56 protein-coding genes, 1 tRNA gene and 1 pseudogene (1 of these 58 only partly in view) are annotated in these 57,671 nt (G+C 32.4%); 16 read left to right on the top strand and 42 right to left on the bottom strand.

What is annotated here, in order from left to right; genetic code table 11:
• Nucleotides 1-238: the 3' portion of a tRNA guanosine(34) transglycosylase Tgt gene (gene tgt, locus CIGNP85_RS02580; protein ID WP_086286804.1), read on the top strand. It extends 890 nt beyond the left edge of the window; only the last 238 of its 1,128 coding nucleotides appear in the window; its start codon lies off the left edge, out of view; its stop codon occupies nt 236-238.
• A gap of 144 nt (nt 239-382) precedes the next feature.
• Here the strand turns inward: tgt and CIGNP85_RS02575 are convergent, their stop codons facing one another.
• From CIGNP85_RS02575 to CIGNP85_RS02535, 9 genes are read right to left on the bottom strand one after another with little or no spacing between them, the layout of a single operon-like run.
• Nucleotides 383-1,147 carry a pseudouridine synthase family protein gene (locus CIGNP85_RS02575; protein ID WP_179187352.1) on the bottom strand — a complete coding sequence of 255 codons (765 nt, stop codon included), beginning with the start codon at nt 1,145-1,147 and terminating at the stop codon, nt 383-385.
• Between the two features lie 2 nt (nt 1,148-1,149).
• Nucleotides 1,150-2,265 (bottom strand): lipid IV(A) 3-deoxy-D-manno-octulosonic acid transferase, encoded by a 1,116-nt coding sequence (gene waaA / locus CIGNP85_RS02570; RefSeq protein WP_086286801.1) that lies wholly within the window; start codon nt 2,263-2,265, stop codon nt 1,150-1,152.
• Complete coding sequence (locus tag CIGNP85_RS02565) at nt 2,262-2,975, bottom strand: zinc ribbon domain-containing protein (protein ID WP_086286798.1); 714 nt, start codon at nt 2,973-2,975, stop codon at nt 2,262-2,264. The genes waaA and CIGNP85_RS02565 overlap by 4 nt, the downstream gene beginning before the upstream one ends.
• A 13-nt stretch (nt 2,976-2,988) precedes the next feature.
• Entirely contained in the window at nt 2,989-3,714 is a 726-nt protein-coding gene (locus tag CIGNP85_RS02560; RefSeq protein ID WP_086286796.1) for a Nif3-like dinuclear metal center hexameric protein, read from the bottom strand.
• Entirely contained in the window at nt 3,715-4,569 is an 855-nt protein-coding gene (glyQ, locus tag CIGNP85_RS02555; RefSeq protein WP_086227033.1) for a glycine--tRNA ligase subunit alpha, read from the bottom strand. It lies immediately after the preceding gene.
• Complete coding sequence (locus CIGNP85_RS02550; protein ID WP_086227032.1) at nt 4,566-5,051, bottom strand: DUF3972 domain-containing protein; 486 nt, start codon at nt 5,049-5,051, stop codon at nt 4,566-4,568. Before CIGNP85_RS02550 ends, glyQ begins: the two co-directional genes overlap by 4 nt.
• A complete protein-coding gene (gene purE, locus CIGNP85_RS02545) occupies nt 5,048-5,554 on the bottom strand; it encodes a 5-(carboxyamino)imidazole ribonucleotide mutase (RefSeq protein ID WP_086224519.1) in 507 nt (168 codons plus the stop codon). Before purE ends, CIGNP85_RS02550 begins: the two co-directional genes overlap by 4 nt.
• Nucleotides 5,555-6,826: a peptidase U32 family protein gene (locus CIGNP85_RS02540; RefSeq protein WP_086286794.1), complete on the bottom strand. Its 1,272-nt coding sequence runs from the start codon at nt 6,824-6,826 to the stop codon at nt 5,555-5,557.
• Entirely contained in the window at nt 6,823-7,572 is a 750-nt protein-coding gene (locus tag CIGNP85_RS02535) for a chemotaxis protein (protein WP_086232093.1), read from the bottom strand. Before CIGNP85_RS02535 ends, CIGNP85_RS02540 begins: the two co-directional genes overlap by 4 nt.
• A gap of 157 nt (nt 7,573-7,729) precedes the next feature.
• Here CIGNP85_RS02535 and CIGNP85_RS02530 point away from each other — a divergent pair.
• The 3 genes from CIGNP85_RS02530 to glnA all read left to right on the top strand — a co-directional run bounded on the left by CIGNP85_RS02530 (nt 7,730) and on the right by glnA (nt 10,187).
• Nucleotides 7,730-7,806 (top strand) — tRNA-Arg (locus CIGNP85_RS02530).
• An 85-nt stretch (nt 7,807-7,891) separates the two neighbouring features.
• Nucleotides 7,892-8,671, top strand: coding sequence for a histidinol-phosphatase (locus CIGNP85_RS02525; RefSeq protein WP_086286792.1), 780 nt, complete (start codon nt 7,892-7,894; stop codon nt 8,669-8,671).
• A gap of 88 nt (nt 8,672-8,759) precedes the next feature.
• The gene (gene glnA / locus CIGNP85_RS02520; RefSeq protein ID WP_086227029.1) at nt 8,760-10,187 is read left to right on the top strand and encodes a type I glutamate--ammonia ligase; all 1,428 of its coding nucleotides are present in this window, start codon (nt 8,760-8,762) and stop codon (nt 10,185-10,187) included.
• A gap of 148 nt (nt 10,188-10,335) precedes the next feature.
• On the opposite strand, the gene CIGNP85_RS02510 is transcribed toward glnA, so the two are convergent.
• The 12 genes from CIGNP85_RS02510 to metK form a co-directional block, all read right to left on the bottom strand.
• Entirely contained in the window at nt 10,336-10,614 is a 279-nt protein-coding gene (locus CIGNP85_RS02510) for a hypothetical protein (RefSeq protein WP_086227028.1), read from the bottom strand.
• A gap of 344 nt (nt 10,615-10,958) precedes the next feature.
• Nucleotides 10,959-11,909 carry a methylenetetrahydrofolate reductase gene (locus CIGNP85_RS02505; protein WP_141031739.1) on the bottom strand — a complete coding sequence of 317 codons (951 nt, stop codon included), beginning with the start codon at nt 11,907-11,909 and terminating at the stop codon, nt 10,959-10,961.
• 52 nt (nt 11,910-11,961) lie between these two features.
• Complete coding sequence (gene metE / locus CIGNP85_RS02500; protein ID WP_086286790.1) at nt 11,962-14,223, bottom strand: 5-methyltetrahydropteroyltriglutamate--homocysteine S-methyltransferase; 2,262 nt, start codon at nt 14,221-14,223, stop codon at nt 11,962-11,964.
• A gap of 418 nt (nt 14,224-14,641) precedes the next feature.
• Nucleotides 14,642-16,732: an RNA degradosome polyphosphate kinase gene (locus tag CIGNP85_RS02490; protein ID WP_086224526.1), complete on the bottom strand. Its 2,091-nt coding sequence runs from the start codon at nt 16,730-16,732 to the stop codon at nt 14,642-14,644.
• A 15-nt stretch (nt 16,733-16,747) separates the two neighbouring features.
• Nucleotides 16,748-17,695: a UDP-3-O-(3-hydroxymyristoyl)glucosamine N-acyltransferase gene (gene lpxD / locus CIGNP85_RS02485; protein ID WP_086224527.1), complete on the bottom strand. Its 948-nt coding sequence runs from the start codon at nt 17,693-17,695 to the stop codon at nt 16,748-16,750.
• Nucleotides 17,695-18,159: an acetolactate synthase small subunit gene (ilvN, locus tag CIGNP85_RS02480; protein WP_086224528.1), complete on the bottom strand. Its 465-nt coding sequence runs from the start codon at nt 18,157-18,159 to the stop codon at nt 17,695-17,697. Before ilvN ends, lpxD begins: the two co-directional genes overlap by 1 nt.
• A 2-nt stretch (nt 18,160-18,161) precedes the next feature.
• Nucleotides 18,162-19,838 carry an acetolactate synthase large subunit gene (locus CIGNP85_RS02475; RefSeq protein ID WP_086286787.1) on the bottom strand — a complete coding sequence of 559 codons (1,677 nt, stop codon included), beginning with the start codon at nt 19,836-19,838 and terminating at the stop codon, nt 18,162-18,164.
• 111 nt (nt 19,839-19,949) lie between these two features.
• On the bottom strand, nt 19,950-20,564 hold the full coding sequence (locus tag CIGNP85_RS02470; RefSeq protein ID WP_086224530.1) for an HAD family hydrolase: 615 nt from the start codon (nt 20,562-20,564) through the stop codon (nt 19,950-19,952).
• Nucleotides 20,557-20,874: a hypothetical protein gene (locus CIGNP85_RS02465; protein ID WP_086228009.1), complete on the bottom strand. Its 318-nt coding sequence runs from the start codon at nt 20,872-20,874 to the stop codon at nt 20,557-20,559. The genes CIGNP85_RS02470 and CIGNP85_RS02465 overlap by 8 nt, the downstream gene beginning before the upstream one ends.
• A complete protein-coding gene (locus CIGNP85_RS02460) occupies nt 20,871-21,257 on the bottom strand; it encodes a rhodanese-like domain-containing protein (protein WP_086227020.1) in 387 nt (128 codons plus the stop codon). Before CIGNP85_RS02460 ends, CIGNP85_RS02465 begins: the two co-directional genes overlap by 4 nt.
• Nucleotides 21,258-21,267: 10 nt before the next feature.
• Complete coding sequence (dsbD, locus tag CIGNP85_RS02455; RefSeq protein WP_236845555.1) at nt 21,268-23,001, bottom strand: protein-disulfide reductase DsbD; 1,734 nt, start codon at nt 22,999-23,001, stop codon at nt 21,268-21,270.
• Between the two features lie 43 nt (nt 23,002-23,044).
• Nucleotides 23,045-24,238, bottom strand: coding sequence for a methionine adenosyltransferase (metK, locus tag CIGNP85_RS02450; RefSeq protein WP_086224534.1), 1,194 nt, complete (start codon nt 24,236-24,238; stop codon nt 23,045-23,047).
• A 333-nt stretch (nt 24,239-24,571) separates the two neighbouring features.
• Between metK and sstT the strand changes: the two genes are divergently transcribed.
• Genes sstT through CIGNP85_RS02435 form a run of 3 tightly spaced genes read left to right on the top strand, consistent with a single transcriptional unit; the run spans nt 24,572 to nt 27,967 of the window.
• Nucleotides 24,572-25,804 (top strand): serine/threonine transporter SstT, encoded by a 1,233-nt coding sequence (gene sstT / locus CIGNP85_RS02445; RefSeq protein ID WP_086228998.1) that lies wholly within the window; start codon nt 24,572-24,574, stop codon nt 25,802-25,804.
• A 1-nt stretch (nt 25,805) separates the two neighbouring features.
• Complete coding sequence (locus CIGNP85_RS02440) at nt 25,806-27,518, top strand: M3 family oligoendopeptidase (RefSeq protein WP_086241318.1); 1,713 nt, start codon at nt 25,806-25,808, stop codon at nt 27,516-27,518.
• A 2-nt stretch (nt 27,519-27,520) separates the two neighbouring features.
• Nucleotides 27,521-27,967: a hypothetical protein gene (locus CIGNP85_RS02435; RefSeq protein WP_086234502.1), complete on the top strand. Its 447-nt coding sequence runs from the start codon at nt 27,521-27,523 to the stop codon at nt 27,965-27,967.
• On the opposite strand, the gene CIGNP85_RS02430 is transcribed toward CIGNP85_RS02435, so the two are convergent.
• Nucleotides 27,954-28,820, bottom strand: a complete 867-nt coding sequence (locus tag CIGNP85_RS02430; protein ID WP_236845550.1) for a LysR family transcriptional regulator — start codon at nt 28,818-28,820, stop codon at nt 27,954-27,956. The two genes, CIGNP85_RS02435 and CIGNP85_RS02430, sit on opposite strands and share 14 nt — an antisense overlap.
• A gap of 185 nt (nt 28,821-29,005) precedes the next feature.
• On the opposite strand from CIGNP85_RS02430, the gene CIGNP85_RS02425 reads away from it, so the two are divergent.
• Genes CIGNP85_RS02425 through CIGNP85_RS02385 form a run of 9 tightly spaced genes read left to right on the top strand, consistent with a single transcriptional unit; the run spans nt 29,006 to nt 37,074 of the window.
• Nucleotides 29,006-31,054, top strand: coding sequence for an ATP-dependent helicase (locus CIGNP85_RS02425; RefSeq protein ID WP_086286783.1), 2,049 nt, complete (start codon nt 29,006-29,008; stop codon nt 31,052-31,054).
• Nucleotides 31,051-31,878: a tRNA pseudouridine(55) synthase TruB gene (truB, locus tag CIGNP85_RS02420; protein ID WP_086286781.1), complete on the top strand. Its 828-nt coding sequence runs from the start codon at nt 31,051-31,053 to the stop codon at nt 31,876-31,878. Before CIGNP85_RS02425 ends, truB begins: the two co-directional genes overlap by 4 nt.
• Nucleotides 31,866-32,093 carry a carbon storage regulator CsrA gene (csrA, locus tag CIGNP85_RS02415; RefSeq protein ID WP_086224540.1) on the top strand — a complete coding sequence of 76 codons (228 nt, stop codon included), beginning with the start codon at nt 31,866-31,868 and terminating at the stop codon, nt 32,091-32,093. Before truB ends, csrA begins: the two co-directional genes overlap by 13 nt.
• Nucleotides 32,090-32,836, top strand: coding sequence for a 4-(cytidine 5'-diphospho)-2-C-methyl-D-erythritol kinase (locus CIGNP85_RS02410; RefSeq protein ID WP_086233175.1), 747 nt, complete (start codon nt 32,090-32,092; stop codon nt 32,834-32,836). The genes csrA and CIGNP85_RS02410 overlap by 4 nt, the downstream gene beginning before the upstream one ends.
• Nucleotides 32,837-32,875: 39 nt before the next feature.
• A complete protein-coding gene (gene rplI, locus CIGNP85_RS02405) occupies nt 32,876-33,319 on the top strand; it encodes a 50S ribosomal protein L9 (RefSeq protein ID WP_086233174.1) in 444 nt (147 codons plus the stop codon).
• Complete coding sequence (hslV, locus tag CIGNP85_RS02400) at nt 33,319-33,855, top strand: ATP-dependent protease subunit HslV (RefSeq protein ID WP_086224543.1); 537 nt, start codon at nt 33,319-33,321, stop codon at nt 33,853-33,855. The genes rplI and hslV overlap by 1 nt, the downstream gene beginning before the upstream one ends.
• A 3-nt stretch (nt 33,856-33,858) precedes the next feature.
• The gene (gene hslU / locus CIGNP85_RS02395) at nt 33,859-35,181 is read left to right on the top strand and encodes an HslU--HslV peptidase ATPase subunit (protein ID WP_086286779.1); all 1,323 of its coding nucleotides are present in this window, start codon (nt 33,859-33,861) and stop codon (nt 35,179-35,181) included.
• Entirely contained in the window at nt 35,178-36,056 is an 879-nt protein-coding gene (era, locus tag CIGNP85_RS02390) for a GTPase Era (RefSeq protein ID WP_086224545.1), read from the top strand. The genes hslU and era overlap by 4 nt, the downstream gene beginning before the upstream one ends.
• A gap of 1 nt (nt 36,057) precedes the next feature.
• Complete coding sequence (locus CIGNP85_RS02385) at nt 36,058-37,074, top strand: bifunctional 3,4-dihydroxy-2-butanone 4-phosphate synthase/GTP cyclohydrolase II (RefSeq protein ID WP_086286777.1); 1,017 nt, start codon at nt 36,058-36,060, stop codon at nt 37,072-37,074.
• A gap of 26 nt (nt 37,075-37,100) precedes the next feature.
• On the opposite strand, the gene CIGNP85_RS02380 is transcribed toward CIGNP85_RS02385, so the two are convergent.
• The 20 genes and pseudogenes from CIGNP85_RS02380 to pseA all read right to left on the bottom strand — a co-directional run.
• Nucleotides 37,101-37,976 (bottom strand): hypothetical protein, encoded by an 876-nt coding sequence (locus CIGNP85_RS02380; protein WP_086241323.1) that lies wholly within the window; start codon nt 37,974-37,976, stop codon nt 37,101-37,103.
• 168 nt (nt 37,977-38,144) lie between these two features.
• Nucleotides 38,145-40,070 (bottom strand): hypothetical protein, encoded by a 1,926-nt coding sequence (locus tag CIGNP85_RS08500; RefSeq protein WP_086286775.1) that lies wholly within the window; start codon nt 40,068-40,070, stop codon nt 38,145-38,147.
• 16 nt (nt 40,071-40,086) lie between these two features.
• Nucleotides 40,087-40,803 (bottom strand): glycosyltransferase family 2 protein, encoded by a 717-nt coding sequence (locus CIGNP85_RS02370; RefSeq protein ID WP_086286773.1) that lies wholly within the window; start codon nt 40,801-40,803, stop codon nt 40,087-40,089.
• A gap of 4 nt (nt 40,804-40,807) precedes the next feature.
• Complete coding sequence (locus CIGNP85_RS02365) at nt 40,808-42,337, bottom strand: hypothetical protein (protein ID WP_086286772.1); 1,530 nt, start codon at nt 42,335-42,337, stop codon at nt 40,808-40,810.
• A 3-nt stretch (nt 42,338-42,340) separates the two neighbouring features.
• Nucleotides 42,341-42,739, bottom strand: a complete 399-nt coding sequence (locus CIGNP85_RS02360; RefSeq protein ID WP_086286771.1) for an HAD-IIIC family phosphatase — start codon at nt 42,737-42,739, stop codon at nt 42,341-42,343.
• A 79-nt stretch (nt 42,740-42,818) separates the two neighbouring features.
• Entirely contained in the window at nt 42,819-43,346 is a 528-nt protein-coding gene (gene mog / locus CIGNP85_RS02355; protein WP_086286770.1) for a molybdopterin adenylyltransferase, read from the bottom strand.
• Entirely contained in the window at nt 43,336-45,009 is a 1,674-nt protein-coding gene (locus CIGNP85_RS02350; protein ID WP_086269823.1) for an AAA family ATPase, read from the bottom strand. The genes mog and CIGNP85_RS02350 overlap by 11 nt, the downstream gene beginning before the upstream one ends.
• Entirely contained in the window at nt 44,996-46,240 is a 1,245-nt protein-coding gene (mtaB, locus tag CIGNP85_RS02345) for a tRNA (N(6)-L-threonylcarbamoyladenosine(37)-C(2))-methylthiotransferase MtaB (protein WP_086286769.1), read from the bottom strand. The genes CIGNP85_RS02350 and mtaB overlap by 14 nt, the downstream gene beginning before the upstream one ends.
• Nucleotides 46,237-47,790: a mechanosensitive ion channel family protein gene (locus CIGNP85_RS02340; protein WP_086224555.1), complete on the bottom strand. Its 1,554-nt coding sequence runs from the start codon at nt 47,788-47,790 to the stop codon at nt 46,237-46,239. Before CIGNP85_RS02340 ends, mtaB begins: the two co-directional genes overlap by 4 nt.
• On the bottom strand, nt 47,787-48,821 hold the full coding sequence (gene aroB, locus CIGNP85_RS02335) for a 3-dehydroquinate synthase (RefSeq protein ID WP_086226994.1): 1,035 nt from the start codon (nt 48,819-48,821) through the stop codon (nt 47,787-47,789). The genes CIGNP85_RS02340 and aroB overlap by 4 nt, the downstream gene beginning before the upstream one ends.
• A gap of 50 nt (nt 48,822-48,871) precedes the next feature.
• Nucleotides 48,872-50,110, bottom strand: a complete 1,239-nt coding sequence (locus CIGNP85_RS02330; RefSeq protein WP_086286768.1) for an RNA polymerase factor sigma-54 — start codon at nt 50,108-50,110, stop codon at nt 48,872-48,874.
• A complete protein-coding gene (gene lptB, locus CIGNP85_RS02325) occupies nt 50,110-50,838 on the bottom strand; it encodes an LPS export ABC transporter ATP-binding protein (protein WP_086224558.1) in 729 nt (242 codons plus the stop codon). The genes CIGNP85_RS02330 and lptB overlap by 1 nt, the downstream gene beginning before the upstream one ends.
• Nucleotides 50,831-51,229, bottom strand: coding sequence for a tRNA (adenosine(37)-N6)-threonylcarbamoyltransferase complex ATPase subunit type 1 TsaE (gene tsaE, locus CIGNP85_RS02320; protein WP_086224559.1), 399 nt, complete (start codon nt 51,227-51,229; stop codon nt 50,831-50,833). The genes lptB and tsaE overlap by 8 nt, the downstream gene beginning before the upstream one ends.
• Complete coding sequence (locus CIGNP85_RS02315; RefSeq protein WP_086227203.1) at nt 51,213-51,458, bottom strand: RNA-binding S4 domain-containing protein; 246 nt, start codon at nt 51,456-51,458, stop codon at nt 51,213-51,215. Before CIGNP85_RS02315 ends, tsaE begins: the two co-directional genes overlap by 17 nt.
• Nucleotides 51,459-51,557: 99 nt before the next feature.
• A complete protein-coding gene (locus CIGNP85_RS02310) occupies nt 51,558-51,854 on the bottom strand; it encodes an HU family DNA-binding protein (protein WP_086224560.1) in 297 nt (98 codons plus the stop codon).
• A 151-nt stretch (nt 51,855-52,005) separates the two neighbouring features.
• Nucleotides 52,006-53,022 (bottom strand): UDP-N-acetylglucosamine--N-acetylmuramyl-(pentapeptide) pyrophosphoryl-undecaprenol N-acetylglucosamine transferase, encoded by a 1,017-nt coding sequence (locus tag CIGNP85_RS02305; RefSeq protein WP_086286767.1) that lies wholly within the window; start codon nt 53,020-53,022, stop codon nt 52,006-52,008.
• Nucleotides 53,019-54,206: an FtsW/RodA/SpoVE family cell cycle protein gene (locus tag CIGNP85_RS02300; RefSeq protein WP_086226988.1), complete on the bottom strand. Its 1,188-nt coding sequence runs from the start codon at nt 54,204-54,206 to the stop codon at nt 53,019-53,021. Before CIGNP85_RS02300 ends, CIGNP85_RS02305 begins: the two co-directional genes overlap by 4 nt.
• A 9-nt stretch (nt 54,207-54,215) precedes the next feature.
• Nucleotides 54,216-55,277, bottom strand: coding sequence for a tyrosine-type recombinase/integrase (locus tag CIGNP85_RS02295; RefSeq protein ID WP_086232117.1), 1,062 nt, complete (start codon nt 55,275-55,277; stop codon nt 54,216-54,218).
• A gap of 17 nt (nt 55,278-55,294) precedes the next feature.
• Entirely contained in the window at nt 55,295-56,521 is a 1,227-nt protein-coding gene (locus CIGNP85_RS02290; RefSeq protein ID WP_086282176.1) for an argininosuccinate synthase, read from the bottom strand.
• Nucleotides 56,522-56,662: 141 nt separating this feature from the next.
• A pseudogene (pseA, locus tag CIGNP85_RS02285) lies at nt 56,663-57,654 on the bottom strand (pseudaminic acid biosynthesis protein PseA); the annotation flags it as partial.
• Nucleotides 57,655-57,671 lie beyond the last annotated feature (17 nt).

Genomic DNA, 57,671 nt, shown 5'->3' with positions numbered 1-57,671 from the left:
TATCAATGATCATGAACCAATAGATAATGAGTGCGGGTGCTACACTTGCAAACGATATAGCCGTGGATATCTAAACCATCTATATAAGGCTAAAGAGCTTACATTTTTTAGACTTGCGAGTTTGCATAATCTACATTACTATCTAAATTTAATGAAACAGATGAGAGAGGCTATCTTGGCTGATAAGTTTATAGAGTTTAAGATGGAATTTTATGCTAAAAGGGCTTTAACTAAATAGCTAAAGACTATAATTAGAGTATCACTAAAATTTTTAATACTTTTTATAGCTTTTAAAAACTTAATAAAATAGATTTAAATTTAATAGTTTTAAATTTAAATCTATGCAATGCAAGATATACAAAATGCGGTATTTTATATAATCTTATAAATTTTTTAAAATATTTTTATCAATTTGCTCAAATCCTTGATCAAAAAATCCACTATCAGGCTGGGCATAAAACTCATAATCAAAAATTTTAGTTCTTAAGCTATGTAGATATAGTCTTTTTGAGCTACTTTTAGCATATTTTTCATCTCCGACAATGCCAAATCCACTACTTGCTAAATGCACTCTAATCTGATGAGTTCTACCAGTTTCTATATCTATTTTTAGTAGTGATTTTTTACCTTCGACTGCTACTGGAGTGATATGTGTGATAGCTGTTTTGCCACTTTTTAGATCGATTTTGCTAAAGGCTCCAGATTTTGTTTTTATGGTTGTTAGTGGCTGGTTTATAGTAAAGCTTTCACAAACTATACCTTTAACAACTGCAAGATAGGTTTTACCTACCCTATTTTGTGCAAATTCTTTAATAGCACGCTGTTGAAAATCTTCATTTTTATATAGCAAAATCACTCCACTAGTCTCTTTATCTAGACGATTTAAAAGTGGAAATTTAAATATTTCAGCGATCTTTTCACTCGTGATAAAAGGCGGTTTGTTGATTGCTATTATATTTTCATCTTCAAAAATTTTCACTGGTTTGGCTAGTTTTGTTATCTTAAATTTAGCACTCTCTTTTAAAAGTCCTCTAGCAAGCACAAGCCTTTGTCCGCCTACACTTACTAGTCCAGCGTCTATTAACTCCTTGGCTTCGTTGTTTGAAATGCCTTCTTGAATTGCTAGAAGTTTATAAGCCTTTTGCATATTTATCCTTTTATCTCTTTTATTATCTTATCCATATCGCACATATTTATAATTTTTGTGTTTTTTAAATTTGAATTTATCTTTTGCCACACATTATCATATGAACAAAACTCAATCCCGCTTACTGCTTTATATAAATCTTTTTGATTATGGATATACTCTCCGCTTAAAATTTTGCATTTAAATTGAGCTGCCTCTATAGGATTATGCCCTCCAATGCCCTTTTCAAAACTACCACAAAGCACGACAATATCAGCAATTGCATATAAATTAACCAGCTCCCCAAGAGTATCTACAAGAATAATCTGCGAATTTAACCCCATATTATCACTAAATCTCTCAAAGCTTATATTTTTAATACTATCTTTAATAATATTATAAACGCTATCAAATCTCTCAGGATGACGCGGAACTATAAAAAGCTGGTCATTATCCTTAAGAATTAGATTAGCTAATAGATTTTTCTCTTCATTTTCATGTGAACTAGCTATTATTATCACTTTTTTATCTGGTTTTTTATATTGCTTTGATGGCTTTGGTAGATTGGCTGATTTGATATTTCCTACGACTTTGATATTTTTAGCCCCTAGGCTTATTAAGCGATCTTTATCTATCTGGCTTTGTGCTAAAACTAAATCAACATATTTAAAAAGCCATTTATAATAAAATTTAAATCTTAAATAATTTTTATAACTTTTATCGCTAATTCTAGCATTTAAAAGTATAGTTTTAGAGCCGTTTGATTTAGCTACTCTAAATAAATTTAGCCATAATTCTGCTTCAAAAACTATTAAAACATCTGATCTGCTTAACCAAAAAGGCAAAAAGCACTCAAATGGCAAAAACCTACAATCTGCATATCCCTTAGCCTTATCAAATCCAGTTTGGGTAATTACACTTACTCTACAATCTTTTAACTCTTTTACTAAAGGCTCAATAGCACAAGCCTCACCAAAGCTACAAGCATGAAAATGGTATTTAGCAAATTTAGGCTTTGGATTGCGATATAAGAAAAATCTAGCCCTAAGGCTACGGACAAACTTTTGCTTAAAACTTAAAAGCCATAAAAACGGCGAGCAAATTCCAAGCAAAAGTGCCGTAAATAGAGTATAAATCACTCCTCAATAGTCTCTTTATATAAGATTCTACCACAATGTGGACAAGTTGTGATATCTTCACTTTTAATAATATTAGCATATGTTTTATCATTAATTTTCATAAAGCAACCATAACACGCCTGTTTTTTAACTGGTACAACTGCTGTATTTTTTGCCCATTTACGAATTTTTTCATAAAATGTAAGTACTTTTTGATTCATATCAGCTAGCAATTTCTCTTTTTGATCATAAATCTTGCTTCTTTCATTTTCAATAGCTTTTAACTCATCAGCTACTTCGCTATTTAAGCTATCTAATGCACTTTGAGCATTAGATTTTTTCTGTTCTAGTTCAGTTTTTAACTCATTTTTGCTATCTATTATTCTCTCAAGTCTGCCAATCTCTTCATTAGCTGCTTCAAGTTGATCTTTAGCTAGGTCTTCTTCTAAATTTAGAGCTTTTATCTCTTTTTCGCTTTTAACAGCTGAAGATTTTTTGCTAATATCTTTGATTTTGGCATTAAATTCATTAATATGAGAATTTGTATTAGCAATTTGTGCCTTTAACTCTGATATTTCTGTATCAACTTTTTCTATATTTTCATCTATAGCTGCTATTTCATCTTTTTTAAGTTGTAAATTTCTATTAATACTCTCAATTCTTGGTGCGTAATTATCTATTTTTTGGTCGATTTGTGATAAATTCACAAGTTGTTGTAAATACTTATTCATTGATTTCCTTTGGTTATCTATATTCAAATGGGTTTATTGAATTTGTGATTGTAGCAAAAACTTTAAACTTTTGCAAGTTTAGCGCCAAAGACTCCCCAAAATACCGCTCACTTTCAAAATGATTAATATCAATCAAACTAAGTGAATTTTCATAAGATTGAAGTGCTGTATGATATTTAAAATCTCCGCTTAAAAAACAATCGGCTTTAAAACTACCAATTAGCTCACTTCCGCTTCCAGTACAAATGGCTGCTGTTTTGATAAAATCACATCCTTTAACTACTCTTATAGTAGTTAAATTTAATTTGGATTTTATATCAGCTACAAACTCTTCAAAGCTCTTATTTACCTCAAATTTAAACACAAATTCACTATCTTGTTCATAATTTTTATAGCCTAAAACCTCACTTAATACAAATTTATTCAAAACCACTTTATCATAATTAGTATGCATAGAGATTAAGCTAATATCCTTTTTAATCATATCTTTGATTAAATTTGCTGGATATTCACTGCTATTAATGCTTTTTAAACCTTTAAAAATTAACGGATGATGTGTTATAAAAAGTGTTCTAGGCTTAGCTTGAGCTATAAGTGAACTATCTAAATCAAGACTTAAAGTAATATTATCAAACTCATCATTCATACTACCTATTATAAGTCCAGAATTATCCCAACTCTCTTGTAAATCAAATGGCGCTATGCTATCAAGCATAGCATAAATTTCAGATATTTTCACCTATTTTAAACTCTCTTTATAAGCTAATGCGCAGCCTTTAGCTAGTTCTCTAATTTTTAAAATATAGTCTTGCCTTTGTGTAACGCTAATTGCTCCACGTGCATCAAGTACATTAAATGTATGCGCTGCAAGCATACAATAATCATATGCTGGAAGTGCTAATCCATGCTCTAAAATCGCCTTACACTCACTGGAATAAGATTCAAACCATGCAAAGAGTTTAGCAGTATCAGCTATTTCAAAGTTATATTTACTAAACTCAAATTCACCTTGCTTATGCACATCGCCATATGTTACTACATTGCCATCATGATCATCCCATATGATATCATATACGCTATCTTTATCTTGCAAATACATAGCTAAGCGTTCAATTCCATATGTTACTTCAGCGCTTATTAATTCGCACGGAATTCCGCCGACTTGTTGAAAATATGTAAATTGAGTTACTTCCATACCATCTAACCAAACTTCCCAGCCTAGACCCCATGCACCAAGAGTTGGGCTCTCCCAGTTGTCTTCTACAAATCTTATATCATGCTTTTTAAGATCAAGGCCAAGTCTTTCAAGGCTTTTTAAATATAGCTCTTGAATATTTTTTGGACTTGGTTTCATTATTACTTGAAACTGATAGTAGCTTCCAAGTCTATTTGGATTTTCGCCATATCTACCATCTGTTGGACGGCGAGATGGAGCTACATAGGCTACATTCCATGGTTTATCACCTAAAGAGCGTAAAAATGTTGCTTGGTGATAGGTTCCAGCGCCAGCTGGCATATCGTATGGTTGAACGACAATACAGCCTTGCTCGTTCCAGTATTGTTGCAAGGTTAAAATTATCTGACTAAATGTCATGAATTTCCTTTATTATTAAAATTCTCTATGGCCTTATTCCACATCAACTTATATTTACGCTTTAAAAATTCAACCTCTTCTTGAGCATTTTTAAGCTGAGTAGTAAGCGTCTCAACCGTCTTTCTATCCTCATCATATAACTCTTGCATAGAATAAAGCGCTTCTTTTAAAAATTGATTTTCATTTCTAAGCACATCTAATGTTTCATCTTTAGCATCTAGGACTTTTTCGTGTAAATTTAAAATCGTTCCAATTGTCTTTTCGACAAAGCTCTCACCTGGTAAAGTATGTTGCTCGGTACTAGCAACTATCTCACCATTGTGCGCTGGTACAACACTCATTGTGCCTTCGTTAGCCTCTATATATATTATATCATTATCTATTTTTGTATTTAATGCACCACGCTCAATCATACCATCAACAACTTCACGCTTTAGATGTACTAGCTGACAAAACTCATCAATGGCTAGATATGTTTTCATTTAGCACCACCTAATAAAACTTCGATTTTTTTAGAATCCATTTCAAGTGATTTAGCCTGTTTTTCTCTATCTTCTTTTAGTTTTAAAGCCAAATTTTCATCACTTAGAGCTAAAATTTGCATTGCTAAATATGCTGCATTTTTAGCTCCAGCCTTGCCAATTGCTAGAGTTGCTACTGGCATACCAGCTGGCATTTGAACAGTTGAATATAGCGCATCTACGCCATTTACTGCTGAACCTCCCATTGGCACACCAATCACTGGCTTTAGACTATAAGCAGCAACTGCGCCGGCTAAATGAGCTGCCATACCCGCTGCACAGATAAATACTGCTGCGCCTCTAGCATCGGCATCTTGGACATATTGATGAGTTCTAGTTGGGCTTCTGTGAGCTGAACTGATAATCATCTCATATTTTACATCAAATTCTTCTAAGATTTTAGCCGTTTCGCTTACAATCTCGTAGTCGCTTTTACTACCCATTATAATGCTTACAAATTTCATCTACTCTCCTTCTATAATCTCTTTACGCAAAAAGCTAAATTCTGGCAAGTTTGCAGGGAGATTGATCTCGTTTTCATTTCCGCTATGAATTTCATCAAATTCCTTACCTTTAGTACTTACTAGCTTTTTAAATTTAACATAATACTTATTATCATCTTTTTTATAGATGGCACCAAGCTCATTTTCTACACTATCTATCACTGCATTTACAGGAGCAAAAATCTCATACTCATGCTTTGTATCAATTTTAAATTTAGTCTTAAAACTTTTACCATCTAGACTAATAGCATGAACTTGATGCGTACCCTCTTCTATACTAGTAGTATGGTTTTGCGTGTCATCTCTCTCATATGGTTTATGAATAAGATAACCATCGCTAAATCCACGATTTTTAAGTGTATTTAACTCTGCAGCATAAATTTCTGGATTAAATTTACCAGCAATTGCATCATCAATAGCCATTCTATAAGCCTTGGTAGCGCAAGCTGCGTAGTATTCGCTTTTTGTTCGACCTTCAATTTTTAGGCTATCTACAGCACCGGTTTGAAGAATTCGCTCTATATGCTTACTTAAATTTAGATCTTTGGAATTCATTATATGCGTGCCATGCTCATCCTCTTCTAAACGAAATAAAGCTCCATTTTCAGGACTTTTAGCATATAATTCATAGTTAAATCTACAATCATTTGCACAACTTCCACGATTGCTTAGTCTGCCGCTTTGTACTGCTGAGACTAGACATCTACCTGAATATGCAAAACACATTGAACCATGACAAAATATCTCTAATTCCAAGCTTGGCACCATCTCTTTTACAAGTACCGCATCCTTTAAGCTCATCTCACGAGCTGCGACAATCCTACTAGCGCCCATATCATGGTAAATTTGAGCATCTAGATAATTCATCACATTAGCTTGAGTAGATAGATGTATCTCTATATTTGGAGCGATCTCTTTAGCAAGTTTCATAACCCCAGGCGTAGCGATTATAAAGGCATCAACGCCAAATTCGCTAATTGTTTTGATATGTTTTTTAAGGTTATCAAGCTGAGTATTATATGGAAAACCATTTATCGTGGCATAAAATTTGGCTCCACTTTTATGAGCTAGTCTAACACCCTCTTCAAAACTTTCAAGATCAAATTCCTTTGCACTTCTTTGACGCAAAGAGAAATTACCCACACTTGCATACACAGCATCTGCACCATAAGCTAGAGCAATTTGAAGTTTGGTTAAATTTCCAGCCGGGCTTAAAAGTTCTGGCTTTTTCACTTTTTACCCAATGAGTTGATTAAAGCTTCTATATCAGCATTACTTACAACATCTTCAGTTGTTGTATCGCCCTCAATATGCATAGCTGAACCAACACGTTTTTCATCATCAATTTTACCTTCAAATAGGCTATTCATATATTTACTTAGCGCACGCATTACATTGATAACTCTTTCTATTTTTTGACGATGAATATCTTGATATTGCATCATATCCATCGTCATCATAATTTCATCTTGTCCCATTTGAACATTGCTTATAATACTATCTATTTTATTGTCTAGATTTTTATTAAGCTCTAAAAGTTCGCTAAATGTTTGAACATTTGGAAATTTTTCATGCAAAATTTCAAAAACCTCTATATTTCTTGCAATGCAAGTTTTAGCATCATTTGATGTGTTTTCTGCATCTAGACAAAATCCACTAATAGTTTCAAGCTTATCAAACATCTCAGTGGCTTTTTTTTCAGAATCCTTTGTAACATCATCTAGTTGATTAACGACTTTATGATCATCTGTCGGTGGTGGTGGTGGCCACGCACTTATTGAACTTACTCTATAGTTATCGTGCGTAACGACATGGCCGCTATTTTGAACCACAGCATCAGCATCTTCGGTTAAATCTGGCTCATCAAGACTAGTATCGCTTACATTATCTATACTGCTAGTTAAATTGCTTGAATCTTCACTGCTAGTTAAATCGCTTAAATCTTCAGCCATTAAAGCATCTAATTCTTCTTGTGTCATAAGATCTCCTTAGGAACATAATTGCGTGATTGTATCTAAATTTAGATAAATTTTGCTTTACATTACAAAAATCATTTAATATTTCAAAAAATATTTTTAAATTTTGCTAACTTTAAGGAATCATTTTGTATAATTCCGATTCTTAACTTAATTTAGTGCGCTCTTAGCTCAGCTGGATAGAGCATTTGATTGCGGTTCAAAAGGTCAGAGATTCGAATTCTCTAGGGCGCACCACTATTTAATCATTGATTCAATTTAAATTTAATCTTTTATTTTATATAATTCTTCTATTAATTTTGTATTTTTTAAGGATTTTTTCATGATCGTAGATCTACACAATCATACTCCACTATGCAATCACGCAACAGGTACTCCAATAGATTATGCCAAAGCTGCTTTTAATCAAGGGTGTAAATATTATGGATTTAGCGACCATGCACCAATGAATTTTGATCAAAAATATAGAATGAGCTTTAAGGATATGGATGACTATAAAGAGACAATTGATATTTTAAAGACTGAATTTAAAGGCAAAATGGAGATATTATTTGGTTATGAGGTTGATTATTTACCTGGATTTATAGATGATAGAGTCTTAAATGCTAATGTAGATTATCTAATTGGTTCGGTACATTTTTTAAATGGTTGGGGATTTGATAATCCTGAGTTTATAGGCGAATATAAAAATAGAGATATTGATCAAATTTATATTGATTATTTTGACGCTATTAAAATGATGGCAAAATTTGGCAAATTTGATATTGTTGGTCATATTGATCTTATCAAGGTATTTAACTATAAGCCAAAAACAGATATAAGAATTATCGCTAAAGATGCTTTCAATGAGATCAAAAAAAGCGGTATGACAGTAGAACTAAATAGTGCTGGTCTTCGCAAACCAGTAGGCGAAATTTACCCCGGAGATGAGATATTAGAGATGATGGCTCAAATGGGGATTGATATCACTCTTTCAAGCGATGCGCACTCTGTAGAGCAAGTTGGTTTAAATATGGATAAAACTATACAAAAAGCTAAAAAATTTGGCTATAATGAGGTTGCGATATATCAAAATCGTGATAAAAAGATGATAAAAATTTAAAATAGTATGGATTTCAATATAAATTTAAAATTAAAATTGATATTTTATGCTATAATTTCAAAATTTTAATTTTTCAAGGAGTTTGCCTATGGGTAGATTTGTTAATAGCGTTGATGAATTTTTTGAATATTGTGATGAAAATGAAGTTAAATTTGTAGATTTTCGCTTTACTGATCTTAAAGGAACATGGCACCATGTATCATATAATATAAAAGCAATTAATAAAGATTCTTTTAATGGGATTCCATTTGATGGTAGCTCAATTGATGCGTGGCAGCCTATACATAAATCAGATATGATGCTTATACCTGATGTTGAGACTGCGTTTTTAGATCCATTTACTGCTGATACAACTATCATTGTAATATGCGATGTTTATGATATTTATAAAAATGATCTATATGAGAAGTGCCCTCGCTCAATTGCTAAAAAGGCTATGCAACACTTAAAAGAGAGCGGAATCGGTGATGTAGCGTATTTCGGGCCTGAAAATGAGTTTTTTGTCTTTGATAATGTCAGGATTATAGACAAACAAAACTGCGCAATGTATGAAGTAGATACCGAAGAAGGCGAATGGAATGATGCTAAAGACTATAAAGATGGTTATAATAGCGGCCACCGCCCAAGAGCGCAAGGTGGATACTATCCAGTTCAGCCGATTGACTCAATGGTGGATTTAAGGGCTGAAATGGTAAATGTATTGGAGCAAGTTGGTCTTGAAACCTTTGTTGTTCATCATGAAGTTGCTCAAGGCCAAGGCGAAATCGGCGTTAAATTTGGGACATTAGTAGAGGCTGCTGATAATGTGCAAATTTACAAATATATAGTCAAAATGGTAGCTCATTTAAATGGCAAAACGGCTACATTTATGCCAAAACCTCTATATGGCGACAATGGTAGTGGTATGCATGTCCATCAAAGTATATGGAAAGATGGCAAAAATCTATTCTATAAAGCTGGAACATACGCAAATTTAAGCGATATGGCTAGATGGTATATCGGTGGCGTATTAAGACATGCTAGAAGTGTAGCTGCATTTACTAATCCAAGCACAAATAGCTACAAAAGATTAATTCCTGGCTTTGAAGCACCAAGCATTCTTACATACTCTTGCCAAAATAGAAGTGCTAGTTGTAGGATTCCTTACGGCTCTGGTGAAAAGAGTGTAAGAGCTGAGTTTAGATTTCCTGATAGCACCGCTTGTCCATATCTAGCATTTGCAGCTATGTTAATGGCAGGACTTGATGGTATCAAAAACAAAATTGAGCCAGTAGGGCCAATGGATGAGGATCTATTTGAGCTAACTCTTGATGAAATTAGAGAGCGTGGAATTGAGCAGCTACCTCATACACTAAGAGGAAGTCTAGAAGCTGTAATCCGTGATAATAAATACTTAAGCGCTATAATGACAGATCACTTTATAGAGACTTATCAACACTATAAATTTGAGACTCAAGTATGGCCATATGAGCAACGCCCTACTCCGTTTGAGTTTAAAACTGTATATTCTTGCTAACATACCACCCTTGGGCAAAGCTCAAGGGTGATTTTATACTATAACTTTAAAATCTGACTACTTTTAAGAAAATTAATTGGAATAGATAATAAATTTCTAAATTGTTTTTTAGTCAAGGTTAATTCTTTTTTACTTTTAAAATTTGATTTTACATTTTTAAACTGAATAAGTATTCTAAAAACAGATTTTGAATACTTGCTTTTAATACCACAAAATTCATGTAGATTAAAATATAAGTATCTACTAAAGCTAAAAATTCTTTAGCTGTTTTATTTACTTCTAATGACGATATTTGTTTATTTCTATAAGCTTTTATCGAAGTAAAAAACATATTAAAGTCCGAAGCAGTAAAACTCTCTGGAAATACTAAAGTCATGTTTATATCATTTGCATATGATAAATCACCTTTTTCAACTTCTATTTTCATTATAAATTCCTTAATAAATTTTTTAATAATATATCTTATTATTAAGAGAATTAAAAAAATTAAAAGCCGTTTAATCAACATTTAAATATTTTTTTAAAGTTTGCAAAATTTATAAAAAAAGAATGTAAAAAATGTAAAACAAAAGCTATTATTTTGATTTTGCTAAAAATACTCTCAAACATCGCTAAAATTAAAGTTTAAGCTATTTTTATTAGATTAAATACTTCTTTACATAATAGCTTATAATATGAGACAACATCAAAACTAAATATTAATATTAGATTATATAAAATCATCCAATAAATTTAAATGATTTTATATAATATCTATCTTAAAAAAATTATTTATTCATCAAATTTAGAAGCGCTTTGAATTTTGCTTTTGGTATTTTCTAATGAGTCATTTTCTACAATTGAGATAATCCCTTTTAAAAGTTTGATGGACGCTTCTATCTCTACTTTTCTAGTGGATATGCTCTCTACATTTGCCCCTACGCTAACGCCCTTTGTCTGGCCATATTTGTATAAAAACTCAAACATATCAAGGCTTAATTTCACAGAGTTTTCTAATGGATCATTACTATCAAAGATTCTACGCTTAGATAATTCACTTATAGATATTCCTAGCCACTGCATAAATTCTAATGTCTTTTCATTGCCACAAGGCGTGAAAGTGAAGATTATCGGAGTATTTTTGATCCCCAATGCCGCAAAATCATCTAAAAATCTCTTCGCAGTTTCGATATCATAAACCGCTTGAGTGATGAAAAACTCACATCCTTTAAGGCGTTTGGATGCTACACGCAGATCTTCATTATGTTTTTTCATATGTCTTTCAGGGATACATATACCGCCAAGAGTTAGGCTATTTGCTATCTCTTTTTTCATTTTATAGGCTTCATTTAGGCTTAGTTTTGGGGTATCGTTGGCTGAACTTGCGCCCACAAATACGCTTATAGCACTATTATAAGTAAGCAAAAAATCCTTAAATTCATCTCTATCATAATTCCCAACTGCTTTATATATCACAGCTTCATATCGATTTTGTAAATAATCTTTGGCATAAATTTCAGGATTTATAGTGCGGACAAATTCAAATGTCCTATTATTAGAGTTGCGATTGCTCTCATCTTGTAGATCATATATTACCAAGCCATCGATCTTTATCCCTTCAAGCCTTTGAAGTTGCTTAAGAGCAATCTCTTTAGCTTCATCTGAGCTTAAACTAATCTTAGGTGGCGTAAGACCATATAGGATGATTCCGGATTTTCCTTGTTTTATCTTATCTTTTAGCATATAACTCCAAATTTATTTAATAGAGCCAACCGAAGTTAGCTCTGTAAATAAATTAACTCATACGAATGATTTTGACTGCTTTTACCATATTTTCTAGGCTTGGTTTTACCTCTTGCCATTTGCGTGTTTTTAATCCGCAATCTGGATTGATCCATAGCTGAGATTTAGGGAATACCTCTAAAAGAGCGTTGATTTGAGTTGCTATCTCTTCAACCGTAGGAATTCTAGGACTATGGATGTCATAGACACCTGGCCCTACTTCTTGTTTATAGCCTACAGATTTAAAGATTTTTAGAAGTTCATTACCACTTCTAGCTGTTTCGATACTGATTACATCGGCATCCATTGCTTCAATAGTTTTGATGATATCATTAAATTCAGAATAGCACATATGTGTGTGAATCTGCGTAGATGCTTTTGCTACGCTAACGCTTAATTTAAAGCAATCAACGGCGAATTTTTCATATGCTGCGATATTCTCTTTGCGAAGTGGATATCCCTCTTTAAATGCTGCTTCATCAACTTGAATGATCTTAATACCAGCTTTTTGTAAATCATCAATCTCATCATAGATACAAAGCGCAAGCTCTTTAGCTATCTCACTTCTTGACTTATCATCTCTAACAAAGCTCCAATTTAGGATAGTTACAGGGCCTGTTAGCATACCTTTCATAATCTTTGAAGTTTTGCTTTGAGCGTATGTGATCCAATCCACAGTCATAGGTGCTGGGCGACTCACATCACCAAAAAGAAGTGGTGGCTTAACACATCTACTACCATAGCTTTGAACCCAACCATTAGCACTGAATGCGTAGCCTTTTAGCTGTTCGCCAAAATACTCAACCATATCATTTCTCTCAGGCTCACCATGGACTAATACATCCAATCCGCACTCTTCTTGGAATTTGATACAATCATCAATATATTTTTTAATCTCGCTCTCATATGACTCTTTTGTGATTAGAGATTTTTTATATGCGTTGCGAACTTGTCTAAGCTCTGGAGTTTGTGGGAAGCTACCTATTGTAGTAGTAGGAAGTTCAGGTAGATTAAAGGCGGCTTTTTGGATTTTAATACGCTCTTCATAGGCTGTATCTCTATCAAATTTATTTAGCGATTTTACTCTATTTTGGACATTTATATCATTGATTAATTCTGAAGTTTTTCTTGAAGCAACTGCTGAGCGATTAGCCTCAATCAATGAGTTACCAATCTCACAAAAATCACCACCATTTACCAATTTTTTAAGAAGTCTAAGCTCGGTAAGCTTCTCAACACCAAAGGCTAGCCACTCTTTTATAGCTAAATTCTCTTCATACTTTAAAGTATATGGAACATGTAAAAGCGAACACGAAGTGCCGATATATAGGCGATCATCTGGGATAAATTCTTTTATGTTATTTGCGATTTGAGCCTTAGCATCAAGGTTGCTAACCCATACATTTCTACCATCTATCAAACCGGCAAAAAGCACCTTATCACTCTTAGATAGCATTTTAAGAGCTTTATCTTGTGAAGAGGCATGGACAAAATCCAAACCAATAGCCCAAATTTTGCTTTTAACTACCTCTTCAACCGCTTCATTAGCATGCTCAAAATAGGTCATAAATATGATTTTAACATTCTTTGCAGCAACGGCTAAAGCGTCATAAATTGGGACTATTTTGCTAGCTAACTCACTAGCTTTATCAGTTACAAATATCGGCTCATCAATTTGGATTATAACTTCATTATCAAGTTTTGAAAGTTCAGCAATTAGCTTTACATACTCACTACTTAAAGCATCTAAATGATTAAGCGCATTGCTACCATCTGTTGTTTTACTAAGGGCTAAGAATGTTATAGGGCCAATTAAATTTATTTTTGCATTTTTTACACCAGCTTCTTTTGCCTCTTTATATTCAGCAACAATCTTGCTGCTATCTAGATTAAATTTAACATCACGACTAAGTTCAGGAACTATATAATGATAGTTTGTGTTAAACCATTTTGTCATCTCCATAGCTACGCTATTTGCATTTCCTCTAGCCATTGAGAAGTATAAATCATAGCCGCTAAGTCCAGCAAAGCGCGGAGGAATCGCACCAAAAGTTACAATATTATCAAGCATTAAATCATAATATGAAAAATCATTTACGCTAATCAAATCTACTTTTGCGTCTATTTGATAATTCCAATGGCGTTTTTTTAACTCAGTAGCTACTTTTTCTACTTCACCAAAGCTAGTTTTACCAGCCCAAAAACTCTCAAGAGCAAATTTAAGCTCTCTTTGCTCGCCAATTCTTGGAAATCCTGTTACGAAACTTTTTGACATTTTATTATCCTTTTATATATTTTTAAATTTATTTGATCTGGCTGTATGAATGGCACATTTCAAACAAAACAAGTGGCGGTTGAAGTCCGTGAAATCTATAAAATTGACTAAAATCACTACAATAGAAATTTTTTAGCTTTAATAGAGTTATACGTGTTTTTCGCTTAAATATACAATTGCAATGCACTGGAAAAGTAACCACAAAAGCCAAATAGGATATAGCATTAACAAATGAAAGCTGTAATCTAGCTAAAAATGTAAATTTATCACTATTTAAAGCTTTAGAAATAGCACGGTAAGCAAGCATACATGGGACAGCTCATAGCCTTTATATCCTTAAAAAATTTAAAATTTGGCGGGAATTTTAGCAAAAATCTTATAAATACTAGCTGAAATAGCCCTGATAAAGCAAGGGCTATTAACTCTCTTTAAAGAGTTTTGAGGCTAGAATTTGAACTTTGTCTTGGTCGCTGGATTTTTTCATTGTTTTGAAAATTTTATTTAGATAACCTTCAAAAAACTCTTGATTATTTACTACTTTTTCACCTTCAGATTTTATTATGCTGTGATACTCCCCATCACTACCTAGCTCAAATGCCAACTCATTATCTTGAACTTGCAAGCGTAGTATTTCACCCAATTTACCTTGAGATACCGGATCAGTAATTGGAGTCATCAACTCTAATCTACGCTCAAGATTTCTTGGCATCCAATCAGCGCTACTGATATAGAATTTAGGATTAGCGTGTTTAAAATAAAATATTCTAGCGTGTTCAAGGTATTTACCGATTATCGATCTAACCTTAATATTTTGACTCATTCCAGGCACACCTGGGCGAAGGCAGCATATACCTCTGATTATTAAATTTATCTGTACACCAGCGTTGCTAGCTTCATATAGCGCCTTTATTACATCGCTATCTACTAGCGCATTCATCTTAGCAATAATTCTGCCCTCACTACCCATTTTAGCTTCGTTTTTAATCATTGCAATCACACGCTCTTTAATCTGCATTGGTGACATTGACAATCCATTTAAGCGGCGATTTTTACTAAAGCCTGATAAAATATGAAAAAATGTTGTGGTATCTTTTGCCACATCGGCTCTAGAGGTAAAGTAACTTACATCGGTATAAATCTTAGCACTACTACCATTATAATTACCGGTACCTAAATGAATGTAGAAATTTAGCTTATCCCCTACTTGACGAATAACTTGACTAACCTTTGCATGCACCTTAAACCCTGTAATACCATATATTACATGTGCACCAGCATTTTCTAGTGCTTTTGCCCAATGAAGGTTATTTTCCTCATCAAATCTCGCTTTTAATTCAACCATTACAGTAACTTGCTTGCCTTCATTAGCAGCATCTATTAATGCTTGAATTATAGCTGAGTTTTTCTCCACTCTATATAAGGTCATTCTAATTGATATAACCTTTGGATCTTTAGCTGCCTCTCTAATAAACTGCGTAACAGGATCAAAACTCTCATATGGATGAAATAATAACACATCTTCTTTATCGATAGCATCAAACATAGAAATATTTTGCCCAAATGGCGGTAAAGTCTTTGGTGTGTATGGCGGAAGTAGTAAATGAGAAAATTCCTTATCCCCAATAATTTGCCAAAGCGCTCCAAGCGTTAGTGGAATATTATATTCATAAATATCTTTATAAAAGATTTTCATATGTAAATTTAGAAAATCTAAAATCTCAGGATCGCATCCAGAATCTATTTGAAGTCTAACAAATGCCCCTTTTCTACGAAGCTTAAGCCCCTGCTCTAAAATCATCATAAAATCATCGGCTTCTTCTTCTTCAATTACCATATCAGCATTTCTAGTAACCCTAAACGCACAGCTACTAAGCAATCTATAACCCGGAAATATCTCTTCAGCGTGCCTATGAACTATACTCTCAATTGGCACATAAATTCCATCACCAGCATAATAAAATCTAGGTAAAACTCTACTAATTCTGATCATACCAAACTTAATAATCTCAGGGTGAGCATCATCACAAAGTTTAACTGCCAAAGCAAAGCTAAGGTTATTAAGATGTGGAAATGGATGTGTAGGATCAACAGCAATTGGCACAATAACAGGTAAAATATTTGAGAAAAAATATTCATCTGCTCTAGATTTTACCTCGTCACTTAACTTTTCATAATTTTGGATAAATAATCCATGTCCTGCAAGCTTGCTAACTGTATCTTTATAGTAATTTTCTAGTACCTCTTGTTCATCTTTTAGGTATTTTCTAATCTCTCTTAACTGATCTAGTGGAGTCATCTCATCGCTACCGCTTACTACGATACCAGCAGCAAATAACTGTTTAAGTCCTGCGATTCTGATCATATAAAATTCATCCAAATTCGTACAGTAAATCGCTATAAATTTAAGTTTTTCAAGTAGTGGAAGATCCTTGCTACATTGTGCTAAAACTCTAGAATTAAATCTAAGCCAAGATAATTCACGATTTATAAATTGATCCTTATTTTCCATATTTTACCTTTTTTGCTATTTTTTGCTACCAAATTCACGCAAGAATCTAGCCTGTGTTTTAAACCACTCTTTAAGCTCCATAAGTGGATATCCGCCATACTCTTTATAGCCTTCAATACTCTTTGATACAGCGCCACGCCCAGCAATCTTAGCAAAATCACCTATGCTTAGATGCCCTGCGGTTCCGCTTTGACCGCCCATTATTACATTGCGACCAAGCTTTGTGCTACCTGCTAAACCAACTTGAGAGACCAAGATACTGCCATAGCCAATTTCACAATTGTGGCCTATTTGGACTAGATTATCAATTTTTGAGTATTTACGCACAATTGTCGGCTCAAAAACTCCCCTATCTATCGTGGTACAAGCGCCAATTTCTACGCAATCTTCTAAGATTACCCATCCATTGTGATATATCTTAATGTGTTCGCCAGTTTTGGTATGTGCGTAGCCAAAACCATCACTACCGATAACTGAATTTGCGTTAATTATGCACTCATTACCTATTACACTATCAGCGTATATTGTAACATTTGGGTGGATTATACAATCATTGCCGATTGTTACATTATCACCTATATATACTCCGGGCATTACTAGGCTATTTTTGCCGATAGTTACGCCACTTCCTATATAGGCATTTGGCATTATAGTTACGCTCTCATCTATATTTGATGGTTTAAATTCTCTAATCAATGGCTTTGAGAAGTGCTTTGATAAGATAGCAAAGGCAAGATGGGGATTTTCTACCACAACCGCCCTACTCTTTACCATATCAACCATATCTTTACTCACTAGCACGGCACCAGCCTTACAATCAGCTAGATATTTTGTATTTTTAGGTGAATCGCAATAGCTCATTTGAGCCCTTTGAGCTAACGCTAAGGAGCTAAGAGAGACAATCTCGATATCATCACCGCTAAATTCTAATCCCAAAATAGAGTAAATTTGACTTAATTTCATCATACTTCCATCATTACTGAGCCGCTTCGGACTATTTGTATTGGGTTATATTTTTTCATAACTTTAATAAAACAATCAATTCTAGCAGAGTTATCACAGCCCATTACTATTATGTATTGTTCATTTGCGTTAGCTACTATAGCGTTATATGATTTTAATATCGCATCAAGTCCGCTAAAATCCTCATTTAGCGAAATTTTGATAAGTGCCATCTCTTTTTCTACATATTCGCCACTATCATCTATAACTTTATAAGTTGGTATGAGTTTGTGAAGTTGCTTAACAATCTGCTCAAATACCCTAGCATCGCCACTTGTGGTGATCGTAACTCTAGAAAATTCACTCTCTGGCACAGGAGCTACAGTCAAAGAGTCTATATTGTACCCACGCCCTGAAAATAGCCCAACTATACGGCTTAAAACCCCGTGTTCATTTAATACAATTGCAGAAATAACCCTTCTCATTCTCACTCCAATATCATATTATAAATAGCCGCACCGGCTGGCACCATAGGCAATACATTTTCAAATCTATCTATCTTAACCTCAATCACACTCACGCACTCACACTCTAAAGCGGCATTTAAAGCAGATTCAAATTCGCTCTTTGTAGTAGCTACAAATCCCTTACCACCAAAGCCTTCGCAAATTTTGACAAAATCAGGCTGAATGCTAAGATCGGTATTAGAGTATCTCTCATCGTAAAAAAATGTTTGCCACTGACGCACCATACCTAAGAAATTATTATTTAAGATGATATTTATCACTCGTTTTTTATTCGCTACTAAGGTCATTAGCTCTTGGATATTCATCAAAAATCCACCATCGCCGCTAACAGCAATAACAGGCGCATCACTAGCCCAAGCAGCCCCCATCGCAGCTGGAAGTCCATATCCCATAGTACCTAAACCACCACTTGTAAGTAGCTGTCTAGGGCGATTAAATGGAAAAAATTGCGCAACCCACATCTGGTGTTGGCCGACATCTGTGGTGATTATGCTCTCTTTTGGCAAAATTTCTCCCATTTTTTCTATTACCCATTGAGGCTTTAAGACTTCATCGCTATCTTTATAATTAAGCGGGTGAAGCTTTTTGTAAATTTCGATCTGATCTCTCCAAGCGCTAAATTCATCGCCATTTAAATTTATCTTCTCATTTAATTCTATCATTACATTTTTCAAATCGCCAACAATAGGATAATCTACTTTGACAATTTTACCAATGCTACTTGGGTCTATATCTATATGTATGATTTTGGCATTTTTGGCAAATTCGCTTAGTTTGCCTGTAACTCTATCATCAAATCTAGCCCCAAGACAGATGATCAGATCAGCCTCGCTTAATGCCATATTGGCAGCGTAGCTACCATGCATACCAACCATAGCTAAATTTAAAGGATTAACAGAGGTTAAAACTCCAAGCGCCATTAGTGTCTCTACTGCTGGAATTTGGGTCTTTTGGATAAATTCTCTAATCTCATCACTAGCTCCGCTACTTACAGCGCCACCGCCTATATAGGCTATTGGTTTTTTAGATGCCATAATGACTTCACAGGCCTTTTTAATCTGATTTGGATGGCCTTTTGTGGTTGGCTTATATGTTTTCATCTTTATCTCGCTAGGATACTCAAAATCGCCAATAGCAGCCGTTACATCCTTAGGTATATCTACATGGACTGGGCCTGGGCGGCCACTTCTTGCTATATAGAAAGCTTGTTTTAAGATAAGTGGCAACTCTTCGATGCTTTTGACTAAAAAATTATGCTTCACACAAGGCCTTGATATGCCTACGGCGTCAATCTCTTGAAATGCGTCTGTGCCGATTAATGGTAGGCCAACTTGACCGCTAATTAAAACTAATGGGATTGAATCAGCATACGCCGTAGCTAGACCGGTTATAGCGTTTGTAAATCCTGGGCCGCTAGTTACAAATGCCACGCCGACTTCGCCACTAACTCTTGCGTAACCATCGGCTGCATGTAGGGCTGCTTGTTCGTGGCGAGTTAAAATATGGGTGAAATACTCTTGTTTATATGTCTCATCATAGATATTTAATGCTGCGCCACCAGGATAACCAAAAACAACGCTAACACCCTCGTGTTTTAGCGCTTCGCTTATCATTTGCGAGCCATTTAGCTTTTTCATATTTTTACCTTTAATTAAAATTCTTTGATTATAGCATTAAATTTTAATCATAAAGTTTAAAAATATGAATTTTAGTTAAATAAAATTTCTAAATGTATCGAATTTACACAGTTAGCCTATGTTTTTTATAACTTCGTTAGCGTTTTTGCAATTTATCTCACCTAAAATTTGGATATCTCTACCCCAAGTTACATTTATATATTTTATATTTGCGTTTTTAGCCGCCATAGAATCCTTATAGCTATCACCAATAAAAATGGCTCGTTTACCAAGGCTATCCATAATCAAATTTAACATATTAGGGGCTGGCTTGCATGGAACTTTATTACTAGCACCTATAATCATCTTAAATTTATCTAGAATTTTAGCATTTTTTAAGATTATCTCTAGACTAGAATTAGGCGCATTAGATGCTACTGCCATAGCATAATTTTTATCCTCGCAATACTCCATAACTGCCATAGCCTCATCATATACTTTAGCATGTAAAAAGTAATTTTTTTGATACTCATCTTCAAAGATTTTCATCATATTATTACTGATTTTATCAACACCATAAAACTCTATCATATAGTTTTTTGCCGGATTGTTGATAACTTCGATAATATAACTATAACTAAGCGGAGTTAAATTTAACCCTAAGCGCATATAATTAATAGTCTCACAAATAGCTTGCGTGCTATTAATTAGCGTTCCATCCATATCAAAAATTATAACTTTACTCATAAACATGACCTTTATGCTTATCTTTTTTATAGCTTTTTGAATTTTTGAGCTTCTCAAGTGAATTGGCAGCCTTTAAAAGCATCGCCTTATCATCTATGGCAATGACTAAATTTACAAATTCACAAAGTGATTTTGCATATGGTTGATCAAGATAAACTGGCTCTATTTTAACTAAAATTTCTGCATTTTTTTCTACTAGCGTGCGAAATTTAATACTATCATAGTCATCACGCTTTAGATTTCTTATAACTAATTTAGCAAATTTTTCAAGCCCACGTAGGTATTTAACTCGCTTTACTTTATCATTCATGGTTTTACTATATCTAACCCTTTTTGCGATGCTAGTATCATACCACCAGAGAGATTTATCACATCTTTATAGCCATTTTGAACTAGCAATTCAGAGGCTCTTAGACTACGTACTCCACTTCGACAAATTATAGCAATTTTCTTATTTGGATCGATTTTCTCCTTGATATTTTCTAGAAATTTCTCATTAAATTCACCATTGTTATCAGTTAAATTTACTAAAATAGCACCCTTTAAAACGCCCTGCTTCCACTCATTTGAAGTTCTAATATCGATAATCTGTATACTATTATCACTCATTACACTCTTATCAATATCTACAGAAATATATTTAGCCATCGCCATCGAAGTTGCCAAAAACATCACTATTAACACCTTTATCATTTAATTTGCCTTAAATTTGATTTAGCCTTTGTAGTAACTCATTAGGACTAATTAATCCAGTAATTTGAGATTTTAGCTCACCATTATTATATATTAATAAAACTGGGGGTCCATAAATTTGATACTCTCTCATTAGCTCCTCATTTTCTGGGCTTGATTGGCTTAAATCAATCTTTATTAGTATAAACTCATTAAGCTTCTTAGCCACATCGCTTTGGGTCAAAACATCACTTTCAAGCTCTTTACAATTAACACACCAACTCGCCCAAAAATCTATCAAAATTGGCTTTTGACTAGATTTTATAATCTCTTTTAGCTCTTTTAAATTGGTTACATATTTAAAATTAATATTACTTTTATCTTGCGTAATTAGCAAACTTGATTTTAAATTTGATCCAAATTTACTCACACTAAAATCAATAACTATCACCATACTAATAGCAAAGATTATAAGCATTACGCCTTTTATTACACGTTGAATTATACTGCTAGCATCTTCAAACGCACCAAAAATTACAGCTAAAATAACACCTAAAACGCCCTGCCCTAGCAACGAAATTTCATCGCCAATTACGGGTGAAATAATCCAAAGTGCCATCGCAAGCATAATAAAGCCAAATATAATCTTAATTTTTACCATCCACTCACCTGGCTTTGGCAAAACTCTACCTCCACCAAGCCCAATAGCTAAAAGTGGAAGCCCCATACCTAAACTCATTACAAATAAAGATAATCCACCAATAACAATATCCCCGCTATTTGTGATATAAAGTAACGCTCCAGCTAGCGGTGCTGCCACGCATGGTCCTACTATTAAAGCTGATGCTACGCCCATAAAAATAACGCCACCCATTCCGCTAAATTTAGAACTTTTAGTATTTAGGTAAGCTTGTAATGATTTTGGTATTTCTATCTCAAAAAGTCCAAACATTGAAAGTGCTAATATAATAAAAACAATACTAAAACCAATCAGTACTACTGGAGTTTGAAGCATTCCTTGGACACTAGCACCCAAAGAGCTTGCTAATACTCCAGCTATAGCATATGTAACACTCATAGCTAATACATATATAAGGCTGATTATAAAGCCGCTTTTGGCACTTTTAGCCCCTTTAGCGACAATCAAGCCTGAGAGAATTGGAATCATTGGAAAAATACATGGGGTAAGAGATAGCAAAACGCCGTATATAAAAAATGTTGATATTGCCCAAAAGATGGAGTTGTTTGCTAAATTTATAGCTATTTGTGACTGCTCATTTTGAGTTTTTTGATTAGACAAATTTTGGCCTGATGCTATATCTTTAGATAAGCTAACTAATTCTTCATCATTTCTAGTAGCTAAATTTGTTTTGTTTGTAGAGTCTACTAGATATCTACTAGATATAACGCTACCACTTGAGTCAAATTCAACTCCAAAGCCATCCTTTAATGGCTGATAACAAAAGCCACTATCGCTGCAACCTTGGTAATAGATATCAAGATTAAAGCTATTTTTACCCAATACAATTCCTGCTGGGATAAAAATCTCTAAATTCCTATAAATATCATAGCCCTCATATTTTACCGCCTTAGGAATATTCAAAAGTCTTGTGATATCGTTATTATCTAGCATTATCTTGATTTTATCTTGATATAAATATACACCATCTGCAATATCAAATTTAGCTATTATACCACTTTGATTATCTCCGCTAATATTAAGCTTAAAAGCATCTTTGGGATCTAGTACACTACCAAAACACAAAATCCCAAAGAATAAAAAAATATATAAGAGCTTTTTCATAGATTTAAATTTGCTGGAATAACTCTATAGCATCTAACTGCTCCCATGGATAACTAGGATCGCCAACCTGCCCTTTAGCTGCTACATCAGCGTATAAAAATGTATCTTTGCTAGGTTTATCTAGGCCAAATTTATCTGTTATCCATTTTGGAGTTAGGGCAAATTTATCATGTACAAACTCAGATAATTTATCATCATCACTATTTATATTTGTACCCATACAATCCACGCTTACGCTAACAGGTTTTGCCACACCTATAGCGTAACTTAGCTGGACTATACACTTTTTAGCAAGACCTGCTGCGACTATATTTTTAGCTATCCATCTAGCAGCATATAGACCGCTTCTATCTACTTTTGTATAATCCTTACTACTTTGTGCGCCACCACCTATTGGCGAGTATCCACCAAAGCTATCTACTATTAATTTTCTACCTGTTAGACCGCTATCATGAAGTGAGCTATGATTTACATATCTACCTGTTGGATTTATATAGATTATGGTTTTATCTTTATCATAAAGCTCTTTTGGTAGTCCGGCGTCGTCTATTAAGCTTTGGATTAAGGCTCTTACCTCTTCTATTTTTAAGCTTTCAACGCTTGGGGCTGAGACTACTATTGTGTGGATTTTTTCTGGTTTGCAATTTTCAAAATTTGATTTTGTGCCATAGTCTATTGTAACTTGAGTCTTTATATCTACGCCTAATTTATCAGGATTTTTAAGAGCGTATTCATAGACTTTATCACAAAGCACTCTTGCGTAAGTTATCGCTGCTGGCATTAAATTTTCAGTCTCACTTGAAGCAAATCCAAACATTATACCTTGATCACCAGCACCGATTTCACCGCTTTGTTGATCAACTCCTTGATTGATATCTGGACTTTGCTGGTTTAAAAATACATCTACTTCAATATCATCTGGATGGAGACATTGAGCTTTGCTAAAGTGTGGATTACCATTATAACCGATTTTTGCTAAAGCTGATTTTACTATAGATCTATACTCTTGGTGGCTTAAATTTACACTTGAGTTGACTTCGCCGCCAATTACAATATGCTTTCCAGCGACAAAAACCTCACTAGCTACTCTTGCTTTTGAATCTTGTGAAAGTATCGCATCAACAATGCTATCAGCTATGATATCAGCGCACTTATCTGGATGTCCTGGGCTTACAACTTCACTTGTAAATAGATACATATTTTTCCTTATTATATTTGATTTTTGGGCGCAATTCTAACATAATTTTGTAAATTATATATTAATTCTATACCCTAAATTAATAGTAGCAATGGTTTAGATATCTTTTTAATAGATTTTAAAAATTTAATAATATAAAATATTAGATTAATCTATATTCAAATAATTAACAATATAAATAATACGACAAATATAAAATAATTTGTAACTTATTGTATTTAGAACAATATAAAATTAAGTTAAAAATTTAGTGTATTTTTTAAAGTTTTGTAAAGCCAAATTTAATTAAATTTCAAATATAATATTAGTTTTTATTAATTAAAAAGGATTTTAATGATTAGACATATTGCTCAGCGATATAAAGATGGGAATTTGATAATTCAAATTTTAGTTGGTATTGTTCTTGGTGGGATTTTAGGATTTATAGCTCATAGTGGTAATTCATTTGCTCTAAATTTAACTGATTTAGCAGCGATCTTAGGCTCTCTTTTTGTAGGTGCGCTAAAAGCTGTGGCGCCTGTTTTAGTATTTGTGTTAGTAAGCGCCTCTATAGTACTTAGAGAATTTGGCCGTACTAATGGAATGAAAAATGTGATAATATTATATCTAATTGGCACATTTTTAGCCTCTTTGGCTGCTGTGTGTGTTAGCTTTATATTTCCTACTACTTTAGTATTACAAAATACATCTGTAGCTATGAGCACAGCACCTAGTAATATAGCAGTGGTATTAAAAGATTTAGTATATAAGATTGTAGATAATCCACTAAATGCTATTGCAACTGGTAATTATATTGGGATTTTAGCTTGGGCTATTGCAACTGGTTTGGCTCTTAGGCATTGTAGCAATGAAACAAAAAAAGTATTTAAAGATATTAGTGAAGCAATTACAAGAATAGTTAAATTTGTAATTCGTCTAGCGCCATTTGGTATTTTTGGTCTTGTAAGCATCAGCGTAGCTCAGACTGGATTTGCCGCACTTGGTGGATATGCAAAGCTTTTATTTGTTCTTGTAGGGACTATGCTATTTGTGGCTTTTGTGATAAATGCTGTTATTGCTTTTATAGTTATTAGAAAAAATCCATATCCACTTATAATGACATGTATAAAAGAGAGTGCTATTACGGCGTTTTTTACCAGAAGTAGTGCTGCAAATATTCCTGTAAATATGAATTTATGTAAAAAATTAGAACTAAATGAAGACCTATACTCTATCTCTATACCTCTTGGAGCTACTATCAATATGGCCGGTGCAGCTGTTACCATAGCTGTGCTTTCTCTTAGTGCAGTTTATACTTTAGGGATTGAAGTTGGATTTTGGAATGCCTTATTACTTAGCATTATAGCAGCAATTGGAGCATGTGGTACTAGCGGTGTAACTGGTGGCTCGCTTATGCTTATTCCATTGGCATGTTCATTATTTGGAATTAGCAATGATATAGCTATGCAGGTTGTAGCTATAGGATTTATTATTGGAGTGATTCAAGATTCAGTAGAGACTGCATTAAATAGCTCTACAGATGTTTTATTTACTGCTATTGCATCAAATAACACTAAGGGAGTATGATATGATATGGGATCTATCTAAATTTTTTACTAGTAGCGATGAGCTAGATATATTTTGTTTAAATTTACAAAAAAATGCCAATGAGTTTAATTCTAAATTTAATAAAAATCTAAACTCATTAAAGCCTAATGAATTTAAAACTGCAATAAGTGAATATGAGCAAATTTTAGCTGATATTGGCAAGATAATGAGCTATGCGTATTTAAAATTTGCCAAAGATACAAGCCAAGGGGCGTTTTTGGCTAAATATGAAGAGATTTGTACTAAGATTGAAGAGCAAATTCTATTTTTTGAGATTGAATTTAATGAGCTTGATAAAGATAGACAATCTAGCTTTATAGCCATAAATCCTAAATTTAGCTATTACTTAGAAAATCTAGCTAAAAATAAAGCTCATCAGTTGAGTTTTTTAGAAGAGAGAATTTTACTAAGAACCGCAAATACTGGTGCTAGTGCATTTAGTAGATTGTTTGATGAGAGTATGGCTAGAGCTAGGTTTGAGTTTCGTGGGCAAAGCTTAAAAGAAGAAGAGATTTTATCTAAGCTTAGTAGCGATGATAGAAGCGTTAGAAAAGATGCTGCATACTCACTAAGCAAAGGTTTAGAGCCGATGCAACACCTACTAACATACATATATAATATGATAAAAACAGATCTAAAAAATAGCTGTGAGTTACGCGGATATGAGCTAGGTGAATCAAGTAGACACCTAAGCAATCAAATAGAAAAAGCTAGCGTAGATGCACTAATAAAAGCTAGTGAAAATAGCTTTGATCTAGTGGCTAAATTTTATAATAAAAAGCGTCAAATATTAGGTTATGATAAACTATATGATTATGATAGATATGCTCCTCTTGGTGGCGATGAACAGATAAGTTATGAAGAGGCTAAAGAGATTGTAATTGATGCTTTTAATAGTTTTAATCCACTTTTTGGCACTTTGGCCAAGAGAGCTTTTGATGAGAATTGGTGCGATGTATATCCAGATAAAAATAAACAAGCTGGAGCATTTTCTCACTCTGCTAGTAGCGATGTGCATCCATTTGTACTTTTAAATTTCACAGGTAGAAGGCGTGATCTTTTTACTTTAGCACATGAACTAGGCCATAGCATACATCAATATCTTAGCTATGAAGTAGGCTATCTTAACTCACATACTCCGCTTACTACTGCTGAGACAGCTTCGGTATTTTGTGAGATGTTGGTTTTTGAATATATTAAAAACACTCTACCAAAAGAACAAAAAACTGCCCTACTAGCTGGCAAAATAGAAGATATTTTTGCTACACTTTATAGACAGATTAATTTTACTACATTTGAAAGACGAGTTCATGCTTATGATGGCGAAATAAGTAGCGATGAGCTAAATCAAATTTGGCTAGAAGAGTCTAAAAAGATGTTTGGCGACTCTTTAGAATTAAATGAGTATTATAAAATTTGGTGGAGCTATATACCGCATTTCATCCACTCACCATTTTATTGCTATGCCTACTCATACGCTCAGCTTTTAGTGCTTGCTCTTTTTGGACTATATAAAAGTGGAAAATGTGAAAATTTTATAGAGATATATACTAAGTTTTTATCTCTTGGCGGTAGCAAGAGTCCAAAAGAGCTTGTCGCTATGTTTGGATTTGATATTGATGATGAGAAGTTTTGGAGTGTAGGAATTGCTCAAGTAGCAAATTTAGTAGATGAGTTTATACAAGGAGAGTAGTAGTGCTTGAAGAGTTTTTAAAAGATAGTGAGTTTGCATCTATGATGCATAGAAATGTTTATGATTTATTAAATTTTTTGATAAAAAAAGGGGCTACATTTGATATTTTAGTAAATACTAAATTTGTAAGCTTTAATCCCGAATTGCCTAATGAGATCAAATCTAGTTTTAATCCATCTGTTATTTTATTTAGTCTAGCTGGATATTCGCTAAGCAGTGTTGAAATTATTAAAGACGAGATAAAATTTGAAGCTGGATTTGGGCCAGATAATTTTGCTAGCGTAGTAAACATACCAATTGGTGCTATTATCAGAATTAGTATAGATGAAAATCCTATATTAATAAATTTTGCTACATATAGCCCAAGCGACTCCAAAACAAAACAGGAACGCTCAAAGCAGATATTTTTAAATAACCCTAAAAATAGAGATATTTTTAAAGGTCAATAGATATTTTACTAACCTTTTCTAGTATGGACTCATTCTCTTTGAGTCCTGCTATAAATACTGGACGAATAATATTAACACCCTCAATTTCTACTGGAAATAAAGTGCCATTGGCAATTGATTTTTTCACCAAAAATTTGGGCAAAAACGCTACATACTCCCTAGATTTATTATTTAGCATTGCGCACCTAGTAGCTATAGCACCATCAAGAGTATAGACAGTGTGTAGATCATCATAATTTACACCAAATTGCTCAAAATACCCTTTTAAAAATGCCTTCGTTCTATCTGTGATAAAGTTAAATTCACTAAGCTTTGCTGGAGTTATTTTTTGATTTGAAACTTTATTTGAGACTAAGATTATCTCATATTCAAATAGCTTTTTAAATATCAAATGATCATTATATAATCTCTCTTGCGTCATTATAATATCGCATCTTTTATCCATTAAACTTGATACTAGATCATTATTTGTATCGGCTATTTTTACATCTAAATCGCTATTTATAACATTGCAAATTTTATCTAACATAAATGGCAAAATAGCATGAGCTATAAGTAAGTTTGTAGCAACTGAGATTTTAAATTTCTCATCTTTTATTCTATGAGCTTCCTCTTTAAATCTAAACATAGCTCCTTCAAATTTAAGACATAATTTATAAAATCTATCCCCCTCTTTTGTTAAAACAATCCCATTTTTACGCCTAACTAAAAGCGTAGTTTGCAACATTTCTTCAAGCTTTTTAATCTGTAAAGTAACGGCTGGCTGAGAAAGGCCTAAAGTGGCTGAAGCTTTTGAAAAACTTTTTTCTTTAACAATCGTCATAAATGTATATATTTTATTAAAATCTATCAAAACAACCCCTTTAGTAAATTTACTTTTTCAATTTTATTAATTTAATCCTTAAACTAGATTTTAATTTTATATAATGTTTACTTATATTAATATTTAATAATTAATCTGTAACTTTTTGTAACACGTATTATTATTAAGTTAAAATTTGATATAATCTTAGCTTTATTAACAAAAAAGAGTAATTTATGAACAATTTATTAAATTCACTTAATGAAAATCAAAAAATAGCCGCCACCCATATAGATGGCCCAATGCTAATTTTAGCTGGAGCTGGAAGCGGTAAAACAAAAACCATAACTTCGCGTCTAGCCTATTTAATAAGTGAAGTTGGCATAGATCCACTAAACACTCTTACGCTTACATTTACTAATAAAGCAGCCACTACTATGAAACAGCGTGCTATGGCTATGCTTGGTAATTATAATACAAATCCATTGCTTTGCACATTTCATAAGTTTGGTCTATTATTTTTAAAATTTCATATAAATCAATTAGATAGAAGCAATAACTTTATAATAATTGATACTGATGATAAAAAAAAGATTATAAAAGAGATAGAGAGCGAAGTCCAAACCGCCATAGTAGCAAATGAGATATCAAAATACAAAAATATGCTTTTAAGCGTTGAAGCTGTTATGGATAGCTCCAAATTAGACGCTCAATACACAAAGACAAATTACGAAAAAATAGCAAAAGCTTATAAATTATATGAAGAGTATTTAAAGAGTAATAACTTAGTTGATTTTGATGATCTTTTGTGCTTGACTTATAATATTTTGGCTAAAAATCCAGATTTGAGCGATCAAATTTCAGATAGATATAAGTATATAATGGTAGATGAGTATCAAGATACAAATGATTTACAATACAAACTACTTCGCCAGCTTTGCTATAATCACCAAAATTTAGTTGTCGTAGGCGATGATGACCAAAGCATATATGGATGGAGAGGTGCAAGGATAGAAAATATCTTGAATTTCAAAGATCAATTCAGTAGCGTCAAACTAATCAAATTAGAGACTAATTACCGCTCTACTCCATCTATACTAAATGCTGCTAATGAGCTAATAGATCACAATAGAACAAGACTTGGCAAGAGACTAGTCAGTCAATTAGCAGATGAAAATCCTATAGAAATTTTAGAGCATAGTGATGAAAATGCTGAAGCTAAAAACATCGCTACAAAGATAAATAAACTCCTATCAAGTGGCGTATCGGCTAACGAAATTGCTATTTTATATAGAGTTAATGCTCTATCAAGAAGCTTAGAAGATGGGTTAAACAAAGCTAGAATTCCATATAAAATGGTAGGCGGAGTCAAATTCTATGAAAGGGCTGAAATCAAAGATATTATAAGCTATTTAAGGCTGATTTTAAACCCAAATGATGACTTCTCTCTAACTCGCATTATCAATCGCCCAAAACGGGGTCTAGGCAAGGTAAGCTTAGCTAAATTAGAGAAATTTGCCTTTGATAGCAAAACTTCTTTATATAATGCTATATATATTGCTGGTGAAGATGTATTGAGCAAGAAATTAAGCCAAACATTAATTGAACTAGCAAACAATATAAAAGAGCTATCAACTCTAGCACCATACGATTTGATAAGTAGATTTGACTCTACATTTGGTATTAAGGCATATTATGAGAGTCTGCCTGATGGAGCTGAGAGGGTTATAAATATTGATGAATTTTATGCTTTATTAAAAGATCATATATTAAATACGGAGAATTTCGATTTAGAAGAGTTTTTAAATGAGCTTGCGCTTGAGAGCGAACAAGATAGAATTAGTGATGATGCTATATCTATTATGAGCGTCCATGCTAGTAAAGGGCTTGAGTTTGAGCATCTATTTGTAATTGGGCTTGAAGAGGGATTTTTCCCGCTTCTTGGCGATGGAAGCGATATAGAAGAAGAGAGACGCCTAGCGTATGTAGCCATCACTAGGGCTAAAAGGGGATTAAATTTATCATACTCAAATTCACGGTTTTACAAAGGCCAAAGATCAAGGCTAAATAGATCAAGATTTCTAAGTGAAGCTGGCCTTTGTGAAGGCTCTTTAAAGATAGAGAGCCAAAATGAGTTTAAAAAAGGCGATCTAATCAAGCATAAAATTTTTGGTATTGGGCGAGTTGTAGAAGTGACTAAAATCAAAAATGAATTTAAACTAAAAATAAATTTTGGTGGAAATATCAAAGATATAATGTCATCATTTGTAGAGAAGGTTATATGAATAGGCTATTTGTAGCGTATAAGCCAAAAGGTATGGTATCAAACCACTTTTTAAGCAGACTTAAACGAAAATATGGAGTCAAAAAGGCTGGATTTTCTGGGATTTTAGATCCATTTGCGAGTGGTTGCTTGATTGTAGCATTTGGGGCATATACAAAACTTTTTAACTACTTAAACTTAGAACCTAAAATTTATAGAGCTACGCTTTGGCTAGGGGCTAGTTCAAATAGTGGAGATAATGAAAATATCAACCAAATTCACCTTCCACCTACTCTAGATGAAGCACAGATAAAAAACGCTTTACAAAATCTTCAAGGCAAAATAAACTACACACCACCAAAATTTAGTGCTAAAAAAATTGATGGCAAAAGAGCTTATGAGTTAGCTAGGACTGGGAGTGAATTTGAGTTAAAAGAGTGCCAAATGGAAGTTTTTAGTACTAAATTTATAAGCTATTGTCACCCATTTATCACATTTGATATAGCAGTTTCAGCTGGATCATATATACGCTCTTATGCACAAATTCTAGCAAAAAATTTAGGATTAATAGGTACATTAAGTGCGCTTGAAAGAATCAGTGAAGGAAAATTTAAATTTCAAAACGAAACTCCACTAAATCCATTAGAATATCTAAATTTAACTAAAAATAGCTATAAAGGCGATATTTTAGATATAGTTTTAGGTAAAAAACTTAAATGTAGTGATTTTGAAACTAGTAGCGATGGGGAGTATCTAATTGAATTAGATGATACTTTTAGCATAATTAAAATAGAAAATCAAGAGGTAAAATATATGATAAATAGGATGGAAAAATGCTTATATTAACACGAAAAGTTACAGAATCAATCAAAATTGGAGATGATATCGAAATTACAATTTTAGGTATTGGTACACAAAATGTAAAAATAGCAATTCAAGCACCAAAAGATATCTTAATTCTACGCAAAGAGTTAGTAAGAGAGATTGCCGATAATAACACAGTTGCTAGCGAGCCAAAGCAAAATTTGCTAGAAATTCTAGCCAAAAAGATATTTAAATGAGAAGTTTTGCTAAGATTAATATTTTCTTAAAAATTACTGGATTTCGTGGGAACTATCATGAATTAAGCTCTAGATTTATTATTTGTGATTGGTTATATGATGAGGTAGAGCTAGTTAAACGAATAAGTGATGGTCTTATTATAGATAATCCGTTTAGCGATAATATTATCTTTAAGGCTTATGATGCTTTAGTAGCGCTTGGTTTTAGCAAACAGCTTGAAGAGTTTTTTAAATTCCATCAAGTAAGTCTAATTAAAAATATTCCAGTTGGTGGTGGCTTAGGTGGTGGTAGCAGTAATGCAGCAACCTTTTTACACTTAGTAAATGATACATTAAATTTAAATATTTCACAAAAAAAATTAATGCAAATAGCTCATAAAATTGGTGCTGATGTAGCATTTTTTGTAAGCAAATTTAAAGCTGCAAATGTAAGTGGAATTGGCGAGATTGTAGAAGAATTTGATGATGATATACCAAATTTAGATATTATCACTAGCTCTATTTTTTGCTCTACTCCAAAAGTTTTTAACCAATATAGAGCTAATTTTAATGGATTTAATGAGAATTTAGCTAGAGATTTAAAAAAGCTAAAAAGTAGCGAAATTTTAGTAAATTTTACAAATATACAGTTAAATGATCTTTTAAAACCATGTCAGCAGATTTATCGTGAGCTAGATATTGCTAACGATGAGTTTTTAAGTGGAAGTGGAAGCACTAAATTTAAAACCAAAAATTTAACATAAAAAAGTAAAATAACCCAAATCAAATTTAAAGGAAAAGTAATGAAAGTACTACTAATAAAAGATGTAAAAGGTCTAGGTAAGGCTGGTGAAGTAAAAGAGGTAAAAGATGGCTATGGCAATAATTTTTTAATAGGCAAAGGATATGCCAAGGCCGCTACAGACGCTGTGCTAAGACAATGGGAAGCAGCCAAAAGAAATGAAGCTCAAATCAAAGAGTATGAGATTAGCCAAAATGAAAAGCTAAAAGATGAATTAGCTGGAGTTAAAATCACTATAAAAACAAAGTTAGGAGCCAATGGAACTCCATTTGGTAGCATTACCAAAGATGAAATAGCAAAAGCATTAAAAGAGCAAAAAGGCTATGAAATAGATAAAAAATCTTTAGAATGTGATAATATAAAAGCTATTGGCGAACATGAAATTTCAGTTAAATTAACTCACCAAATTCATGCTAAATTTAAAATAGAAGTAGTAGGTGAGTAATGTTTCATGCTACTACTATACTAGCTTATAGAGGCAAAGATGCTGCTGTAATAGGTGGTGATGGTCAAGTAAGCTTTGGTTCTACAATTTTAAAAGGCAATGCTGTTAAGATAAGAAAGCTTTATGGCGGGAAAATTTTAGCCGGATTTGCTGGTTCTACTGCTGATGCGTTTAATCTTTTTGATATGTTTGAGAGAATTCTTGATGGAGTCAAGGGTGATTTACTTAAGGCTGTAATTGAATTTAGCAAAGAGTGGAGAAAAGATAAAGTATTAAGAAAATTAGAGGCTATGATGTTAGTACTAAATCGTGATCATATATTTTTACTAAGTGGAACTGGAGATGTAGTAGAACCAGAAGATGGCAAGATAGCTGCTATCGGAAGTGGTGGTAATTACGCACTCTCAGCTGCTAGGGCTTTAGATAAATTTGGATCTCTTAGTAGTGAGGAATTGGTAAAAGAGAGTCTAAAAATAGCCGGAGAGATCTGTATTTATACAAATACAAATATAAAAACTTATACATTAACGGATTAAAATATGAACTTAACACCAAAAGATATAGTAAAATTTTTAGATGATTATGTAATTGGTCAAAATGATGCTAAAAAAGTTATCGCTATCGCACTTCGTAATCGCTATAGGCGTATGCAATTACCAAGCGATATTCAAGATGATATAGTGCCTAAAAATATCTTAATGATAGGCTCAACAGGTGTAGGTAAAACAGAGATTGCTAGGCGTCTTTCAAAGCTTTTTGGCTTACCATTTATAAAGGTTGAAGCTAGTAAATATACAGAAGTTGGCTTTGTAGGTAGAGATGTAGAGTCGATGATAAGAGACTTAGCGATGGCGGCGCTAAATTTAGTCAAGCAAGAACACAGAGAGAAAAATAGCGATAAAATAGAAGAGTATATAGAAAAGAGAATTCTAGAAAAGCTTCTTCCACCGCTACCAAATGGCGCAACTGAAGAGAAAAAAGAGCAATACCAAATCAGCTATGAAAAGATGAAACAAAAACTAAAAGATGGCAAGCTTGACGACCTTACTATTGAGCTAGAAATCGACCAAGCAAGCTTTGAAGCTGGATCAAATTTACCGCCTGATATGGCTGCTATGCAAGAGAGCTTTATAAAAGTAATTGGAATTACAAACAAAAAAGTCAAAAAAGAATTTAAAGTAAAAGACGCAAAAGAGAGCCTAAAAAACGAAGCTAGCGAAAAAATATTAGATATGGAAAGCATTAAAGCCGAAGCATTAAGAAGAGCTCAAAATGAAGGAATAATATTTATCGATGAGATTGACAAAGTAGCTGTGAGTAGCTCTGGTTCATCTCGCCAAGACCCTAGCAAAGAAGGCGTTCAAAGAGATCTTTTGCCTATTGTAGAAGGTAGTGATGTATCTACTAAATTTGGAACTATTAAAACTGATCATATACTATTTATAGCTGCTGGAGCATTTCATATCTCAAAGCCAAGCGATCTAATTCCTGAGCTTCAAGGTAGATTTCCACTGCGTGTAAGTCTTGATAGCTTAGATGAAGATGCCCTATATGAAATTCTAACAAAACCTAAAAATTCACTTTTAAATCAGTATAAAGCCTTACTTAATGTAGAGGGTGTAGAGCTTGAATTTAGTGATGATGCTTTAAGGCAAATTGCTAAACTAACTCAAAGTACCAATCAAAAAGTAGAAGATATCGGAGCTAGAAGACTTCATACTGTTATCGAAAAACTACTTGAGGATATTAGCTTTAATGCTGATGAATATAAAGGCCAGAAATTTAGCATAACAAAAGAGTTAGTCGATGAAAAATTAGGGCAAATTTGCCAAGATGAAGATAGGGCAAAATATATATTATGAGAAGCGGATTTGTAACCTTAATAGGCAGAACAAATGCTGGTAAAAGCAGCCTTTTAAATTACTTGCTTGATCAAAAAATATCAATGGTCTCACATAAGCAAAATGCTACAAGACGAAAAATTTTAGGCATTGTAATGAATGAGCAAGACCAAGCAATCTTTATAGATACCCCAGGTCTTCATGATAGCGCTAAGACATTAAACAAACTAATGGTTCAAAGCGCTATTAAATCTTTAGGTGATGCAGATGCAGTAGTATTTGTAGCTAGTATTTTTGATAGTTTAGAAAATTACGAAAAGTTCTTAAGCTTAAATACTACTTTACCTCATATAATCGCACTTACAAAGATAGATGAAGCGAGCCAAGATAAGCTATTTCAAAAGTTAAATGAGTATCAAAAATACTCAAATAATTTTCAAGCTATAGTTCCAATAACTATTAAAAAACAAGCCTATAGAAAGATTTTTTTAGATGCTCTTACCCCCCTGCTTCCAGAGCATCCTCATTACTATGATCCAGAGTTTATCACCACGACAAATGAAAAAGATATTTATAGAGATTTTATATTAGAGGCTATATTTGAGTGTGTTAGTCAAGAGGTGCCATATAGTTCTGATGCGATTGTATCAAAGGTAAAACAAAAGAGCGATATCTTAGAAATCGAGGCTAAAATTATAACAGATAATACCCACCATAAGGCAATTTTAATAGGCAAAAATGGTGCTACTATTAAGCGTATTGGAATCGTGGCTCGCAAAATTATAAGTGAATTTAATAATCAAAAAGTATTTATTAAATTAAATGTAGAGATAGATAAAAACTGGCATACTAATGAAAATAGCATTAAAAAATATTTAGATTTAAAAGGAAATTAAGATGGCTTTTGAGAGAGTTTTGCAAGTTATAGATGATATAAAAAATGGCAAAATGATAGTCATGGTAGATGATGAAGATAGAGAAAATGAGGGTGATATAGTATTTGCTGCAGCCTTTAGCGATGTGCAAAAAGTCAATTTTATGATCACTCACGCTAGAGGTGTTTTATGTACCCCACTTAGTAAAGAGTTAGCTAATAAATTTGATCTATATCCTATGGTTGGAGCAAATACTAGCTCTCATGAGACAGCATTTACTATTAGCATTGATGCTAAAAAAGCGACCACTGGAGTAAGCGCATATGAAAGAGATATGACAATTAAAATGTTAGTAGATAGTGCTACAAAGGCTGATGATTTTGTCCGTCCAGGTCATATATTTCCACTAATTGCTAAAAGTGGTGGCGTGTTAGAGCGAACTGGACATACTGAAGGCAGTATAGATCTATGCAGATTGGCTGGTCTTGCTCCAGTATCTGTAATCTGCGAGATAGTAAATGATAATGGTACGATGGCTAGACGCGATGATTTAGAAAAATTCTGCGATAAATTTAATCTAAATATGGTAAGTATAGCCGAGATTATAGAGTATCGCCTACATCATGAAAAATTAATTAGTGTTGATGAGCTAGGAGAGTCGCAAATAGCTGGTAAAAAAGCAATCAAGTATAGCATAATAGATCACCTTGGAAATAAACATTACGCCTTTATTTTTGGTCAAATAGCTTCTAAAACGAATGTAAAATTTCACAAGATAAAAGATGATATAGAACTTTTAAATTCATATAAATTCAATGAGTTTTTATCTCACATAGAACTACTAGATAGTGAAGGTGGAATACTGATATTTTTAGCTGGCAATGAAGATGATAGCGGACTTATTAAAAACTATGGTATAGGAGCGCAGATTTTAAAATACTTCGGTGCTAGCGATATTGAGATTTTAAGTTCGAGCGAATTTAAAGAGTTTGTAGCTATTAGTGGATTTGGGTTAAATATTCTTTGGCAAAAGGGGTAAATTACCCCCCCTTTTTTTTTTACTTTTCAAATTCTATCAACATGAAAGGCCATAGGTATGTCATAACACAAATGACAATCTGTAGTTAAAAGTCTTCTATAACTAATCCAAAGTGGTGTGTAATCATATTTAAGATTGATATTTAAAATATCATTTGCGGTTAGCCCTTCAGAACCATTTGTAATACCCAACTCTGTAGTATAATCAATTAATTTTGAATCTTCTTTTACAATACGCCAAAATATAAATATTATATGTTCAAAAGAATGCCATGTAATCTTCTCATAAAAATTACCAACATATTTGAAAAAATCTACCAAATCACTACTCTTATAAGCTGGAATATCAAAAAACCAAGGATATAGAGTAAAATCTTTTGTATTATTTTTAATTACATCATTCTTCTGAAATTTTAATAAAGAAAAATTATCAATAAAAGATGCGCAATTTTGTAAAATATCCGAGAATACGCTTGGATTTGGTCTAAAACCTGCAAAATAAATATTTTTATTATAATTTTTTAATGCTTTTTTAAATATAAACTCTAGATTATTTAAAAAAATAATATCACAATCTACGCAAAGTATAAAATCGTAATAATCTTTTGCCCAATATAATCCTAAAAATTTTTTTAAATTTACAATGCATCGTTCTTGATTTTCATTATATCTTTTTAATAAATTATCATTACACATATTAATTTTAATATATTGTTGAATATTTAAAAATTTAATATTATGCATTATATTGTATTGATGTGATATTTTAGAAATACCTGATGTTTTAAATATAAACTCAATTGCCCTTGAAATTATAATCTCTTCATCTAAGTTGCTAACCAAAAGAACAATATCAAAATCTATCCCCCCCCCATATTGCAATTTGACAAGGAATTTAAACATAAATTAAGCCAATTTAGTTTCTTTGTATGTATAGGTATCATCAACGCATTTTTCATCTTATCTCCTTAAAATATAAAAATATTCAAATCAATTTTAATCGATCTATGTAAATATCGTATTTCTCTCATTTGAATCACATGCAATAAAGCAATAATAACCAAATTTCGCCTATTTTATCATTTTTTCCATTTTAATCTTTTTAATATCAAAAAATAGCTTGATATATCCACCTTTATACCAGTTCTTATCAGCTTGTATCAGTGCTTCTCCGAGTTTATAAGTTAGGCACTCTTTTTCTTTTAAGGCTTCTTTGTAATCTGGATATGACTCAAGTGGTGGGAGTTTTAAGCTTGGATTAGCTTTAATTTTTTCATTATAGGCTATTTGTTCTTTTTTATGTTCTTTTCTAATATTTGCAAGGATAAAAGGCATTTTTATATATCCCCATATGCTTTTAGAGTTTGCTATCATAGCTTGGCCTAGTTTATAAGAGAGTTGGTTTTTAATGCGAAATTGGGCATTATTATTGCCTATATCATTTTGTTGCTCCATATATATATTATTTTGATCGATTAGATTTTTCATTTGATCAAAAAACGCAATACAAATTCTAATCTGTTCTTCATTTAACTTAGATTTTTTAATATCACTTTGTAATTCTTGATCAAAATTTGGCAAATAAGATATATGATATTTACTTTCTACTGGCGCTTGCAATCTCATTGAAACAGGACTTAAATTATTTAGCATTACCCAATTTGAAAGCATTCCATGAACCCATCCCATATTAGCTATATTTAGAAAATAACTAAAATTTTGTCTTTTATTAAAATCATAGATGCTAAAAAACTTTAACATTTCATCTCTACGACCATACATAAGCCGATCATCGACTTCAGTTTGCCCCATCCAATTAAGAGCTATTTCATTTGATTTAACTTTTAATAGCTCACTTGCGTGTAATAGCTTTGGAATAGAATCTGGTCTAATTCTAATAATATAATCGTATTTAAAATGATGTTTCTTTTCATAATTTCTAATTATTTGACAACACTTATCAAGCAAGTAAAATTGTTTGCATACATTTGTAAAATAAACATCAAAATGATTATCTAATTGATCTTTTGTGATGTTTTTAATCTTGTTTATATATCTATCTACAATATCTCTTTGAAAATCTTCGTCATTTTCCAATATAGCATCCTTAATAATGCTATTATATTTTAAAAATTGATTTTTATTTAAAGATTCATTATACTCTTGATTTAATACTGCAAAAACATTTGGGAAATGTTGATGAAGTTTGGCTTTATTATTTATAAAATCAGGACAATTGTTTTTTATGCTTGCGAAATTTCTATCTACATAATTACCTGCAGCTCCACCAAGCCCTGGATAGCAAAATACCTTATCCCATGAAGAAATAAATATATCTGCATTAATATATTCAGCCAAGTTCATGGCCGCTCTTAAACAATGTTTATAATGCCCCCTAAAAGCTCCAACTATCATGATGGCAACTTTGATATCTTTTGAACAATAACTATTATATATTTGACTGAATCTTTTATAATAAATTTGTGAGCCAATATTATTAACGAATCTCACTTTTAAAATATGGTTTATATTACCCCTTGCTCTTGCAAAATAATTCCATTCATTAAGACTTTCAAAATATTCAAACATCTCAACAAAAATAAATATAATAGAATTTCTACTATATTTATCAAAATTAATACGGATATTATCTAAAAATTTAATAGCTTCATCTATAGATAGTATTTTATTGTTGATTTTATAATTAATGATATAGAATTCTATAATTTCTTTAGGAATTTTAGAAAATATATTGTTATTAGTTATTGAACTTATCTTGCTTTTTATTAGATTTTTGAGTATATTATAATCTACCACCTCCATATTTTCTTTCTCGAATTGATGCTTTAAATTTGAATTATGCAAATATGAAACCAGCTCATTTAACAATCCACATTCAAACAACATATTTTGATAATAAACTGGATGTTTTTCTTGGCACAACTCTAATGCTGACCATATATCAAAATTATCAATTAAACTATAAATTTCTTTCATTGTAATCTTTCTGTTGTTAAACTAATCTCTCATACTCTTGTGGAGTACCACAAAATACAATATCATCTATTTTTATTTTAAAATATTTAACAATTTTACCTTGAGCAATAAGTTCATTATATAAAGGTGCAATATAAAATTCCCCTTTATCTCTTTTATCGGTTTCAAATGATTTTTTAAATATATTCATAAAATCATTTGCTGAACCAAAATAATATAAACCACTACTGCAAAGAGAGGATATTCTATCTTTTTCGGTTGTTTTAGCCACATCATCTATACCTTTTGGCATTACAAAACTCCATTGATCTCCTTCACCTTCAAAAACTTCTAAATATCCATCAATTTTTGAAATATCAAAAGTATTTGGCAAAGTAAAATTTGGGCGAAAAGTATCTATATTAAATATCAAAATGCTATCGTTTAAGTTTAAATTTGATTTTTGGAGACCTAACTCCACAGTATGAGCTTGACCTTGGGTTTGAAATTCTAATTCAACCATATCGTAGAATCTCAAACCCATATTTTCACACTCTTTTTTGATAAAAGTTTTTGTATTTTTAATATTTCTATATATAAATAAAAATTGACAATTATCAAAATATTTATTAAAACTATTAACAGCATGGTAAAATACAGATTTTCCATTAATATCAAGCATATATTTAGGTAGCTCATAACCAGCTTTTGTAAAACGACTACTTAATCCAGCCATAGGAAATATTATAATCAAAACTTTAGCTCCTTAAATTTAAAAAATCTCTATACAATCTAAATGCATTTGCAAATAAAGCCATTTGTCTATTCTTATTATCAGAATGTAATGGAAGCATGGATAAAAATAGATGAATTGTAATCGCATAAAGTTCTTTTTTATTACTTTTACAAAATATATTTAAAAATTCATCTTGTATTGAACTAATTGAACTTGGAGCTTTGATGTAAAAATTAATTCTATTATCTATTATATCTAACTCATAATATTCAGCAATAATAAAATCATATAAACCTACACAAGAATGAAAAAGCTTGGCATAATCATATCTAGCATCACCAAAAGGAGTTATATTGCCATCAAAATCTATTCCTCTAGGATCAAATGTTTTAATATCTTCAGATTTAAAATCATACATAATATTGCTAAAACAAAAATCACCGTGAATAAAGGAATTAGCCAAATTTGGCTTAATTGCTAAATTTAGATCTTTTAACATTTGGTCTAGTGATATCTCAATATCTTTAAATTTCCATATTGTTTTCATATCAAAATCTTTGTCACAGATAAAATCTTGAAGCCTATATATAGTTTTTGTTAAAAAATCAAATTTACTTTCTTTATCTGATCGATAAAAATGCAATTGAACTAGAAAATTATTAAGAGTATTAAATATCTTTTTCCAAACAAAACTTGATAATTTGCCAAATACAAAAAGTTCTGAAAGCGTATTTAAATAAAGATATTCGGTTTTATATGAATTTATATCTAAAGCAATAAATCTAGGCAACTTTAAGTCCAATAGCGATGGGAAATTTGTAAACCAATTAATTTCTCCTTGTATTTTTAATTGCATATCTGAACTTTTAATAAAATATCCATTTTCTTTTTTTAGATCATTAAAAGCCCTTTGAGTTGTGATATTTTTTTTGAAATGAAAATAACTAGTCACTGACCCCAAATCTATCCAATTATGATTTTCTACTATTGTAAAAGGATATTGTTTTGAGTAAAGTTTTAGTCCTTGAGTATATGAAAAATTTGATTTTAAAATTGATTTAATAAAATCATATGGTTTAGCAATTTCAAAATATCCAGATAAGACTGTGTTATCATTATAGATAAAATTATTATTAAAATGATAACCTTTATTTAAAAATTCCCAATCATAATTATTCTCTATTTGACTTACAACTAAACAATTTTCATAAAATTCTAAATTATTAAAATATGTATCCCCATGTAAAATACGAATACTTTCATTGAGTGGCATTAACATATTTAAACAATATATTATAGACTCACCAAGACTTATATTGTCTGGCACAAAAATTATATCTACAGATAATTGTTTTAGTCTATCTTTGTCAGCTTGTTCTAACGCAAAACTTTGCGGTAAAGACAAAACTATTTTTTCATTTAAAGAATTAAATAATTTAACTTGATATTCGTATAATCTTTTATTGCCAATTGGTACAAATGCTGGAGGAAGTTTTCCTAATTCTATTTGAAATTCTATGGGAAGATATTTGGCAGATGTAATCAATATCATTGATTATACCCCCCCCCCATTTACTTCTTTACTTGAGGAAATTCCTAATAAATCTCTTATCTCATTATAGCTTAAATTAGCAAATTCATTTGGTCTTATAGCTCTATCATCAATATAAAATCCATCATTTCCGCACCAAGGCTTACCAACTACAACTTCATCATACGGCACATCGTGTTGATCAAGCCATTTTATAATAGTTGGTAAGGTTTTCACATTGATCTGACCTATATTACCACTATATGTTTTCATATTACGACTTGTAAATATAGTGATTTTAAATCCCATTGCTCTATATTTTTTTAATTGATTAATAATCTCTACATTTGCTGGCTTACATTTATAATCAGATTCATCATCTATAGTAAGCGTTCCATCTAAATCTATTACTATATTCTTCATTATGACCCTAACATTGTAATTTATTATAAAATTCTATACACGATTGTATAATAAATTACCTTAAACTATTTAATATAACCTACTTCTTCTTTGGTCTAAATACTTTCATAATATTCTCATCGCACTCAATATAAGCCGCACCAATTAGGTCTAGACAATATGGAATTGCTGGGAAAATAGGCTCTAAACACTCCTTTATCGCTTTTGGCTGACCTGGTAGATTAATTATTAAGCTCTGGTCTTTAATGCCGGCTGTTTGGCGAGATAAAATAGCTGTAGGAACATACTTTAAACTACTACTTCGCATTAATTCACCAAATCCTGGTAGCATTTTCTCACATACAGCCTCAGTTGCTTCAGGTGTTACATCTCTAGGTGCTGGCCCTGTCCCGCCAGTAGTAAATACTATATCGCAACCCTCTTTGCACATATCTTCTAAGCTAGATACTATCATATCATAATCATCAGGTATAACCCTATAAATAAACTCTAAATCGCTTATTACCCACTCTTTTAGTATATTTTGAATCGCCACACCGCTCTCATCTGCATAGACTCCAGCACTTGCTCTATCGCTTAGTGTTAATACTCCTATTTTAGCCATTATTTATCCTTTGTATTATCATTATTACATCAGCTCTACTTGCTAATTCATTCTCTAGTAAAAATTTAGCCAAGGCATCTATCTCAGATCTCATCTTATCTATTAGTCCATTTACTTCGCTGCGAATTCGTTCTAAAAGCTCTCTAGTCTCATCATCACTAGGCATAATCCTATCCCCCATTCCATACTCCATTACTAGTTCCCTAGCGATATTTTTAGCTATTTTTATATCATTTTTAGAATTAGTATATAGTTCACCAGTGATTAAATTCATCGCACAAATACCAGCTAAATGAACTTTAATAAGCCCCAAAAGATCACTTTTTGAGCTTAAAAATGTATCGCTAGCACCAAATTTATCATTTAAAAGTGAAATTTGATTAAAATTAATACCGCAAAACTCAGCCATTAGCGCCTTAGCTGATTGATAAATAGCTTGGATTTGCTTTTCGTTTTGACTTAGACTATGAAGGTGTTTTTTACCATCAATTACCCTATTTTCCACTGCCTTGAAGTCATCATTATTTATAATCTCTCTACCATTTCTTAATGCATTTATGGCTGCTTCATTTACTAGTGTTGCAAGTGCTGCTCCGCTAAATCCAGTTGTACTTCTAGCTACAAAACCAATATCTACTGAGTGTCTTTTGCCTTGCAAATATATACTAAGTATATCATTTCTATCGCTAATATCAGGCATTCCTACAAATATACGCCTATCAAATCTTCCACTACGCAATAAAGCTTCGTCCATCATCTCAATCTTATTAGTTGCTGCTATTACAACTACACCGCTACTGCTTAAAAACCCATCCATTTCAGTTAAGAGCTGATTTAGTGTAGCCTCTCTCTCATCGCTTCTATTACCACCACGAGCTTTGCCTACAGCATCAATCTCATCAATAAAGATTATACTTGGTGCATATGTTTTAGCCATACTAAAAAGCTCTCTGACACGCTTTGCCCCCATACCAGCATAAATTTGAACAAAATTAGCACCACTTTGGTAAAAAAATGGTACATTTGCCTCTCCGGCTACTGCTTTGGCTATTAGTGTTTTGCCAACACCTGGAGGGCCTACCATTAGCACACCTTTTGGCATTTTAATGCCTAAATTTGAATATTTAGTTGGATTTTTTAAAAAATCTACTATCTCAATTAGCTCACTTTTTACATCTTTGATCCCTGCAACATCGTTAAATGAGATATCTGAGACTACTGGAGTTATCTGATTAGATACACCCTCAAGTAGATTGGCTGACTCACTTTTTTCTTGTGGTTTTTTTGCCACCTTAATAAGCGGTGTAAATTTAATAACCACAAATACCACTACAGCTAAAAGCATTAAAATCAAAACTACCCAAATCAAGCCACCATCACCACTACTCTCTACTGCGACCCTTTGACCTAACTCGCTTAAGCTTATCATCTCTTTTGGAATTATATAACTTCTATTTAATGCTTTAATTATCACACTATCGCCATCTATTATAGCATTTTGAATAGCTCCGGCTTGCAAAAAATTATCATACTCTAATAGGGTAATTTTACTAGGCATCGAGCGAAAAATAGCAATTACAAATAGCAATACTAAAACAATACTAGCTGCGATTATGGCTGATTTTTTATTAAATTTAGGTAGCTTTATTTGGCTAAATTTGAGCATAATTAGATTCCTGCATAATTTCATAATTTGTTATATGTATCCACTCTTTTGCTATATTTTTAGAACTTTTAATTTTGATTTTATTATAATATTGATCCCAACCCTCATAGATATCTCCATTTGATTGCTTCTCTACTAACACATCTAGCGGTCTATCGGCATTGTTTTGTCTAAATTTTAGATTATTTTGTGCTACGATATTTTGAAGCGTTTTTAGCCGCTCTTTAGCAATTTGAGAATCAACATCCATAGGCATTGTGGCTGATTTGGTGCCATTTCGTGGGCTAAAGATAAAGGCATGAATATGCGTTAATGGAAATTTATTAAAATTCTCTATAGCTTCATTCCATATTTGCGGCGTTTCACCTGGATGCCCTACGATAAAATCAGTTCCTAACGCAAACCCCATTGAGCTTAGCTCACAAAATAGATCTAAATCTCTTAAGGCTCTATTTCTTCTATTCATTATAGTAAGCATCTGTTGACTGGTATGCTGAAGTGCTATATGCAGATGCCTCTCTAACCATGGTTCGTGTAAAATTTCTCTAAAACTCTCATCAATCTGACTTGGTTCAATACTTCCAAGACGAATTCGCTTAATTCCATTAATTTTACCCAAATGCGCTACTAATCTGCCAAGACTAGTTCCAATACCTTTGCCGTAACTACCGATATTAGTACCAGTTAATACTATCTCGCTATAGCCATTACTTGCTAAAATTTTAGCCTCTTTTAATATTATATCCTCATCTATACTTCTACTAAATCCCCTAACACTTGGAATAATACAGTAGCTACAGGCAAAATCGCATCCTTCTTGAATTTTAATAAAAGCTTTGGTGTGATTTTCATAGTTACTTACTATATTTTTATCGATGAAATTTAGATCTCCTAGCTCATAAAACGGCTCGCTCTTACCTAACATTTCATCGATTTTACTCTTATTGCTAGCACCAAGAACTCCAAAAATAGCCGAACTTTTAAATAATTCATCACCTTTGCTAACTGCTCCACAACCAGTTAAGATTACTTTTTTGCCGCTATTGCGCATACTATTTATATAGTTTCTTACTCCGCTATCTGCACCATTTGTTACTGTGCAAGAATTTACCACAATAATATCAGCTATACTCTCATCATTAGTTATCTCATAGTTTTTAACATAACTTTTTAAAAGCTCAGTATCATAGATATTTGTCCTACATCCAAATGTTTTAAAATATACTCTCAATCTAAATTTTCCTTATCTAATTCTAATTGTTGCTCGATTTTGCCAGTATGTCTTCCCATAAATAGTGTCTGAGTCGGATAAGCGATTTTGATATCATTTTCAGCATTTAATGCCTCTATAATCTCAGCACTAATAGTACTACGAAGAGCTAATGTACCATAAGAATTATTCATATACCAAACACTAATATTAATCCCATAAGGCTCAAAAAAACTAAATATCCTAGGTTCAACATTTGTATTTTTTATATTATACTGATCTCGTAATTTATTCATCTGCTGCTTAGCTATATCAGTATAACCTTTTGAATACTTTCTTGCTATATTTTTGATTATATGCATCGCTTTTTTGTGGTTGCTATCATAACTTAGCATTATATCAATCCCATCCCATACGGTTTTCATACCGCTATGAGTATAATTAGCTATTAACTCTGTAAATATATAGTTATTTGGTATAAATATAATCCTGCCGCTTCTGCGATTTACTTTATATGTCGTTAGTGTAATGTCTTCATAAATTGTCATTCTAAGTAAGCTAATATCTATAATATCACCTACATAATCTCCATTTTGATATCTTACACGAATTCTATCACCCACATGAAATGTCCCACCAAATATAATCACACTCCACCCAAGTAAACTCATAAACATATCTTTCATAGCAATTGCTAAACCAGCAGAGGCAAAACCAAGAATCGTAACCATATAGCTAACATTTTCTATATATGCAAAGAGTAAAATAAATATTATGATAGTAAAGTTTATAACATTTATAAATTTATTTATAGTGTAGAATTTTTGATTATCAATTACATATTTTTTGGCTGTAAATTTAAGTAAAAATCCAATCAAAATCACAATAATAATAGTAAAAAATATAGTTAATGTCTCTTTGATCTGTGAAGTTAGGCTATCAGTAGCACGGCTAATTGTCTCATCTAATCTAGTTTGATATACTCCAAATGTAGTTGTGGCAATCTCTTTGGCGATATTAAATTCACTTAAAGTTCTATTAATCTCAACTAAATTTGCGTAATTTGCTGCTGTTTTATTTAAATCATAAAGCTCTTGAAGCAAATTTTGCTTCTTGCTAAGAATATCTACAGCTACTTCAAGCTGAGCTAAGCGACTATAATACTCACTTTTTTGTCCTTTTAATCTCTTAAGATACGAAAATCCTCCAATTATTGCAATTGGATTTGTAATCTTATACTCCTCTTCTACATCTGGCACAGCTAGCATACTTTGAAATGGAGATTTTTCATACTCTTTTAATAACTCAATCTGCTCTTTTAAGCTTGAAACTCTGCTATTTAATTCATCTTTATTTTGTTCAAATTTACCATTTTTTAATTGATTTTGAGCCTGTTCTAACTCCAAAAGAAGATTTTGGTATGTGTTGTAATTGGCATATTTTATCAGCCAGATATTTCCTTTTAGAGTTGCGTCTAATCTATTTATATTCTCATTTAGTATCGAAATTTGACTCTCCTCAGCCATTAAAGCAAGAGCCAAAAATAGCAAAATTTTTATAATTTTACTCATTTAAATAGCCCTAAAACTTCTAATACTCGCTCTTTAGAAATATCACTTTTTATAAGATTTTTGCCAATTCCATTAGGCAGGATGAATTTAATCACGCTATTCTCACTCTTTTTATCTAGACTAAATGCATTATAAAATGCGTTTTCATCTTTGATTTTATACTTTGTTGGTAGATCAAATTTGATTAATAAATTCTCTATCCTATCAAATTCCTTAACACTCAAAAGCCCTAAATTTAGAGCTAATCTATTTGCCATATTCATCCCTATAGCCACCGCTTCGCCGTGTAAAAGCCCCTTGTAATTTAGCTCATTTTCTATCACATGAGCAAAGGTATGTCCGTAGTTTAACACCGCTCTAAGCCCCTTTTCACGCTCATCTTGGCTAACTACCATAGCTTTTAACTCAACGCATCGTTTGATAATTTTGGTTAAATCATCTTGATTATTTATATCACAACTTTCAAAAAATTCAAAAAACTCTCTATCAAACATAATAGCCATCTTAATCGCCTCAGCGATCCCAGCGGCAAACTCACGCTTAGGCAAACTCTTTAAAAATCTACTCTCACAATAGACCGCCTTAGGTTGATAAAAACTACCGATTAGATTTTTACCAAATTTATTATTTACCCCAGTTTTGCCTCCCACACTAGCATCAACTTGAGCCAAAAGAGTAGTAGGGATAGTAATAAAGTCAATCCCACGCTCATAAATACTAGCCGTAAATCCACTCATATCGCTAATCACCCCACCACCAAGAGCAATTATAGTGCTAGAGCGATCCAATCTACTTACAAAAAGCTGTTCTAAAATATCTTCGATTGTAGCTAAATTTTTATACTCTTCTCCATCTGCTATGGTGATTACATACTTTTCATCAGCTTCAACTATTGATAAGATATCATTTAGGTATAATCCTCCAACTTTGGAATTTGTGATGATTGCGACTTTGCCTTTAAATTTAAGCTTAGAAAGCTCATCTATATATACTTTGTAGCTATTTTTGTCTAAATTTATATCAATTTGCATATTTTATCCTTTTTTTGATTTTATCCAACTCACCTTTAATTACTCTTTAATTATCCTTGAATTGCGTATAATTTTTTGCGTTCGCTTGAGCTAGCGATATTTAGCATTTTGCGATATTTGGTTATTGTTCTTCTAACTAGCTTGATATTAAATTCATCTTCAATCTTAGCCAAAATCGCCTCATCACTAAGTGGCTTAGCCCTATTTTCATTTTTAATTAAATTTAATAAAAATTCCTTAATAGCAGCATTTGAAACCTCTTGAGAAGCTGCAGCTGCAAAGAAGTTTTTAAGCGGGACGATTCCACGCTTTGAGCTTAGATATTTATTTTGGATAGCACGGCTAATTGTAGATGGATTTCTACCTAAATCCTCAGCAATATCTTTTAATTTCATCGGCTTTATATCCCCACCAAAAAAGTAGTCATATTGATACTCTATTATCATTAAGCCAATCTTGTGAAGTGTGGATTTACGCATCTCTAAAGCATCAATTAGATCTTTTGCCTCTTTTATTTTACTTGAGACGAATTCACTTTTTTCATCTATACCTTCAATATCTATATGAATATTTGGATAAAATTCATCATTTATAGCTACTTCAATCCCGCCATCACTATCATAGACAAATATATCAGGTATTACCAACATCTCATCATCCATATACTCAATTGCTGGAGGATTTTTAAATTTCTTTAGTAAGCTCATAGCAGCTTCATAATTTTTACGCTTTGTAAATTTACTTATATTTTCAAAATTTTGAATAATTTCAACACAAAGCTCATAAATCTCATCATTATCGCAAAGCTCATCAAGTTGAAATATAAAACTCTCTTTATAATCTACGGCCCCTACCCCAACAGGCTCTAAATAGGCAAATCTAGCACGAACTCGCTCAACTTCATCTTTACTAAATCCTATAAAAATTCCATCATCCCACTCAAAATAACCCTCACTATTAATACACTCTATAATCAAATTTGCAATCTCTTTGGATTTTTTAGATGGAAATAATCTATCATCAATTTGCCTATATAATTTCTCATAAAGACTCTCTTTATAAACTATACTTGATTCTATAGTATCGCTTATGCTGGTTTTGTATAGGTCGTTATAGAAATTTAACGATCTACTTTTTGGATTTGGCTCAAGCTGTACAAATGGATTTTTATCGATAAATGGTTCTAAAGTCTCCTTTAACTCATCACTAGCAACCTGTAAAATTGGCAACCAACTTCGTAGAGTCTGATTTAATTTAGCTTTAGTAGTGAGTTTTTGAGATAGTTTCATTAGTCTAATAATCTAAACTCTTCACCCAGATAATGGGTTCTAACAAGCTGATTATTTGCCACCTCGTTTGCGCTTCCACTAGCTAGCAGCGTTCCACTTTTTATTACATAAGCTCTATCGCAGATTGCTAAAGTTTCACGCACATTATGATCAGTGATTAAGATTCCAATATTTAGCTTTTTTAAATCATTTATAATACTTTGAATATCAGCTACTGCAATTGGGTCAACCCCAGCAAAAGGTTCATCAAGTAGTAAAAATTTAGGCATAATCATCAAACTTCTAGCAATTTCACATCTTCGCCTCTCACCGCCACTTAGACTAAGTCCTTTTCTAGAACGAATCGGCTCTATATTTAGCAAATTTAGCATCTCTTCAACCTTTGCATCGATGCTTTTGCTATCTTTATATACTATTTGTGCTGCTAAAGTTAGATTTTCTTCAACTGTTAAATCCTTAAAAATACTACTTTCTTGAGGTAAATAGCCAATACCTTGCATAGCTCTTTTATGTAATGGATTAGACGTTATATCTTTACCATCTAGCATAATCTGTCCACTACTAGGCAAGATTAATCCGCAAATCATATAAAATGTCGTAGTTTTACCAGCACCATTTGGCCCTAAAAGTCCTACGACTTCACCGCTTTTAATCTCTAACGAAACGCCGTTTATAATATTTGTTTTTTTAATATTTTTCTTTAAATTTAAGACTTCTAATCTATGCATATCTTACCTCATAAACTCTCTCATTGCCACTAACTATAATATCTACAATACAGATATCTAACCCATTTTTGTTAGCAAATTTAAGCAGCTCATCATCGGCCCATTCAACAATATGTAAGCCATCTTCATATAAATTTTCATACAGACCATTTCTTTTAATAACCTCAAATCCGCCCTGATAAATATCATAATGGTAAATTTGACCATAATCTTGCATTATACTAAAAGTTGGAGAGGTTACAATAGCTGGATTATTCTTATTTATAATAGCTTTACTAAGTGTTGTTTTGCCACTGGCTAGATTACCTCTAAGGGCAATAATTCCACTATTTGGTAACTCATTTATAAGAGTATCTAGCTCATTTAAGCCTAACTTAAATCTCTTTAACATAGCTATTTTGATCGCTTTTTGGAATTGATTTAGTTGCTGGAATAGCTAAAACCTCATAGCTCACCTCTTTAGCAATAAATTTAATCGTAATCTTATCGCCTATTTTAACATCTTTGCTAGGTTTTGCTACAATACCATTGATACTCACAACGCCACTTTTACACATATCTTCGCTAATGGCTCTACGCTTAGTAATATTAACTGTATTTAAAAATTTATCTACTCTCATAGACATATTTTAGCTAAATTTGGCTGAATTTTGATTTTAATTTACAAATTTTACGATGGAATATAACATAAAGCCCTCTTCAAGTGAAGAGGGAGAAGATTATTTTTTCTTACAAGTTTTGCAGCTAGCAACTGCATCTTTTAAATTTTTACCAACTTTAAATTTAACAACTTTTTTAGCTGGAACTTTAACTTCTTTACCAGTACTTGGAACTTTAGCCGTTCTAGCAGCTCTTTCTGATATACTAAAAGTACCAAAACCAACAAAAGTTACGCTATCGCCTTTTGTTAGCACTTCGCTGATTGTCTCAAGCACACCATCAAGTGCAGCTTCTGCATCTTTTTTAGTTAAGCTGGCTTTAGCAGCTACTAGGCCTACAAATTCTGCTTTTGTCATTGTTAATCCTTATGTGGAAATTTACATTCTAATTCTACACTATTTTACCGCTAAATTCAAGGGTTTAGTCCATTTTTACATAAAAATTAAGCCATTTTGCACAATTTTTTGATATAAATTTAAAACTTCTAAATAAATAGCCATAAAATCACTATTTTTTACAATTTTTCAAAATCTCATTAATGATAATTTTTGAGCCATTTTTATCTATTAAATTTAATAGTTTTTGAGAAATTTCTTTTAAATTTGCACTATAAATCATCTCTTTTACACTATCTAAATTTAACTCATCTTGACTTACAATCATTCCAGCACCTTGATCGCACAAAAATTTTGCATTATAAAATTGATGATTATTAGCCGCATAAGGAAATGGAATAAAAATCGTAGGTAAACCAGCCGCACAAAGCTCCCAAATAGTGCTAGCCCCAGCCCTACTAATACAAAAATCAGCTCCATTCATATAATGTTCAATATCTTTACTAAAAGCAAAAACTTCAGCCTCTATATTTAGTTCTTGATATTTACGTATCATTGCATCATACTCTTTTTGGCCACATTGATGAATAATTTTTATACCATTTTGGGCTAAATTTGGAGCTAAATTTAATGCTAAAGTATTAATAAAATTAGCTCCTTGTGAACCACCTAAAAATAAAATTACTTTAAAATCTTGCCTAATTCTAGCAATTTTAAAAAATCTATCATCCACTGGATAATCAAATTTTGGCTTAAAATATGAGCTAAAAAATCCTTTAGCAAACGGTTTTAACAATAAATTTAATCTACCAATTATTGCATTTTGCTCGTGAATATATAGCCTTTTATTATATATAATCGCTCCAATAGCCGCAGGTGCTGCGCTATATCCGCCTACACTAATTATCATTTTAATGCCATGAGTATCAAAAATATGCTTACATTTAAATGCTAAATTTAAAATATTAACTAAAGATAATACCTTGCCAAATCCACGTTTATTTACTACACCACTACTATCTAAAAAATAGCAAGCTTCAAATATCTCTGAATCTTCAAACCACATTCTATCTTGCCCACTACTTGAACCAATAAAAATAGCTTTAAGGCCACGCAAATTTAGCTCACGTCCAAGCGCTCTAGCAATAGCCAAATGCCCGCCAGTGCCACCACCTGTTATAGCAATCATGATAAATCTGCCTTTTTACTAATCATAAGTACCATTCCAATTCCTACACAAAGTGCTAAAATAGAGCTACCACCATAACTTAAAAACGGAACAGCAATCCCTTTAATTGGCGTAATTGATGTAATACCATATGAATTAATCAAAAATGCCATAGTAATAATCGTACCAACACCTAGCCCAAATAGATGATATACTCTATTTTTGTTTCTTGAAGAGATCTTAAGTATTCTAAAAATTACATAAATCATCATCAAAGTAATACAAAAAATACCAATAAACCCAAGCTCTTCAGCGATACCAGCCAATACAAAATCTGTGTGAACCTCACTTAAAAATCCAAGCTTAAAAGTCCCATTACCAAGCCCCACACCAAAAAACCCGCCATGATAAATTGCATTTAGAGAGTGGCCTATTTGATATGGCTCTTCTGCTCCGCTAACTCTTAAAATATCAGCCATACTAGCAGGTAAAAATGACAATACAAAATCTTGATTTGTTACCCACCAAGACTGAAATCTCCTAATCCTATGCTCTTGGGTTATAATAGCAAAAAACACCAAAATCACCCCAGCCAAACCAAACAAACCAAAAAATCTCTTACTAGTCCCAGCAAATGTCGCCAAAACTATCAAAGTTAGTGCTAAAACCACCACTTGACCTAGATCTTTTTGTAAAATCGCAATCAAAAAAACAGCAATAGCAAAGATAATAAAATATGGAAAAAGTAAGACAAACTCATCTTTTAAACGCTTTTTATTGTGATCTAGTTTACGTGTAAAACTCCATGCTAAAAAAAACACAAAACCGATTTTAAAAAATTCAACCGGAGAGAGAGAAATTGGACCAAGCCGTATCCAACGCTTTGCCCCACCAGTAACTGGTACAAGCGATGTGGGTAAAAATTGCATCACAATCATTGCTAAAAATGAACCAAAAAATAGCGTAAAACCAATTACTTCAAATGTTGTAAGCGAACCAATACAACGCTTATCTGGGTCTATTTGTGAGAGCTTCCACATAATAAAAATCCCCACAAATCCAACCACAAACTGCCTAAGGAAAAAGTGATAACTAGAATAATCGTAATAAAGCACAGTAAAAGCTGGCAATGAGAGCGAAAATATCATTCCAATAGCAATCAGCACAATACAAGCATAAAATAGCCTAGAATCTACCTCATACATTTAGCTCTCCTAATCATTTAACTCTTCAGCCACTTTGGCGGCTAATTTGAGCTTATCACTATCAAAATGTGTGTAAATTCTAGATGTATCTAGGCTAGCGTGACCTAGTGCTTCTTGGACTAAGACTAGATCTTTTTGCTTTTTATATAGCATTGTGGCAAATGTGTGCCTAAGCATGTGAGCGCCATTTTTGCCCTTTCTAATGCCAGCTTGAAATAAAATTTGCTCCACTATTCTACTCACATAAGCTTGAGTTAATTTCCCACCATTGCGATTGACAAATATATATCCATCTTGATTTATATAGTTGATAGCTATAGAGTCTAAAAGCGTATCTATCAGATGTTTTTTGACCATCACAACTCTATATTTATTGCCCTTGCCTCGTATCCTAATGATATATAAATCACCCTCTTGGCTAATATCTTTTCGTTTTAAATTTATAGCTTCGCTCACACGCATTCCAGTAAAAATAATAATCTTTATAATTAATCTATTTCTATGCGTATTGCTCTTAAATTCAGCCGTATCAATAGCCGCTATAAATCTCTTTACTTCATCCTCACCCATAAATTCAGGTAGCTTAGCACCACGCCTTCCGCTAATTCCACCCCAATTTTTAAGCTCAATATCAAATATATGAGATTTGCCATTTTCTTCATTTTGCTTGCTTAAATAGCCAAAGAAATTTATAGCTGCTATTCTATAGTTTTTCTTGCTTGCATCGCTTAATGAGCCAGTGCAACTAGCTAACACCTCACTGATTAAATCCTCATCAATCTGTGTAATGCTTTCTAATTCATAATAACATAGCGTTTCGTAAATTTTTTTCAGTGGGTTAAAATATGTATTTATCCCTGTTAATCCTGCATTTCTAGCAGCCTTTGCTAAAATATCAAGCTCATCAATATTATCTATATTCTTTGATAGAGCTAAATTGATACTAGCTAGGGCTTTAGGATCTTTTAATTCTTTATTTGATAAAGAATTTAACTTATACTTTACAAATCTACCAAGCCAAAATAGCATAGAGCTTTTGAAATTATCTTTACAATCTAACTTATACTTCATAGCTTGGTTAAATTCTATTAATCAATTTTTCTACCATTTTTACCAGCGATGATAAAACGAAGAGCATTTAGTTTGATAAATCCATTTGCATCTTTTTGGTCATATACGCTATCTTCTTCAAAGGTACAATAAGCCTCGTTAAATAGATTATCACTCTTGCTATCTCTACCGATTATTATAACATTGCCTTTATATAATTCTACTCTTACTACGCCATTTACATGCTTTTGACTCTCATCGATAGCAGCTTGAAGCATCTTTCTTTCTGGAGAAAACCAATATCCATTGTAGATTAATTTAGCATATCTTGGCATTAATTCATCTTTTAAATGAGCTGCTTCTCTATCTAAGGTTATACTCTCAATTGCCCTATGAGCTTTTAGCATTATAGTCCCACCTGGGGTTTCATAGCAACCACGGCTTTTCATACCTACATAGCGATTTTCGACTATATCAAGTCTGCCAATACCATGCTTAGCACCAAGTCTATTTAGCTCTTGAAGCATTTGGCTAGGATTTAGCTCTTTGCCATTTAGCGCTACTGGATCGCCATTTTTGTATGTAATTTCTATAATTTCGCTCTCATTTGGAGCATCTTTTGGGCTTGTAGTCCAACGCCACATATCATCTTCAGGTGCGTTATTTGGATCTTCTAAAATCAACCCTTCATAAGATATATGAAGCAAATTCGCATCCATTGAGTATGGAGATTTACCCTTTTTCTTGCTAATATCTATACCATGTTTTGCAGCGTAAGCTAGAAGTTTTTCACGACTATCTAGATCCCACTCTCTCCAAGGGGCAATAACTTTGATATTTGGATTTAAAGCATAAGCTCCAATCTCAAATCTAACTTGATCATTTCCCTTACCCGTAGCACCATGACTGATACAATCAGCCCCAGTCTTTGCTGCTATCTCTACAAGTCTTTTAGCTATTAATGGTCTAGCAATCGATGTGCCTAAAAGATACTCACCTTCATATATAGCATTTGCCCTAAACATAGGAAATACAAAGTCACGCACAAAATCTTCTTTAAGATCTTCAATAAATATATTTTCAGGTTTTATACCAAGGCTAATCGCTTTGGCTCTAGCTGGCTCTACCTCTTCGCCTTGACCGATATCAGCTGTAAATGTAACAACTTCGCATTTATACTCATCTTGTAGCCACTTTAAAATTATACTAGTATCAAGTCCGCCACTATAGGCCAAAACTACCTTTTTGACATCTTTTGCTTTCATCTTTGCTCCCTTAAATAAAATGGGGTATTGTAGCTAAAATATGCTTAAAATTTGATATTTTATATGATTTGGTTATTTTGAATTTAAGTTATTATGAAGCTTGGTTAAATTTGGAGCTAGAGTTGCTCCAAATTTATAAAATTATTTGAGTATTGTATTCTCTTTGCGGATTAATGAGCCATCTATATCACGCAAAAATTTACCATTTTCATCACATTTAAATATATCTTTATTGGTAAATGAATCTACAATTTCCCAAAACTCATCATCGCTAAATCCGCTATACTCAAGATATTTTTTAATAGCCTTTTTAGGTGGTTTGCCATCATATTTATTTACTAATCTTACGCCCTCTTCTCTATCTATATAACCCAATCTAATATCAATGCACGCATTATCAGTAGCTCTACCAAAGCCGTATTTGCAATATTTTAAATAGTCATGTAGATGATTAGAATAGCAATCCAAATTCTCAAAATTTTCATATGTAGTCTCTACTGGGCGATCAGAACAGCTAAAGCCATGCTCTTTGGCAATTCTTAAATTCTCTTTATAATTCCATTTTACATAATATCCTAAGAATACACCAGTTACATTTACCCTTTTTAACTCGTCATCACTTGGATAAGTGTAAAAATATAGATCTTTTTGCGTAAGGCCATCTACACCTATCATATCTTCTATACTACTTCCTAAAAGCCGCCAAATCTATCTAGCCAAGCCTTATCTAAGATATTATTATCCTTTGATGAAGCTGGGCCACCATACTCTAATTGCGGACTTTCGCCCCAGATTATTAATGGAATTCCAAAACTCACAGCAATGCGTGGCACACAAGAGAATATCCCAAGATGGTTTTGCCACTCATTATCTCCAGTTTTTTTAAAAGCTGCTTTGGCCAGTTTTTTATAGACATTTGGATCTCTTTTTATATGGATGATATCTACACCTATGCTATTTAAATTCTTTAAATTTTTGCGACCTACTTTTGTTGGAATAGTCGGCTCAAAGCATACACAAAGTGGTTTAAGACCCAAATTTAACATTGTTAAAACTTGAAAAGTAGAATCCTTGCCACCACTTACGCCAATCACACAATCATAAATTGGGTGCTTTTTATGTTTTTTGACAATCTATAATAATTCAGCTT

This window comes from Campylobacter sp. P0085, assembly GCF_002139495.1.
GTDB lineage: Bacteria > Campylobacterota > Campylobacteria > Campylobacterales > Campylobacteraceae > Campylobacter > Campylobacter devanensis.
Note: the sequence above shows the minus strand (reverse complement) of the source record. Positions and strands in the feature narration are given on the sequence as shown.

Excerpts from the sequence above, each read along its gene's own strand:
- CIGNP85_RS02440 (WP_086241318.1), top strand. The coding sequence starts at position 25,806 with ATGATATGGGATCTATCTAAATTTTTTACTAGTAGCGATGAGCTAGAT.
- lptB (WP_086224558.1), bottom strand. The coding sequence starts at position 50,838 with ATGCATAGATTAGAAGTCTTAAATTTAAAGAAAAATATTAAAAAAACA.
- truB (WP_086286781.1), top strand. The coding sequence starts at position 31,051 with ATGAATAGGCTATTTGTAGCGTATAAGCCAAAAGGTATGGTATCAAAC.
- CIGNP85_RS02510 (WP_086227028.1), bottom strand. The coding sequence starts at position 10,614 with ATGAAAATAGAAGTTGAAAAAGGTGATTTATCATATGCAAATGATATA.
- CIGNP85_RS02315 (WP_086227203.1), bottom strand. The coding sequence starts at position 51,458 with ATGAGAGTAGATAAATTTTTAAATACAGTTAATATTACTAAGCGTAGA.
- era (WP_086224545.1), top strand. The coding sequence starts at position 35,178 with ATGAGAAGCGGATTTGTAACCTTAATAGGCAGAACAAATGCTGGTAAA.
- rplI (WP_086233174.1), top strand. The coding sequence starts at position 32,876 with ATGAAAGTACTACTAATAAAAGATGTAAAAGGTCTAGGTAAGGCTGGT.
- glyQ (WP_086227033.1), bottom strand. The coding sequence starts at position 4,569 with ATGACATTTAGTCAGATAATTTTAACCTTGCAACAATACTGGAACGAG.
- CIGNP85_RS02365 (WP_086286772.1), bottom strand. The coding sequence starts at position 42,337 with ATGATATTGATTACATCTGCCAAATATCTTCCCATAGAATTTCAAATA.
- CIGNP85_RS02410 (WP_086233175.1), top strand. The coding sequence starts at position 32,090 with ATGAGAAGTTTTGCTAAGATTAATATTTTCTTAAAAATTACTGGATTT.
- CIGNP85_RS02310 (WP_086224560.1), bottom strand. The coding sequence starts at position 51,854 with ATGACAAAAGCAGAATTTGTAGGCCTAGTAGCTGCTAAAGCCAGCTTA.
- CIGNP85_RS02295 (WP_086232117.1), bottom strand. The coding sequence starts at position 55,277 with ATGAAGTATAAGTTAGATTGTAAAGATAATTTCAAAAGCTCTATGCTA.
- CIGNP85_RS02490 (WP_086224526.1), bottom strand. The coding sequence starts at position 16,732 with ATGGAAAATAAGGATCAATTTATAAATCGTGAATTATCTTGGCTTAGA.
- CIGNP85_RS02300 (WP_086226988.1), bottom strand. The coding sequence starts at position 54,206 with ATGTATGAGGTAGATTCTAGGCTATTTTATGCTTGTATTGTGCTGATT.
- purE (WP_086224519.1), bottom strand. The coding sequence starts at position 5,554 with ATGAAATTTGTAAGCATTATAATGGGTAGTAAAAGCGACTACGAGATT.
- sstT (WP_086228998.1), top strand. The coding sequence starts at position 24,572 with ATGATTAGACATATTGCTCAGCGATATAAAGATGGGAATTTGATAATT.
- CIGNP85_RS02475 (WP_086286787.1), bottom strand. The coding sequence starts at position 19,838 with ATGAAAAAGCTAAATGGCTCGCAAATGATAAGCGAAGCGCTAAAACAC.
- CIGNP85_RS02575 (WP_179187352.1), bottom strand. The coding sequence starts at position 1,147 with ATGCAAAAGGCTTATAAACTTCTAGCAATTCAAGAAGGCATTTCAAAC.
- ilvN (WP_086224528.1), bottom strand. The coding sequence starts at position 18,159 with ATGAGAAGGGTTATTTCTGCAATTGTATTAAATGAACACGGGGTTTTA.
- CIGNP85_RS02535 (WP_086232093.1), bottom strand. The coding sequence starts at position 7,572 with ATGACACAAGAAGAATTAGATGCTTTAATGGCTGAAGATTTAAGCGAT.
- CIGNP85_RS02460 (WP_086227020.1), bottom strand. The coding sequence starts at position 21,257 with ATGATAAAGGTGTTAATAGTGATGTTTTTGGCAACTTCGATGGCGATG.
- CIGNP85_RS02425 (WP_086286783.1), top strand. The coding sequence starts at position 29,006 with ATGAACAATTTATTAAATTCACTTAATGAAAATCAAAAAATAGCCGCC.
- CIGNP85_RS02385 (WP_086286777.1), top strand. The coding sequence starts at position 36,058 with ATGGCTTTTGAGAGAGTTTTGCAAGTTATAGATGATATAAAAAATGGC.
- aroB (WP_086226994.1), bottom strand. The coding sequence starts at position 48,821 with ATGCAAATTGATATAAATTTAGACAAAAATAGCTACAAAGTATATATA.
- metK (WP_086224534.1), bottom strand. The coding sequence starts at position 24,238 with ATGTATCTATTTACAAGTGAAGTTGTAAGCCCAGGACATCCAGATAAG.
- CIGNP85_RS02505 (WP_141031739.1), bottom strand. The coding sequence starts at position 11,909 with ATGCTAAAAGATAAGATAAAACAAGGAAAATCCGGAATCATCCTATAT.
- CIGNP85_RS02330 (WP_086286768.1), bottom strand. The coding sequence starts at position 50,110 with ATGAAACTATCTCAAAAACTCACTACTAAAGCTAAATTAAATCAGACT.
- glnA (WP_086227029.1), top strand. The coding sequence starts at position 8,760 with ATGGGTAGATTTGTTAATAGCGTTGATGAATTTTTTGAATATTGTGAT.
- CIGNP85_RS02350 (WP_086269823.1), bottom strand. The coding sequence starts at position 45,009 with ATGCTCAAATTTAGCCAAATAAAGCTACCTAAATTTAATAAAAAATCA.
- CIGNP85_RS02380 (WP_086241323.1), bottom strand. The coding sequence starts at position 37,976 with ATGTTTAAATTCCTTGTCAAATTGCAATATGGGGGGGGGATAGATTTT.
- CIGNP85_RS02290 (WP_086282176.1), bottom strand. The coding sequence starts at position 56,521 with ATGAAAGCAAAAGATGTCAAAAAGGTAGTTTTGGCCTATAGTGGCGGA.
- tsaE (WP_086224559.1), bottom strand. The coding sequence starts at position 51,229 with ATGTTAAAGAGATTTAAGTTAGGCTTAAATGAGCTAGATACTCTTATA.
- CIGNP85_RS02525 (WP_086286792.1), top strand. The coding sequence starts at position 7,892 with ATGATCGTAGATCTACACAATCATACTCCACTATGCAATCACGCAACA.
- csrA (WP_086224540.1), top strand. The coding sequence starts at position 31,866 with ATGCTTATATTAACACGAAAAGTTACAGAATCAATCAAAATTGGAGAT.
- hslV (WP_086224543.1), top strand. The coding sequence starts at position 33,319 with ATGTTTCATGCTACTACTATACTAGCTTATAGAGGCAAAGATGCTGCT.
- CIGNP85_RS02470 (WP_086224530.1), bottom strand. The coding sequence starts at position 20,564 with ATGAGTAAAGTTATAATTTTTGATATGGATGGAACGCTAATTAATAGC.
- metE (WP_086286790.1), bottom strand. The coding sequence starts at position 14,223 with ATGTCAAAAAGTTTCGTAACAGGATTTCCAAGAATTGGCGAGCAAAGA.
- CIGNP85_RS02340 (WP_086224555.1), bottom strand. The coding sequence starts at position 47,790 with ATGAGTAAAATTATAAAAATTTTGCTATTTTTGGCTCTTGCTTTAATG.
- hslU (WP_086286779.1), top strand. The coding sequence starts at position 33,859 with ATGAACTTAACACCAAAAGATATAGTAAAATTTTTAGATGATTATGTA.
- CIGNP85_RS02565 (WP_086286798.1), bottom strand. The coding sequence starts at position 2,975 with ATGAATAAGTATTTACAACAACTTGTGAATTTATCACAAATCGACCAA.
- CIGNP85_RS02360 (WP_086286771.1), bottom strand. The coding sequence starts at position 42,739 with ATGAAGAATATAGTAATAGATTTAGATGGAACGCTTACTATAGATGAT.
- CIGNP85_RS02305 (WP_086286767.1), bottom strand. The coding sequence starts at position 53,022 with ATGATTGCTATAACAGGTGGTGGCACTGGCGGGCATTTGGCTATTGCT.
- lpxD (WP_086224527.1), bottom strand. The coding sequence starts at position 17,695 with ATGAAATTAAGTCAAATTTACTCTATTTTGGGATTAGAATTTAGCGGT.
- CIGNP85_RS02550 (WP_086227032.1), bottom strand. The coding sequence starts at position 5,051 with ATGAAAACATATCTAGCCATTGATGAGTTTTGTCAGCTAGTACATCTA.
- CIGNP85_RS02465 (WP_086228009.1), bottom strand. The coding sequence starts at position 20,874 with ATGAATGATAAAGTAAAGCGAGTTAAATACCTACGTGGGCTTGAAAAA.
- CIGNP85_RS08500 (WP_086286775.1), bottom strand. The coding sequence starts at position 40,070 with ATGAAAGAAATTTATAGTTTAATTGATAATTTTGATATATGGTCAGCA.